The organism is Providencia sp. Me31A (assembly GCF_050487165.1).
Classification (GTDB): Bacteria; Pseudomonadota; Gammaproteobacteria; order Enterobacterales; family Enterobacteriaceae; genus Providencia.
Genome location: NZ_JBKQGZ010000007.1, coordinates 115,344 through 173,014, shown reverse-complemented (window position 1 = coordinate 173,014; position 57,671 = coordinate 115,344). Strand labels below are relative to the sequence as shown.

Below are 57,671 nucleotides of genomic sequence, written 5' to 3'. Positions count from 1 at the left end.
ATCAAGAAATTAAAACAGACTCGCAGGGTTACCTGCTCGATAGCCAGCAATGGAGTGAAAAATTAGTCCCTTTACTCGCGCAGCAAGAGGATATTGAACTCACTAATGAGCACTTAGAAATCATCCGATTTGTGAGAAATTTTTACTTAGAATTCAATACATCTCCAGCTATCCGTATGCTGGTTAAAGCCGTCTCTCAGCAATTCGGGGAGGAAAAAGGTAATAGTCGCTATTTATATCGCCTTTTTCCTAAAGGCCCAGCCAAACAAGCCACTAAACTTGCAGGCCTGCCAAAACCTGTGAAATGTATTTAATTTCTTACTGATAGCGGACAGAAAAGTCTGCTATCGGCTCTGTCTTCCATGTTTCGCTGAAAAAATGGTCAATTTTAGCACCGGGTGGCCCGCCTGCTTTTAGCCACTCATCAACAAATTCAATATCTTGCTCTGAGCCATAAATAGCAAGCTTAACACTACCATCATCACGATTACACACAAAACCTTTTATACCGTTCTGATTTGCCCAATGATAAGTTTGGTAACGAAAGCCAACGCCTTGAACCCGACCATAAATATAGAAGTAGCGACCTAATACAGCCATATAAGCCTCCATTGTCACAGCATAATTATTGATAACTTCTTTTAGCAGTTGTTTTTTATTCATTGAACAGATAATCTGCTATTGAGGCACTGCTTTTAATAGTTGCGTATAAAGACAGTGTATTGCGTTATTGATAATTGTCCATATCTTAGCTTGAAAACGCACAGCACTGCCCATATATATTTTGAAGTATAAGCAAGGCTTTTAGGAGGTCGCTATGATGATCACCAGCAAATATGGGATCGGGCAACAAGTCAGACACAAACTTCTCGGCTACCTAGGCGTTGTTGTTGATGTGGATGCCGAATATTCGCTCGAACAACCACATGATGATGATATTGCCGCAAACAGCACACTACGCGATCTACCTTGGTATCATGTTGTAATGGAAGATGACAACGGTGATGCTGTTCACACTTATCTAGCTGAAGCCCAAATTACCTATGAAACCGCAGAAGATCATCCCGAACAACCTTCTATGGATGAACTAGCGGAGTCAATCAGGTCTCAGTTGCTGGCACCACGCCTACGCAACTAACAATATAATTACGCATGAGCGCAACCGTAAAGCAGCATATCGCTGCTTTACTTTTTTACATTAAAAAATAATTTATTTTTCAAGGCCTAAAGTTGAAATTTCCTGTTTGGGGCATTTATCCATAACAAACTGTAAACCCGCCTGCAAAGCGATCTGTTGCGCTTCTTCGCTAATCACCCCTATTTGTAACCATAAAACTTTTGCTTTGACTTCCACGGCTTCTTTTGCAATACCTACCGCCGCCTCGGAATTACGAAATACATCAACCATATCAATAGATTGAGGAATATCACTTAATTTTTCATAAACCAATTGTCCCAGCAACTTCTGACCTGCCAATTTAGGGCTAACGGGTATAACGGTATAACCTTGATGTAAAAGATATTCCATAACTTCATAACTCGGCCTATTTGCCTTATCACTCGCGCCGACTAAAGCGATAGTCTGGACACTCGTTAAAATTTCAGCAATTTCTTGATCTCTCATCAAAATATCTCCTAAAACCAGTAAACTATTTATTAGCATTATGATATATGTTGTACATCATTGCTCACTCAGTTTTTAAAGATGCTACAGCACATCTTATTTAAGGGAACATCATGGAATCCACTACCCGTAAAATTACAGCCTCAAAAAATATAGCTTTGGTTGCCCATGACCACTGTAAGTCTTCACTACTTTCTTGGGCACAAAAAAATAATGAGCGACTTCAAACACATAAACTCTATGCAACGGGAACGACAGGTAATTTAGTCAACCAACATACAGGCTTACCCGTCACCAGCATGCTGAGTGGCCCAATGGGGGGAGATCAACAAATTGGTGCAATGATTGCAGAACAAAAAATTGACCTATTAATCTTTTTCTGGGACCCACTCAATGCAGTCCCTCATGACCCAGATGTAAAAGCATTACTACGCTTAGCGACAGTGTGGAACATTCCAGTTGCAACCAACCCAGCAACCGCTGATTTTTTAATTACTTCACCTTATTTTGATAGCACTATCGACATTGTGATCCCTGATTACCAAAGCTATCTAACCAAGCGTACTAACTAATTATTCCGCATTGTGTGCCGGAACATTCGGTACACAATGTCCCTCCCTACGGTTTTTTCTGCTTTGCTACACCTAACTGCTTGAGTTCATCAACAAATATTGATGGTGTGTCAGGGTTATATAATAGCCAAACTTGCTGCTTAGCCCGTGTTAACGCAACATACAGCAACCGTCGTTCTTCCGCATGTTCAAAATCTTCGGGTTCAGGCAACAGCGCTTGTTCAATAATCGATTCTCTTGCAGGTGCAGGAAAACCATCCTTACCATTATTTAAGCCACAAATAATCACATGCTCTGCTTGCTGCCCTTTCGATGCATGTATGGTCATAAATTGAATATTTAACTTTGGCCAACGAGTTTGTGACTTATGCAAAATTTCAGGTTTTAAATAATGATAGCGAGCCAATACTAATATTGTTTCATCATCAAGCACATAACCACTCATTTTATCCAACAGACGTTCTAATGCATCTTCATAAAGAAGAACGACTGATTTTTTGTTACCTTTGGTTAAGCTATTTAATGGTTTATCGAGTTGAATTGGATTTTGTAAAATAAAGCGATTGGCAATATCCCCTATTCGTTCATTGAAACGGTATGTTGTATCCAGAGCACAAAGTTCCCCTTCACCAAAGTTGTTTTCAAATGAAGTGGTTAAATCCAATTTTGCACCACTAAAACGGTAGATTGCTTGCCAATCATCACCGACTGCAAACAATGTTGTTTGTTTATTTTGCTGACGTAAGGCATGTAATAACTTAGCTCTCTGTGGGGAAATATCCTGAAATTCATCAACTAAAATGTGCTTCCATGGGCTGATAAAGCGTCCTTTTTCTAAAATATTGACGGCTTGATGAATTAACCCCGAAAAATCAACTGCACCTTCCTCTTTTAATGCACTTTTCCATGCTTTTAACAATGGAGCCATTAAACGCATACGCTTTTGGAAAATATACCTAATTTCTTCATTCGTATTATCAACCATCTCTTTTTGGCTACCACCATGCATGCGCATTAAACTAAGCCAGCGCTCTAGTCGTGTAGCCACTTTCTTGCTAATTTTTTCGTTATGCCAAAATTCGCCATCTGGAATATCCCATTGTAATTCTTCACAAAGCCATTCTCGCCAACCTTTTGCTTGCGCTTTCTTCGAGGAACACTGTTCCCGCCACACTGTCAGCAACAGAGATTGTCGTTTTTGGCTATCTGTTTCTAATTCACTAACAATCGGCGATTTTTTACTTCCTTCTCGAATAATATGCAGCGCAAGTGCATGAAATGTTTTCGCTTCAATATCTTGTTGTAAACGCTGCGAAATACGTTCATTCATTTCATCTGCGGCTTTACGACCAAAAGCCAGCAATAAAATTTGCTCTGGACTAGCTAATCTACGTAACACGAGCCAGCCTGCTCTCGCAACTAAAACAGACGTTTTACCGCTACCCGCACCAGCAAGCACTAACACATTATCTTCACCATTGATCACAGATAAAGATTGTGAATAGTTAAGTGGAGTCGATTCAACCTGTTGAAAAAAATCATGATAGCGAACAAGAACAGACTCACTCCATTGCTCATTAGCCTGTTTACGGCATTGCTGGCCATTATTCAACCAATCAATGCATTGATGGTATTGCTTTGAACAATTTTCAAACTGCGGTATACGGGCCAAAGGCAAAGGAAGTGATGAAAATTTTTGAGATATTTTATCTTTAATCTGGGTGAGCTGCCGTAACGTTAGCCAATGGTCTTGCTGACTTAGCAACGCTATTTCTCTTACCAATTCGTTTAATACTTTCGCACTCACCAAACTCATTTCCGTGCTCCACTGTTGCCATTTTTCATACAAATAATGGTAAAAGCGCTGAGTTTGTTTCCATTCAGTACCGTGTAGGCGAACGACTTGCTCGTCCATAATTTCAAATTCTAATTCACCCCAAACAATGCCCCGCTTACAACGAAGGCCAATAAGTTCATTGAATGGAATAAGATATTGGTGATCCTCACCACTTACCTCGATACCCGCGTTGAGTAAGCGAACCCGATTGTAGGGATGCTGAGCCAGACGCTGTCCAATCTGTGTTGATTTCAGTTCCATACGTCCTGCACCTAAAAAATCAATGATAAAAACATGGTTTGCTTGATTCCAAACGGTTTTTTATTCTTTGTAAACACGCTATTCTATATAGACTCGGGATTGTCTTACCTTTGAGGTACTTTGTGTTAACGCTGCTTACCAGTTATCGTCGTGTGCTATATAACAGCCATGTTTTATATTATATCCGAATCTTTATAGCCCTGACAGGCACAACCTTAGTGCCATGGATTTTAGGCCAAGAGCCTAAAATTACGATCCCATTAACCTTGGGTGTCGTTGCCGCTGCTTTAACTGACTTAGATGATAGGCTAACAGGTAGAATAAAAAATCTTATTATTACTCTTTTTTGCTTTTTTATTGCCTCAGTCTCAATTGAACTATTATTCCCCTACCCACTATTTTTCTTTTTTGGATTAGCTTTTTCAACTTGTGGCTTTATCCTACTTGGCGCTTTAGGACAACGTTACGCAACAATTGCATTTGGCGCTCTATTAATTGCTATCTATACCATGTTAGGCGTTCCAATTTTTGATACTTGGTATCAACAACCTACCTTATTGCTCATCGGAGCTATTTGGTATAACGTTTTAACATTAATTGGCCATATTTTATTTCCTGTCCGGCCATTACAAGACGCTATCACGCAATGCTACCAACAACTTTCAGCTTACCTAGATGCAAAAGCTAACTTATTTGACCCCGATCTTGAAGATGATTATCAGCGCTCAGTTTATGATCTCGCGTTAGTAAATAGTCATTTAGTCAGTACCATGAACCACGCCAAGATAGCTTTGTTGAGCCGACTTAAAGGCGATAGAGGCCAAAAAGGCACTCGAAATACACTACATTACTATTTTGTTGCTCAAGACATTCATGAGCGAGCAAGTTCTTCTCATATTCAATATCAACAGCTTAGCCGAACCTTACGCCATTACGATATTCTATTTCGCTTTCAACGTTTATTAACCATGCAAGCAAGAGCCTGCCAACAAGTGGCGCAGTCCATTCTTTTACGCAAGCAATATCAACATAACCCACGCTTTGAGAGAACCTTTACCTATCTTGAAAATTCCTTATTATTGCTTAAACAACAATCCCCTGAGTTGCATGAAATTAAGGCATTACATAACTTACTTAAAAATTTGAAAGGTATTGATGTACAACTTAAAGGCTTAGGTATTGAGCAAAGTTTATGGCAACAAAACAACAAACAAATAGAACAATTATCTGATGAATCATTGTCTGGCTTTGGTGATATCATTACTCGGGTGAAGCATCATTTAACCCCCAAGTCATCGTTATTTCGCCATGCCGTTCGGATGTCGATACTCTTATGTACCGGTTATGCCATCATTCAGCTATTTGATATGGAAAGAGGATATTGGATATTACTCACCAGTTTATTTGTTTGCCAACCTAACTATAATGCGACAAAACGTCGCTTAGCACTAAGAATTATTGGTACCATTGTTGGTATTTTAATTGGATTACCACTATTAAATCTAATTCCATCCATTGAAGGCCAACTCGTGCTTATCGTCATATCTGGCCTGCTATTTTTTATGTTTCGCAGCAGCCAATATGCACAAGCGACCCTTTTTATCACCCTATTAGTCCTGTTTTGTTTTAATTTACTTGGTGAAGGGTTTGATGTCGCTTTACCCCGTATCATTGACACCTTAATTGGTTGCTTTATTGCGTTACTCGCTGTGAGTTTTATCTGGCCTGATTGGAAATTCCGCCAACTTCCACAAGTGATTCAAAAAACAATGGACAGTAACTGCCGATACCTTGATGCCATTTTGCTACAATACTATCAAGGTAAAGATAACCGTCTCGAATATCGAGTTGCACGCCGCGACGCCCATAATAATGATGCTGAATTCGCGTCTATTGTCTCTAACATGGCCTCAGACCCTAAGTCCTATAGGGTCACCCAAGAACAAGCGTTCCGCCTATTGTGTTTAAACCATACATTACTGAGTTACATTTCCGCATTAGGCGCTCACCGTGAAAAAATGCAAAATGAAGACAACTTAGCATTGCTCAACGACGCAATTTGCTATGTTGAATCATCCTTGCAAATCACTGCACTAGACCCACATGTCATCGATGAAAAATCAGATAAACTTCGCCAGAGCTTACTCAGTCGAATTGATAACATCTCGACGAGTGATGATGAAAAAACCTTGCTTATCATGGAACAGACAAGACTATTGCTTGAACTTATTCCTGAGATAAAACAAATCATCATAAAAATCAGTGCGTCATAAATACACCGGTAAGCGGGTATAAAATACATTAATATAATTTATACCCGCATCTCCTTCATCTTGATGCTACAGAGCATCATAAACATCCAACAAACTAATTCTAAACAAAATTATACAAGATTAAGCTCGAAGCTGTTATACCAAGCGATCAATTCTTGCTTAATTGTTTTGGGTAACACCGCACTATGGCACCCTTCTATCGCCGCAGCTAAACCAATTAATAACTGAATACTTGGGTCATGCTTACCATACTGCTTTAACTTCATAAAACAGGCTTTTGCCCCCATAGTGCGCAAATCATCCACCTGAGAAATACCAATTTTCCCTAATGCACGTTCAACCGACATGTTCATGTTTGGTAAGTCTTTTATCCGCATCGTAATCGCTTTTTTTTGTTTTAGCTCTTCAATAGCTGAATGGTATGCCAGCTCGATGTATTGCAAAATCAAAGCTTCATTACACCAAATCTGCTCTGAAATCTGATAGTATCGCATCTCTAAAGGAACCCCCTTCTTACTATAAACTAAGCGGTTAAGCCCTGATGCTTCAAAATGACTGCGTGCCATTAAGCAACCTCTAAGATAAAAATCCCCATCCAAAACTAATCCTACAATGGCATCATTTACCAATAAGCAAAATCCCCCAAAATGATTCTTACGTTTAAGTTCACCAAATTGACCTAACAAGCGCGATAAATAAAAAAACTTTTCGTCCATTAATAACATACTCCTTAGCTCCTTTTTCACTATGTGCAATTTTCATCCTTGAGAAAATAAGTTTTATAATGTCTTGCTTTACAACCAATTACGTACAGACAATTTTGAGAGCTGCAATAAAAAATGCCAAGAAGAAAGCAGAAAAAAACGACAAAGTTGCGAAGCGCTTTGAAAAAATAACCTTGATAGTGGATAAATATACAGTTACTGTATGTTCATACAGCATTGTAACGAGGTGAATTATGAGCATCTACTCTTGGAACGAAACAACAGAACATTCTCTTAATAATTATGCGCAAGCTATACCATCTATTGAGCTGGCAAATAGCACGATACAACAAGGTATGGTGAGCGAACTTGTCTACGATGAAAAGCACCCAATTATGGATTATATTTTGCTACCTATGCTGCGCCAATTCGGTGTTCAATCACGTTGGTTGCTTTGGTTAAGCCCAAATAAAAAGTTAAGTAAACACTGGTTAGAGCAATCTGGAATCCCGACTCATAAAGTTATGCAGTTAAATCATATGGATACCATTACAACTATTGATGCAATGGAAAAGGCATTAAGAAGTGGTAACTATAGTGTGGTTCTAGGATGGTTGCCAGAAATGAGTGAACAAGACTTTGAGCGTCTGCAATATGCTGCACAAGAAGGCCATTCTATTGGATTTATCATGCGCCCACAGAAAACCTATAATATGGCTTGTACGCAATCTAGACAACCAAATCACTTAAAAATTCACTCAAATCACTATCACTAGCTAAGATTAAGAATTTTCTTACTAAATTTCACCTTTAGTAATATTTATCCCTAAAGTGAAATGAAAAGTATTGAAGATCAATCAGATAGATAATAAATAAACATAAAGATAAATAAGCTTATCTCTCTGATTTATACACTAAAAAAATACTTTTTTTAACGTTTATTGCTCACTCTACTTGTATCTTTTTAAGTTCGTTGTAGACTTTAGCTTGTTAAGCTTATGGCATTATTTTTTACTTTTTATATTTTTTTGTAGATAATGTCCGCGAAACCTAGCAAGTAAATTGAACCAATGGCATATAATAAGGCTCAGTGAAGCCAAGCCAATATATTGGATGATAACGAGGCGTAAAATGAAAAAAACAGCTATCGCAGTAGCAGTGGCAGTAGCCGCTTTTGCAACAGTTGCACAAGCAGCTCCAAAAGATAACACTTGGTATACCGGTGCTAAATTAGGTTGGTCTCATTATGAAAATACTAACCTAAACCCAGCAAAAACTGGTACAGACTATGAAGGTTGGGGCTCAGTTGGTTCTTCAACTGACCGCGATACCTTCGGTGCTGGTGCATATGCTGGTTACCAATATAACCAGTATTTAGGCTTTGAACTGGGCTATGACTGGTTCGGTAAAATGAAATACAAAGGTACTGACAACAGCGGTGACCTGAAATCTATGGGTGTTTCATTAACTACCAAATTAAGCTATCCAATCATGGATGACTTAGACGTTTATACCCGTTTAGGTGGTATGGTTTACCGTACAGAAGCAAAAGCTCACCAAGATGGCGAGCGTTTCAAAGAAACTGATACTGGCGTTGCACCTGTATACGCATTGGGTCTTGAGTATGCAATCACTCCAGAGTGGGCAACTCGTTTAGACTACCAATGGGTTAGCAACATGGGTGATAAAGACAATATCGGTACTCGTCCAGACAACGGCATGCTGAGCGTTGGTGTTGCATACCGCTTTGGTCAAGAAGATGTTCCAGTAGTTGCTCCAGCTCCAGTTGTTGAGCCAGCGGCTCCAGTTGTTGAAAACAAACGTTTCACACTGCGTTCAGACGTTCTGTTTAACTTCAACAAAGCAACTCTGAAACCAGAAGGTCAGCAAGCTCTGAACGAACTGTACAACGAACTGAGCAGCATCGACCCAACTCAAGGTCGCGTACTGGTAGTTGGTTTCACAGACCGTATCGGTTCACAAAACTACAACCTGCCACTGTCACAAAAACGTGCTCAGTCTGTAGTTGACTACTTAGTATCTAAAGGCGTTCCAGCAAGCGCAATCGCTGCTGAAGGTCGTGGTAAAGAAGATCCAGTAACTGGTAACAAATGTGACGCTGTTAAAGGCCGTGCTGCTCTGATCGAGTGTTTAGCGCCAGACCGTCGCGTTGAAATCGAAATTCAAGGTACAACTGAAGTTGTATCTCAACCAGGTGCTTAATTCTTAGCCTAGTTTGAGTTTTGAACTGAATAAAAACCCCAATGTAAATTGGGGTTTTTTTTGCATTATGAAATCAGTATTAAGCATAAACGACCTATTGCCTATCAAGATCTTCAATCTAGCACCATCAAAAGAGAATGATCTTATTGGATCCCTAAGGTATCTCTGTGTCTGAACCTTTAGAGGCGCCTAAGATCGCCTGCAAATCCTGTTTTAACGAGCTCATTTGGTTTTCATACTTATCTTTATGTTCAGCGTCCTCAATTAACTGGATAATCGTTTCAGACAATGTTTTATTACGTTTCACTGCTAAATTGGATAAACGCTGCCAAACAGCAAAATTCAGATCTATCGATTTTTTTCTCGTGTGTGGGTGCTCTGCATTAAAATGACGCTTGCGCCTTGCACGAATGCTTTGCTTCATGCGGTTATCAAGCCCAGGAGCCATATGTAATGCAATCCAATTAAGCACCTCTGTTGGGCTGTTTTCCATTTTTAACAGCAAGTCTATCGCTTCTTTTTCCGCGCTTCTTTCAATGTAACGCGTGATCGCTTCACCAGCTCTCGCTTTATTGACGAGGTAATCCCATTTCCAGCCACATTCAAGATTTTCAAGCTGCTGATATTTCATAATATTTCCTGAATAAAACCGAATCTATCCTTATATTAGCAATATTATAAACAAATTGCTCAAGCAGAAATTCGATTTAGTTAAATAATCATTTTTCAATGAAAGAAGATAACCCGTTCTTATAAAAATAGTGTACAATCCGCATCCATCTGTTAACAAATTAATAAAACTGCATGTCCACTTTTGAAAACATACTCGTCATCTATGGGATTGGCGGGTTATGCGCAATGTTATTCACCCTGCTCGTCACAAAAGACCCAAATTGCTTTATGCGTATGCTTAGCGCCATACTTATTGGCTTCACTTGGCCAATGACATTACCCGTTGTGTTCATGTTTTCGTTATTCTAATCGATAATTCAACAATTATTGCTGCAAGATTGCCTATCAAAGGCTAATATAACAAACTTGCCCACTGGGTAATTAATTGACCTGAAAATTGTTTATAAAACAAACAATATGATTTAGCAACTTTATTCAATAAACCTAATTCAGGCATATGCGCCCAGCTAATTAGCAGGCATTTTATTTATAACCCTATTAATAGCAGATAATTATAGTGATCAGTCAAGAACTAACATGGCAAGGCCTAATTCCTAACTTATCGTCATTTCAGGCAAAATTTGTTTCCTCAGAAACACTAATCCCAACAACATTTGCTGACATCCAGCCTAGGCTGTTCAATGGGATACAACATTTTGTTGATGAATGTGCCCAAACACGCTTTATGTTTATCAAATCTGATGAAAACGAGGAATACCTTAGCATTTACGCTGACACAACTAACTCATTGTTACTCGATGTAAAAGGTATTGATGGTGACTATCAATTATCTGAAGATAAGTACTCTATTCAATGGAAAGAAGGCATTAAAAGCCGCTTTTCCTCTCGTCAAACCATTGCATATCGCAATTGGATAGAGCCAGAACAATTATTTGGCTACGTCACTCCGTCTTTAAATCTTGTACCAGGGTTATTACATCACATTAATGGCGGTGTGCTCATCATCGCTGCCAATGCATTAATTAGCCAGCCACTTATGTGGAATAGACTAAAAAGTATGGTTAGTCGCCGCCAGCTAGAATGGTTGCCCTACTCTGATAACCAATCGTTGCCAATTGAAGTTGAGCCCCAGCCACTCGAACTGAAAGTTATTGTGGTTGGCGACCGACTCGCTTTAGAAGAGTTGGAGTACATATCACCAGAACTATTTGAAATGGCCATCTACGGCGAATATGAACCTATTATGTTCTTTGAAGATGAAGAACAATTAACTCTATGGATGCGTTATATTAAATCCATTATTGATACCCATAAATTGCCAGATATTTCACCGGATGGCTGGCCTTCCCTGATCCAACAAGCTATTCGTTATTGTGAGGATAAGTTTAATCTTCCCCTTGATATGCTATGGCTAACAAGATGCCTTAAAGATGCGGCACATTATCAAGTCAATAATTTATTAACTCAGAATTCATTTATCCAAGGAATTGAGAATCGCCAATGGCGTCATAGCTTTCTGGCTGAACGCACTCAAGACGATATTTTACAAGAACAAATTTTTGTAAAAACTGAAGGCGAAGTGATTGGCCAAGTCAATGGATTATCCGTATTACAATACCCAGGGCACCCTGAAGCCATTGGAGAACCATCACGTATTACCTGTGTGGCACATTTAGGTGATGGTGAATTTACGGATGTAGAACGCAAAGCCGAGTTAGGTGGCAATATTCATGCCAAAGGCATGATGATCATGCAAGCGTATTTAAACTATGAGCTCAAATTAGAGCAACCTCAGCCATTCTCTGCCTCTATTGTTTTTGAGCAGTCCTATGGTGAAGTCGATGGTGATAGTGCCTCTCTAGCCGAGCTATGTGCCTTAATTAGTGCACTCGCATTACAGCCCATCGACCAACAAATTGCGGTAACTGGTGCCGTTGACCAATTTGGTTATGTTCAACCGATTGGTGGTGTGAATGAAAAAATTGAAGGCTTCTTCGATATTTGTGCTAAACGCGGCTTAACGGGTAACCAAGGCGTGATTATTCCAATGTCTAACGTACGACATTTGTGTACCAAAGATACGGTGATTGAAGCGGTACAAGCAGAGCAATTTCATATTTGGCCCGTTGAACATGTCGCTCAAGCAATCACACTTTTAACAAAACAACCTTATTTTGAACAACAAACTGAAGAAGAAAATGTACACCTGTTAGCTTTAATTCATGAACGCATTAATCACGCTAATTCACCAGATAAAGCTAGACTTCCTTGGTTCTTAAAGTGGATGAGTTAAGTAAAGATTGCGTAAAAAATAGCAGATCGGAGTTGTTCAGCGTACAACTGTAAGCTATCCTGTAACCCTATACATAATAAAGGCTATCTGAAGAATATGGTTGAGAAACGCGGGTCCTACACAAAAGATGATTTAATTGCTTCTGGTAAGTGCGAGTTATTTGGTGAAAATGGCCCGCCACTGCCATCAGGCAACATGTTGATGATGGACCGCATCGTCAGCATGACTGAAGACGGTGGTACATATGGCAAAGGCTATGTGGAAGCTGAGCTGGATATTAACCCAGATCTTTGGTTCTTTGGCTGTCACTTTACGAATGACCCTGTCATGCCTGGCTGCTTAGGACTTGATGCTATGTGGCAATTAGTTGGTTTCTATCTAGGCTGGCTTGGTGGCGAGGGTAAAGGACGAGCATTAGGCGTTGGCGAAGTAAAATTCACAGGACAAGTCCTACCAACAGCTAAAAAAGTTACCTATCGCATCAGTTTTAAACGCGTGATTAACCGCAAACTGATTATGGGATTAGCCGACGGTGAAGTCTTAGTTGATGGGAAATTAATCTATACCGCAACTGACCTAAAAGTAGGCTTATTCAAAGATACTAGCGCATTCTAAGCTTATAAATACAAACCTCCGCAATCGCGGAGGTTCTTAAATCGATTGATGTCTTTAAATTAAAAAACCGCAAATTGTTCCAAAGGACGGGCAGGTTATTTTAACCTAAAGGCTCAGAAAATAGTGGCATTAAATAACGGCTACAGCTCGATCCTCCATCGCTTTTCGCCACCCACCTAGCCAGTGCGAACGAGCATCTACTGCCTGATATGGGCACAGCTCTTTTGAGCGACCTGCTAAACCTGCTTGATAACCTCTTGATAAAGCTCTTTCTAAACGGTCACGCTTCTGTCTTTTCATGCCTTACTTCCCTCATTATTAAGAATGGAAAAGAAAACAGTACCTATCATTCGCGAATAGGTACTCTATAGAAATAACGCCCGTTAATAAGAAAATCAAGTAAAGATTTTCATATATTTGTCATAAATGGCATAAATGTGATTTGAATACAGTTATTGATATAACAGATTGATTTTATTGAATATAGAATATTGTTTTATTTATCATAGTATTAGATGATTACGAAAAAACCACTACTCGCACTCTATATACATTGAAAATATTAATGTTTAGGATAAAAAATGCACCCAGATAGACATATTAACTATGTCAATCTAAGGTGCATTTTGTATAAGCTAATTAGCTTGTTAAATCAGTACTTACTTATTTCTTTTACAATATTATCAGCCACCTGCTGCCAACCCGCAGACAGGATACGCACAAGCTCAGGGTAACCATCTTCATATTGTTCTAACTGCACATCAAAATTACGACGAATGATGGTTTTACCATGTGTAAATGTCCAGAACCCCTGCACCAATACTTTGCCATCATAACGGCCATTAAATGCTGTCAACGTGATATCCAATGTATCAGGTGAGTTCTGCAATGGTTGCAAAGACACCAGTTTATCGGGTAATCCCGCTGATAACTCGTTCACCATTGCTTGACCTAGTTGCTGCTCTAATGGGCTAGCCCACAAGTGAGTGCTCGCATTGGTATAGCTGACATCTGTCGTCTGATAAGTAATACCGTTTGATGTCAGTACATCAGATAACATAATGCGTTGTAGCCATACTTGGCCTTTATCCATAACCGCCGCAGACTGTGTCTGAGGAGCTTTCATTGGCAATTGGTAATACTTTTTCTCTGGGGTACTACTGCATGCTGCCAACAGTAAAACAAATATTGATAATAAATATCTCATTATTTTTTCACTCCCTTCGGCTCTACATCCTTCGTCGGTTCGGCTTCAAACACTAATGCATTACTCTTATTATTTAACGTACGTAAAAGTGGCTGAACTTCTCGCAATACCTGGTCTAAGCGCTGCATATTATCCACCATTTTATTATAAGCTGGTGAACCCGGTTGGAAACCTTTCATTGCGCGGTTCATCTCTTGCAATGTTTTTTGTAGGTCATGCGGTAAGTTTTGGAACTCTTTGCTCCCCATCACTTTGTTTAATTCAGCCAACATCGCGTTTGCCTCTTTAACCATTTTTTGCCCTTCCGCCAGCGTTTGTGTGGTTTGGCTAAGCATTGGTTCAATCGGCATATTGTTAATTTTGTCTAATACCGCAATCACTTTTTGTTGGATCTGAGCTAAACCACCACTCGTTGTTGGGATAATTTTATACCCAGCCACGACCGTTGGGCCTTTGTAAGGCTCTAAATTTGGCACAAAATCTAAATCCACAAAAAGCGCCCCCGTCAGTAAATTACCTGACTTTAACGATGCCCTTAATCCATCCTTCATTGCCAGTTTTAATTCATTTTTTAAATTAAAATTCGCGCCAACATCTTTAGAGAAACGCTCTGGCTCAATGTGGATCAAAACAGGTATCCTAAAATCATTATCCAGAGATTGATCGAGTCCTTCCGTATAAAAAGGGACTTGAGCAACCGTACCTAAGCGTATCCCACGAAATTCTACAGGTGCTCCTGGCTGCAACCCACGTACTGAATCGGAGAAAAATAAAATAAACTCTTGATATTGGGTATACAATGAATTTTGAATACTACTTTGATTATCAAAGAGTTCAAACTGAGCATTTTCCTTAACACTCGCCCCTGGCACCCAACCATCCGGTACGTCAAAGCTTACCCCACCGGTCAGTAATGTAGCAATCGACCCCATTTCAACGTGAACGCCTTGAGAGGACATATCAAACGCGATACCACTATCTTTCCAGAAGCGGACATTAGAGCTGATTAGTTTGTCGTAGGGTGCGTTAATGAATAATTGATAACGCATATCACGCTGCTCCATATCGAAATTACTGGTTTCAACAGAACCAACGCGATAACCGCGGAATAAAACAGGATCTCCCGGATTTAATTGACCTGCTTTATCACTCGTCAAAACGATACGTATTCCTTTAGCGTCTGGTGATGCTAAAGGTGGTGTGTCTAGTAATTTAAACTCAAAATGCTCTTTTGCCGCTAAGCCTGGTTGTAGCTCAATATAAGCTCCTGAAAGTAAAGTCCCAAGCCCTGTTACACCATCACGACCAATCGTGGGTTTCACAATCCAAAATGCGGAGTCGGTACGAAGCAGTTCCTTCATATCATTATTTAAGCGAGCCTTAATCAACACTCGGCTAAAATTGTCATCCAATGTCACGCTTTCTACAACACCAATATCGACGCTGCGACTTTTAATTTTAGTTTTACCCGCTTCAATACCTTCAGCATTGTAAGTAATCAATGTCACTTCAGGGCCTTGATTACTGAAATGGTAAAATAAGATCCAAGCACCAAGTAAAACAGTTATGATTGGTATCACCCACACGGGTGACCAACTCCTTAGCTTGCTGACCTTGGCATCAGCCTGTGGCATTTCTTTTGAGATCAACCTATGGCTCCTTCTTGTTCAGCAGTTTTCACTGCATTTTTCCTTTCACAACGATCCCAAGTTAATCTCGGGTCAAATGTCATCGCTGCAAACATTGTGAGAATAACAACTATGCCAAAGAAAATAATTCCTAAAGCAGGGACGATACTCATCAATTGCCCCATTTGAACTAACGAGGCCAAAATCGTGATCACAAACACATCAATCATTGACCAACGACCGACATACTCCACCAACTCATAAATAAAATGCATACGATGTGGGTCACGATTACCGTACCCTTTTGAGTCGAGACATAACCATGCAATACCAATCATCTTTAAAGTAGGAACCATAATACTGGCGATGAAAATGACCATGGCAACTGGGTAAGAACCATCCCCCCATAATAAAATCACCCCATCTATAATGGTTGAATTTAATGCGCTCCCCAGTGTATAGGTTGTCATCATTGGCAGCACATTAGCAGGGATATACAACATAATTGAAGTAATTAGCAGTGCAATCGTCCATTGTAAGCTTTGATGTTTACGTACGCTGCCACGGGAAGAACATCGAGGACATTTTTCTTGTTCCGCAGGCAAAATAGCCGTACAAACAAGGCACAAACGGATATCTTGCTTAATCCCCGTTTGGCCAACTTTTAGCGGTTTATCCAGTTTGGGAGCAGCTTCAATGCGATTCCATAACCAATGGCGGTCTAAACATTGAAACGCCCTAACTTGCAACATACAATATATGCAGTATGGTACAAAACTCAAACCTATCCCAATATCGCCATAAGCTATCAGTTTTACAAAACTGACTAACACCCCCGCCAGAAAAATTTCTGCCATGCACCACGCTTTCATTTGGAACAAGATACGCGTGATCACCACCTTAATATCTTTCGAGATACGCACTTGTAGCCCTAAAAGAATAATGGTGATCATGCAAAATGCAGGGATAATTAAAGAAAAAAACAGGAAAAATAGCGCTAACCCGCTATAACGGGTTGTCGCTATGATTTCGATAATTTGAAATAACGATATTTCATTTTCAATCCCTGCCGCTCCCATTTTGACAAAAGGGAACAGACAAGCAACAAACAACATAATTAGCGCACTAAACGCATATGCCGCTGGCTGCTTGTATGGATATCGCCACTTTGAGACTAATGTCGTCTCACAGCGTGGACAAGTGGCTTTGCTCCCCTGCTCCAATTCAGGAACAGCAACCAACATATCACACTGAGGACAAAGTACATGTTCATGAGACTCATGGGTACACAAAGTGTATTCACTCCTTAAATTAAATCTAATTTAGCCATTTTTTAGCATCTCAAGTTCTTGCCAACGGTCAAATGCCTGCTCTAGCTCTGATTCTTTAGCCGCTAAGCTCGTCAACGTTTTTTCTGTTACATCATGAGGTTGATTAAAGAAATCTGCATCACCAATTTGGGCTTGTAATGCTTCAATCTCTGTTTCCAATTGTTCAAGCTTAGCAGGCAATTGTTCCAACTCACGTAACAAATTATAACTTAGCTTATTTGAGCGCTTTACTGCTTCTTTTGACTTCACCGCTTTATCTTTGGCAGTCACTTTACTCGTTTGTTCCGTCTTTAAACTCACGGTTTGTGCTCTTTGTTGCTGAGCATCAAAATAACCACCCGCATAACGGTTAATAACGCCATTGCCTTCAAAGATCCAACATTCCGTTACGCTGTTATCAACAAACTCTCGATCATGGCTCACAAGTAACACTGTTCCTTGATACCCATCAACCAATTCCTCAAGTAACTCTAAGGTTTCAACATCCAAGTCGTTGGTTGGCTCATCAAGAATCAACAAGTTACTCGGTTTTAGGAATAATCTAGCTAATAATAAACGATTACGCTCACCACCAGATAACGCTCTAACCGGAGTCATTGCTCGCTTAGGTGGGAACATAAAGTCTTGCAAATACCCCAAAACGTGGCGAGGCTTGCCATTTACCATCACTTCTTGCTTACCTTCAGCCAAATTATCCATCACTGTTTTATCAGGGTCGAGTGCTGCACGGTGCTGGTCAAAATAGGCAACCTCTAACTTAGTTCCACAATGCACTCGTCCACTGTCCGCTTGTAAATCACCCAACATTAGACGTAACAATGTTGTTTTACCACAACCATTAGGCCCAACGAGAGCGATTTTATCGCCACGTAACACTTGCGCAGAAAAATCCTTAACTAGAACTTTATCATCAATCTGATAATTAACGTTTTCCATCTCGAAAACAATTTTTCCAGAACGGGACGCTTCACCCACTTGCATTTTAGCTGTACCCATAACTTCACGACGTTCTGAACGCTCAACGCGTAAGGCTTTTAATGCGCGCACGCGGCCTTCATTACGTGTACGTCTCGCTTTAATGCCTTGACGTATCCAAGCTTCTTCTTGCGCTAATTTTTTATCAAATTCCGCATTTTGCATTTCTTCAACGCGTAAGGCTTCTTCTTTACTGATTAAATAATCATCGTAAGTGCCTGGCCAAGAAGCTAACTGCCCACGGTCTAAGTCAATGATCCGTGTCGCCATATTGCGAATAAATGAACGGTCATGGGAAATAAAAACAATGCTACCTTGGAAGTCTTTTAAGAAGTTCTCTAACCAGAGAATAGTTTCAATATCCAAGTGGTTAGTTGGCTCATCTAAAAATAACACTCGTGGATTACTCACCAAGGCACGGCCTAAAGCTGCTTTGCGTAACCAGCCTCCCGACAGTGAAGACAGTTCAGCATCAGCTGGTAAGCCTAATTTTTTTAATACATCACTGATACGGGAATCCAATAACCATAAGTTGCGACTATCTAGCACCTCTTGCAATTCGGCAAGCTTATTTAAATTTTTCTCACTTGGGTCGCTTTCCACCAGTTTAGATACATGGTGATAATCTTTTAAATACTGCGCCTGTTCGGCAACACCTTCAGCGACAAAGTCAAAAATAGTGCCTTCCACGTTACGTGGTGGATCTTGTTGCAAACGAGCAACAATCAAATCTTGCTCATAAATAAGCTGACCATCATCTAACGGCTGCTCTTTTGTCAACACGCGCATCAGCGTTGATTTACCTGCGCCATTACGACCAACTAAACAAACGCGCTCGTTATCTTCAATATGAATTTCAGTATTATCAAGTAAAGGGGCATCACTAAAAGAGAGGTATGCGCCCGATAAATTAATTAAAGCCATTGATTCTATCCTTTACTCTGCGTGGCGAATTAGCCAGCAGTTATGAATTTGACGATTACGAGCAAAATCTTCCGAAAGCGTTTTAGCGGTTATCTCTTGTGCTTGTAATCCTAATGCCGTCACCGCTTCAAGATCCATTTTGAAACCACGCTTGTTATTAGAGAACATCACGGTTCCACCACGGCGTAACAGTTGTTTTAAATGTGTGATCAGCTGAATATGGTCACGTTGCACATCAAATGTGCCATCCATACGCTTGGAGTTTGAGAATGTTGGCGGATCGATAAAGATCACATCAAATTGTTCACGACTATTCGCCAGCCAACTTAAGCAATCTGCTTGAATTAAACGATGCTGACGACCTGTTAACCCATTGGCTTGTAAATTTTTCTCTGCCCACTCAAGGTAAGTACGTGACATATCAACTGAAGTGGTGCTTTTCGCCCCACCTAACCCCGCATGTACTGTCGCAGAACCGGTATAACAAAATAGGTTTAAAAAATCAGCGTCTTTGCACATTTGCCCTAACATTTTACGTGCAATACGGTGATCAAGGAATAACCCCGTATCGAGGTAATCAGTTAGGTTGACTAACATTTTGGCATTGTATTCTTGCACTAAGAAGAAATCGTCTTTTTGTGCTAATTTTTCATACTGTTGTTTGCCTTTTTGACGCTGACGTGTTTTCAACACCAGTTGATTAGAGGTGAGCTCTAATACATTCATGGTGGCGGTGATCACGTCAAATAGCCGCTGACGCGCTTTACGCTCATCAACCGTCTTCGGTGGTGCATATTCTTGGATCACGACCTTATCACCATAAATATCAATAGCAACATTATATTCAGGTAAATCCGCATCATAAATACGATAACAATCAATACCTTGCTGCTTTGCCCACTTGCTTAATTTTTTCAAGTTTTTGCGCAAACGGTTAGCAAAATCAGGGGAAATTTCAGCCACTGTTTCTGACGGTGTTGCTGCCAGTTGATAATTCTTTTGTACACAATCTAACGGGCCATTTTTTGCTTTAAACTCACGTTCTGAGCGCAACTGTAAACAACTGAGTAATTCAGGTGATGCACTAAAAATCGACAAACGCCAGCCTGGGAAACGCGCTTTAACCACACGACCTAATTGACTGTGCAACGCTATCAAGGCGGGTTCACTTTCTAAACGCTCACCATAAGGGGGGTTGCTCAAAATGGTTCCTGTCATTTCATTTTTGACAGGGTTTTCAAGTGCAGCCGCATCACCATGACTAAAAGAAATAATATCTTGCAAGCCCGCACGACGTGCGTTCGCACGCGCCATTTCTAATACACGTTTATCAATATCAAAACCATAGAAACGCGATGTGGTCTCTTTTAAACCTTGACGAAAACGGACCTGTGCTTCGGTGGTCAATTCACGCCATAACTGCGCATTAAATTTCGACCATGCATAAAAACCCCAGTGGTTACGATGTAAGCCCGGAGCTTTATCCGCAGCCATCATAGCAGCTTCAATTAACAGTGTTCCAGAACCACACATAGGGTCAACCAACGGTGTTCCTTGCTGCCATCCTGAACGATTAATAATTGCAGCCGCGAGGGTTTCTTTTAATGGCGCCTGCCCAGCAAGATCACGGTAGCCGCGAATATGTAGAGAATCCCCGCTTAAATCCAGTGCCACACTGGCTCTTTCTTTATTAAGGTAGACATTAATGCGGATGTCAGCTTGTTGGCGAGCTACATCAGGGCGCTGATCTAACTTACGAACGAAGCTATCAACAATCGCATCTTTCACTTTCAGTGCGCCATATTGACTATTACGGATCTCTTCATTGGTTCCTGTAAAATGCACCACAAAAGTATCATTTACAGAGAAAATTTCAGTCCAATCGATAGCTTGAACTCCGAGATACAAATCTAAGTCGCTGTATACATCGAAATCATTCAATGGCAATAAAATACGCGATGCCAGTCGACTCCATAGCAAACTTTGGTACATGACCCGTTCATCGGCCTGGAAGTAGACACCCCCTTGTGCAACTTTGCACTGGCTAGCGCCGAGCGCTTCCAATTCCGTTTTCAATAGTTCTTCTAGGCCACGAGCTGTGCTGGCAAACAGAGAATTCATAGTATTTATTACCGATTTCGATGAAAAATTGTTGCGCATTATAGCTAATCTCATGCAGTTATCATAAAGTTGCTACGCAACAATTATAAGGATTAAAAAATGATTACGCTTTCGCGCCTTTATACACACCCAGTTAAATCTATGCGGGGGATTCGTTTATCTCACGCCTTCGCTGATACTAGCGGTTTGACTTTTGATCGTAATTTTATGGTAACCACTCTGGAAGGCAAATTTATTACGGCGAGAAAATACCCGCAAATGTTACTGTTTACCCCCGTTATGCTCAATAATGGACTCCATTTACGAGCACCTAACGGTGAAAGTGCGACGATATTGTATCAGGACTTTGACGAGAAGCAGAGTCCTACGGAGGTTTGGGGGAATCATTTTCATGCACTTATTGCTCCTGAGTCGATAAATAATTGGTTAAGCACCTTTTTTGATGAGCCAGTGCAATTACGTTGGCTCAGTCCTCAATTATCACGACGAGTAAAAGAATACCAAGATATTCCAATGTCATTCGCTGACGGCTACCCTTTTTTACTAATTAATGAAGCTTCAGTCCAAGAACTTCAAAAGCGCTGTCCTGCTAGTATTAAATTAGAGCAATTTCGAGGTAATCTGATTATTACTGGTGCTAAGCCTTTCGAAGAAGATACTTGGAAAACCATCCAAATTGGCGATGTTATCTTTACCCTCGATAGGCCTTGTAGCCGCTGTATCTTAACTACTGTAAGTCCAGAAAAAGGAATTAAGCATCCCCACAGCGAACCATTGGCAACATTACAAACTTTCCGTTGTGACGAGCAAGGCGATGTCGATTTTGGGCAAAATGTAATTATCAAAAATACAGGCGTTATTCGTGTAGGTGATACAGTAAACGTATTAGAAACCAAAACGGCTAAGTCTTATATCATCCAAGAAAGAGAAAAGACTGCGGATAATAGCAACTCGAATGCACAAACCCAAAATGTCAGCTTAGTTTTTGAAGAAATGGAATATACCGGTGATAACCAAAATGTGATCCTTGAACAACTTGAGTCTCATGGCTTATCTATCCCATATTCGTGTCGAGCAGGAATTTGTGGGCGATGCAAAATTAAACTGGTGTCTGGTGAGGTCAAGCCATTAAAACAAAGTGCCATTAAAGAGGACGGCTATATATTGGCCTGTAGCTGTATTCCAAAAACGTCAGTCAAATTAGCATTCAAATAGATACTCATCTCAAAGTATTTAACACCATCATACAGAGTCAATTATGATGGTGTTAAATTCCGAGTTCAATATATAACCACGTCACGACGATCTTTTAAATTGCTTTTTATTAAGATCAGACGTGATCATTTAAATGACATTTCCATATAGCTGCCGCTTTACTTTTGAAGAATACTCAAGCATACGATCATTCATGATCTTAATTGGATCGCAAAATCTTAACGTACGATCAGGTAATTCTAATATTGGGTCAGCTAATAAACACAAACTTGCAGAAGGGCCAGCTTCCGCAATAATAAAAGTAAAATAACAGTTCGTATTTTCTAAACACACTTGAATTATTTGCCCTTGCTTAGGTGCATTAATAAAATTAAATGAAGAAAAATACCAACTTTTTGGCATCTGAGGTTTTAAAAACCGAAAAGCAACGAGGCTATTTAAGACTAATTCCGCTCTTTCTTCTTGCGTAATATTTAGTCTCTTTGCTTGTTCATCAAATAAATAATATTCCCCTGCATCTTCGATGCTAAATGGCATTTCACTACGCGCAAATACCGTCAGCATCTTAGCAGGAAAACATGAACGAAATATCATGCCGTTGGCGAGATCTAACATCACCCTGTCATGGTCATGATCAAAATACCAACGCCAATGATCATCAGGTTTAATATTCATAAACGATCCTTTAGCGACTTATCGGTAAATATATAATAAGAACGATCATCACTATGAACATTCCTAAATTTACTCAATGATTACATTTATAGTATCAAATTTTATACATTAGATTTTATGCACTAAATTCTATCTACTAAATAAAAACACATTATTGGTCATCAAATAATGTCATTATCTAAAAATTTGCTGCACATGATATCAATTTGATATAAAAATAACCACTATTAGCAATATAGTTTAAAAGGGGGAATAAAGATACCCCCTCGATAAGTAAATTTACAAATTACTAGATATGATTGACAATATCTTTAATTAATTTTGGGCCATGATAAATAAAACCAGAATAAATTTGAATTAATGAAGCCCCTGCTTCCATTTTTTCACGTGCCGCTGTGAGCGAGTCTATCCCGCCCACACCAATAATAGGTAGTTTGCCATTTAATTCACGGGAAATAATTTTAACGACCTCGGTGCTTTTTAATTGAACAGGACGTCCACTTAATCCTCCCGTTTCATTGCAATGGTTTAACCCTTGAACCAGACTGCGGTCTAATGTGGTATTTGTCGCAATAACGCCATCTATATGATGTCTGACTAAGCTATCAGTTACCTGAATTATTTCTTCTTCAGATAGATCTGGTGCAACTTTTACTGCAACAGGGACATATTTTTGATGTAAAGATTGCAATTCAAGTTGTTTAGCCTTAATACCACTTAATAAATCATCAAGCGCTTCGCCATATTGTAATGTTCGTAATCCCGGCGTATTTGGTGAAGAAATATTAATTGTAATGTAACTTGCATGCGCATATACCTTGTCCATACAAATTAAATAATCATCTTTACCTTGTTCTACTGGCGTACCTTTATTTTTACCAATATTGATACCAATAATTCCGCCATAGGTAGATTTTTTGACATTCTCAACGAGGTTATCAACGCCTTTATTATTAAATCCCATACGGTTGATTAAACCTTCAGCTTCCACTAAACGGAATAACCGTGGTTTATCATTACCAGACTGAGGTCGAGGTGTCACCGTACCAATTTCAATAAAACCAAAGCCCATAGCCCCGAATGCATCAATACATTCACCATTTTTATCTAAACCTGCCGCTAGGCCAAGTGGATTTTTAAAAGAGAGTCCCATGCATTGAACAGGTTTGGTAGCAACAGACTGACGAATAAGACATTGAAAAGGGGAATGATTCAAACGTTGAAGCTGGCGAAAAGTCAATTCATGAGCTTTTTCAGGATCGAGCAGGAACAGTGCCTTGCGGGCAAGATGATATAACATATCCAATAACCTATTTTTACTAGTGCATTTCAATAAAATAGACATCGTATCGCTCGCCAAAACCCTCGCCAAAGACTGATTGTCGAATTTTAACTGTGCGAACTATTTTCGTCGGATAAAACGCGCTATAGACTACCCTATTCAGATGTAACTTTACTATGAAAAAATCAATGAAATGTATTTTAAGTGCATTTATAGCCACTAAGGTAAACTGAACTATGAAAACTCTCCCTTAATAATAGGATTTATTCGCCCCTAAAAAAATAAACCCCTAAAATTAGATTAGAGGTTTATCTTATACATTTATGTGTTCAACTAGCTTTCTAACGCTTTAGTGATTTTCTCAAACAAATCACCAGAAAGATTGTCTAGCCCTTTTAGTTGTTCAAGCACTTTACGCATTTGAGCTTGACGTTTTTCATCATAGCGTTTTAAACGGATCAACGGTTCAATTAGCCTTGAAGCCACTTGTGGGTTACGTGTATTCAGATCCACCAATATTTCATACAAGAATTGATAACCACTACTATCCTCTGCATGGAAGTTCACTGGGTTACCCGCTGTAAATGCGCCAACGAGAGACCTTACTCGGTTCGGATTACTCATGCTAAATGAACGATGGTTCAATAATTCACGTACATGCGATAACACTTCTGGAGATGGATTTGAGCCTTGTAACGTAAACCATTTATCCATAACTAGCCCATCATGATGCCAACGCTCATCAAAGTCAGCCATAAGTGCGGCTAAGCATGGTAATTGTGAATCATTCGCCGCAGTTAATGCCGCTAATGAATCCGTCATGTTATCCGCTAATTGGTATTGTTCCTGTACTAACTTATTCGCCAGCTCAATATCATCACCAGCTGCTAAATATTGTAGGCAAATATTGCGCAGTGAACGTTTGGCAATATCCTGATGATCAACACGGTAACCCGCTATATTGATTGAACGGTAGACCGTCAAGAATTCATCATGCATATCAACAGCGAGTTTATGGTGAATAAAATTGACCACCTCGTGGATCGCAACAGGATCTATTACTGTAAATAACTCAGCTATTTCACTTTCTGATGGCAAAGTCAGGATCAGCGCAGCTAATGCAGGGTCAATCGAATCGCTTAATAATACCGCACGGAAAGCATCTACGACAGATTCAGGTAAAACTAACGTTTCACCTTTATGGTACTTAGCAACATTGATTTTGGCATAATTATTAATCAATTGTTGTGCTGCATCCCAGCGGGAAAATTCATTGCTTGCATGCTGCATTAAAAATGCAAGTTGTTCATCCGTATAGTGATAATTTAGCTTAACGGGCGCTGAAAACTCACGTAACAATGAGGGGGTTGGGCGGCTAGTAACTTCATCAAATACAAAACTTTGTGACTCTTGTGTAATATTTAAAACAGAATTTACCGCATTACCATCACGTTTTAATGCAATCACAGCCCCATCTTCACCATACAGTTCAATATCAAGTGGAATATGTAACGCTAATTTTTCAGCTTGATCGGCAGTTGCTGGTGTCATTTGGCTAACATGCAACGTATACTGCTGTTTTTCTGGGGAATATTCATCACGTACAGTTAGCACTGGTGTACCTGACTGGCTGTACCAACGACGGAACAGTGATAAATCTACATTCGATGCATCTTCCATCGCTTGTACAAAATCATCACAGGTTGCGGCACTTCCATCATGGCGATGAATATAAAGTTGCATTCCTGCTTGGAACATTTCTTCGCCCAGCAGTGTGTGGATCATTCGAATCACTTCCGCCCCTTTCTCATACACCGTCAGTGTATAGAAATTATTCATTTCAATGACTTTATCTGGGCGGATTGGGTGTGCCATTGGGCTTGCATCTTCGGCAAACTGAGCTGAACGCATCACTTTGACATTATTAATACGGTTAACCGAACGAGAGCCTAAATCAGAGCTAAATTCCTGATCGCGGAAAACCGTTAACCCTTCTTTTAAACTTAATTGGAACCAATCACGGCAAGTGATACGGTTACCTGTCCAGTTATGGAAGTACTCGTGACCAATCACTGACTCAATATTCAGATAATCTTTGTCTGTAGCCGTTTCGCTTTTTGCTAATACATACTTAGAGTTAAATACATTAAGACCTTTATTTTCCATTGCCCCCATGTTGAAGAAATCAACGGCAACAATCATATAGATATCAAGGTCATATTCTAAACCAAAGCGCTCTTCATCCCACTTCATGGCATTTTTCAGGGATTGCATCGCCCAAGGGGCTCTATCTAAATTACCCTTATCAACAAACAATTCTAAAGCCACCTTACGGCCGCTACGGGTAATAAAGACATCTTTTAAAACATCAAAATCCCCCGCCACCAGAGCGAATAAATAACTTGGTTTTGGGAATGGGTCTTCCCATTTAACCCAATGGCGGCCGTTTTCCAGTTCACCTTGTGCAATACGGTTACCATTCGATAATAAATAAGGGTAACGTGACTTATCAGCCGTAATCGTTGTGCTATAGCGCGCTAACACATCTGGACGATCCTGATAATAGGTGATGTGGCGAAAGCCTTCAGCTTCACATTGAGTACATAAAGCATCGCCTGAAACATACAAGCCCTCTAAAGCGGTATTTTTCTCAGGGTTGATTTCGTTCACAATCCGCAACGTGAAAGATTCAGGGAGTGATTCAATAACCAACTTTCCTTCACTTTCCTTATAGTCTGTCCACTCTTGTCCATCAACTTCAATACTGATGAGTGCTAAGTCTTCACCATTAAGTTCTAATGTTGATGACTGTGAATTAAGACGTTTTACCTTACTAACCGCAGTAACTACTGTTTTCGCAGGATCAAGATTAAAATCGAGGTCAATCTCTGTAATAGTATAATCAGGTGCTTGATAATCCTGACGATATTTCGCTTGCCTTAACTGAGTCATAAGTAACCTTTTAATTCGTTATATTCGATATCGTACTGCTTAATTACTATATACAATACTATAAGACACAATAATGTGAACGGATTTGAGAAACATTTTCATTAAAAGATGTTATCCATTTTTATTATAATGTTACCTTTGTATATCCCACCCTATCCAATTTTGTTACAAAATCGTTTGTTTGTTGGTGCTATAGCACTATTAAATATTTTACGTCATGTTAGTATCTTGGCGTAATTAACACTTTTGTATGTCAAAGCTAAGGTCTAGGCGATCAAACCTATTTACCTGATTTCTCGGCTTTACATGCAAACCTTATCGATAAATAAATGCGTGAATTAAGGTTGTTATACTCTCTTGTAACAGACTGGTAGATTATCGCTTCTATCTTTTGGTAAAGTGGGTATACTTTTGCAACTTTAACGATTTAGCAAATTAGCTAATATCCCCCAAATAATTCGAGTTGTAGGTAGGTGACAAGGGATGATAGACGGGATGCATAGATAAACTATGTGACTCGGCGAGCGTAGTCAACACCGCTGCAACTTAAAGAATTTCGGGTATATAAGTAGTTAAGCTCCGCGAGGATGTCTGCGCGCCATGAATTTAGACGCTACACCGATTATTACATCACTGCTTGATACCGATGCTTATAAGCTTCATATGCAGCAGGCCGTTTTCCACCGTTACCATCAAGTACCGGTCGTCGCTGAGTTTCGCTGTCGTAGCAGTGAGCTTTTAGGCAGCTACGCCAATGAAATCAGGCAACAAGTTCAGTTAATGGCAAATTTGTCGCTTTCTGATGATGAACTGAATTTTCTTCGTCGCTTACCTTTTTTCCAAGAAGACTATCTTACATGGCTAAAAACATTTCGCTTTAACCCTGAGCAAGTGGTTATCAGTAGCACTGACGAAGATCAGCTTGCCATCCGTATCAGCGGGCCTTGGCGTGAAGTGATTATGTGGGAAGTGCCTCTTCTCGCTCTTGTAAGTGAAATAGTACAAAAAGATAGGCACCCAGAGGTCACTCCAGATGATGCCGTCCAACAGCTTAAAAAGCTGCTAAATGTTTTCTACCAACAAGCAGATGAACATCAACTGGATCTATCCGGTTTTAAACTCATGGACTTTGGGACACGGCGTCGTTTCTCATATGATGTGCAGTCAGCCATTGTTTCTATGCTTAAACATGAGTTCCCTTACCTTGTAGGCACCAGTAATTACAAACTCGCTCATGAATTAAACCTAATTCCCGTTGGCACTCAAGCCCACGAATGGTTTCAAGCTCACCAGCAAATTAGCCCTGAGTTAGCAAATAGCCAGCGTGAAGCGCTACAAACTTGGTTAGATGAATACCCAAATCACCTTGGTATTGCATTAACAGACTGTATCACTATGGATGCCTTCTTGCGTGATTTTGATGCTAATTTTGCGAAGCGCTACCAAGGATTACGTCATGATTCAGGGGACCCCATTGAATGGGGAGAAAAAGCTATTGCTCACTACCAAAATTTAGGTATTGACCCCATGAGCAAAACACTGGTGTTCTCTGATAGCTTGGACCTACAAAAATCCCTTGAGTTATATCGTTATTTTCATAAACGGATTAATCTTGTATTTGGCATTGGCACACGGCTAACCTGTAATATTCCCCATGTGACACCACTCAATATCGTGATTAAGCTGATTGAATGTAATGGCAAACCTGTGGCGAAGTTATCGGACAGCCCAGGTAAAACGATTTGTGAGGATGATGAGTTTGTCAATCAACTCAGAAAAGCCTTTGACTTGCCTAAAATGGAAAAGGCCTGTTAATTAGCCTCTCTCTTCAAAGCTCTGAGGCACTTTTATTGCTCAGAGCTTTAAAACCCTCTTTTTCTTTTATTCACTTACTATTACTATAGCTTTTAAGCTCAACAATCGCGGTTCGTTCCAACAGAAATGTTTTATCGCGATTTTTTACTTGTTTCCTAACAAATGGCAAGTAACATAGAGCTTTGGCCCCTGAAATATGGGATTTCGTAAGTATACCCCTACTTTACTATTTTATTTGTCATACACTGGTTGTTTTGCGCTTTAACTCACGACACCGCAATGCAATTAAAAAAATGAATTTAATACAATTTGAATGGCATCCTAAATAATTCGAGTTGTAGGAAGGCGGCAAACAAATTGAGCCCTAGGAGCATACATAAGTATGTGACTAGGGTCAGTTTGTGAAGCCAACGCATCTACAGCTCGAAGTATGACGGATTGAGATAGTCAAAGTAGATATTGTTAATATGAAGAGAGTGAATTATATGATAGTAGCGCCTGTAGTCGACGTACTGCAAGGCCGTGTGGCGGTTGGCTCAGAAGTCACCGTTCAAGGCTGGGTACGTACAAGGAGAGATTCAAATGCTGGTTTTTCTTTCCTCGCCGTTTATGACGGTTCCTGCTTTAACCCGTTACAGGCTATCATTAATAATAATTTACCTAATTATAATGACGAAGTCCTGCATCTCACCACTGGTTGCTCAGTTGAAGTCACGGGTACCGTAAAAGAATCCCCTGGCCAAGGTCAATCATTTGAACTTGAAGCTACAGCAGTCAACGTGGTTGGTTGGGTTGAAGACCCTGACACTTATCCAATGGCCGCTAAACGCCACAGCGTTGAGTTCTTACGTGAAGCCGCGCACTTACGCCCTCGTACTAACTTAATTGGTGCGGTTGCTCGTGTACGCCACACATTAGCGCAAGCGCTACATCGTTTTTTTGATGAACAAGGCTACTTCTGGGTTTCAACCCCAGTGATCACAGCATCAGACACGGAAGGTGCCGGTGAAATGTTCCGCGTTTCCACGCTGGATTACAACAACCTGCCACGCAACGACAAAGGCGAAGTTGACTTTAGCGAAGATTTCTTTGGTCGCGAAGCCTTCTTAACTGTATCGGGCCAGCTAAACGGGGAAGCCTATGCTACTGCCATTAGCAAAGTCTATACGTTTGGGCCAACTTTCCGTGCAGAAAATTCAAATACCAGCCGCCATCTTGCCGAATTCTGGATGTTAGAGCCTGAAGTGGCTTTTGCCACTTTAGATGATGTCGCAGGCCTCGCAGAAAAAATGCTGAAATTCGCTTTTAAAGCCGCCCTTGAAGAGCGCCGTGATGACTTAGAGTTTTTTGCTCAACGTGTTGATAAAGACGTTATCAACCGCTTGGAAAGCTTTGTAAACTCAGATTTTGCGCAAGTTGACTACACGGATGCTATTAAAATCCTTGAAACCTGTGGCCAAAAATTCGAAAACCCAGTTTATTGGGGGGTCGACATGTCATCTGAACATGAGCGCTACTTAGCGGAACAGCACTTTAAAGCGCCTGTGGTTGTGAAAAACTACCCGAAAGACATCAAAGCTTTCTATATGCGCCTCAATGAAGACGGTAAAACCGTTGCAGCAATGGATGTGTTAGCTCCAGGTATTGGTGAAATCATCGGTGGTTCACAGCGTGAAGAACGTCTCGACATGTTAGATGCCCGCCTTGAAGAAATGGGCATGAATAAAGAAGATTACTGGTGGTACCGTGATCTGCGCCGTTACGGCACAGTGCCTCACTCTGGTTTCGGTCTTGGTTTTGAGCGCTTAGTGGCTTACGTCACGGGGGTGGGCAACGTTCGTGAAGTTATCCCATTCCCTCGCACGCCACGAAATGCAGCATTCTAAGCGCATTCCTTATGTTCTACATAATTCGAGTTACATGTAGGCTACGAGCGAAAATAGCCGATGAGCATAAATAAGTATGTGATTCGGCAAACTGAGCGCCCACATGCGGCTTGAAGTATGATGAGTATCGGGTCAATCGTGTATTGGCCCGATTTTTTTAGTATGACTTTAACCAACTCATTATCCCTGAGTATTACATTTGTTGCAGTACTTTGATAACCGAATCACAATCTTTACGTTATCACCTTATAATTGACCCCAAAATGGCGCTAAGCTGCGAGCACTAAGAATAATCTGCTTTTTTACATTATCTTTTCCTTTTTTCTGATCAAAAGTCTTCACTTTAGATTCGCTAAGTTGCTCAAAAAAAACTCAAATCATCTTTTAAAAAAGTTCCCTAAATTTTATATTTTTTTTCACACTGGTACGACGAGTGGTTATTATTTGGTCTATTTTTTACATTTTGAAACACCTTGTTACCATTAGTTTCAGAATCTTTGATTTTGTAGCAATTTGAGGGTAGATAATTTTATTTAGCAATGGAACACTGGTCGCCGACATAGACGACACTAATCTCTCACAAATAGTTCAAAATATTTTTGCGAATTATTTTTGGCAGTGGCAGGTGTCCGAATAACACCAATGAGGGTAATAATAATGATGAAACGCAATATTCTTGCAATGGTTATTCCAGCTCTGTTAGCTGCGGGTGCAGCAAACGCAGCTGAAGTATACAATAAAGACGGCAACAAGTTAGATGTTTATGGTAAAGTTGACGTTCGTCACTACTTTGCTAACGGTGGTAGCAACGGTGCTCCAAGCCAAGACGGTGATGATTCACGCGTTCGTTTAGGTGTTAAAGGTGATACTCAAATCACTGACCAACTGACTGGTTTTGGTCGTTTCGAATGGGAAACTAAAACCAATAAATCTGAAAATAACAACGACAACAAAAACCGTTTAGCTTACGCTGGTTTACGTTTTGCTGATTTCGGTTCAATCGACTACGGCCGTAACTACGGTGTTGTTTATGACACGAACGCATGGACCGACGTATTCCCATTATGGGGTGCGGACACTATGTCACAAACTGACAACTTCATGACTGGTCGTAACCGTAACCTGTTAACTTACCGTAACAACGATGCTTTCGGTTATGTTGATGGCCTGAGCTTCGCTCTGCAATATCAAGGTAAAAACGGCGACGACAACCTGTCTTCAGCTGGTATGAAAAAAGACAACGGTGACGGCTACGGTTTCTCAACCGCTTATGACTTAGGCTGGGGCGTAACACTGGGTGGTGGTTACTCAAACTCTTCCCGTACTCCAAACCAAAAAGCATATTCTGGTGCTGGTGGTAAAAAAGCTCAAGCATGGAACGTGGGTGGTAAATTCGACGCTAACAACGTTTACTTAGCTGCAATGTATGGTCAAACTCATAACATGACTCGTTACGGTTCAGGTGATAACTACGAAGAAGGCATCGCGAACAAAACTGAAAACGTTGAGTTAGTTGCACAGTACCTATTCGACTTCGGTCTGAAACCATCTTTAGGTTATAACCAATCTAAAGGTAAAGACTTAGGTGCATACGGTAATAAAGACCTAGTTAAATATATCTCTGTAGGTTCTTACTACTACTTCAACAAAAACATGTCTGCAGTTGTTGATTACAAAATCAACCTGTTAGATAAAAATGAATTCACCAAAACTTACGGTATCAGCACTGATAACGTAGTTGGTTTAGGTTTAGTTTACCAATTCTAATTATCAGTTAGCTGATAATTTAGAAAACGGTAACATGTTTTTGTAAGCAGCACTTCGGTGCTGCTTTTTTATTTTACATACTTTTACCCTGACTTTTCCCTGTGCTTTGTTTAACCTTCTATAAATCAAGCTAATTAATCATCAAGCCAGATAAATTCGCCACCTTTATGGATATTTATGGTCAGATTACATGCAATTCCTACCTAGCTCACAAGATCTCGCCAATTTTTAGCAAAACGGTTGGCAAAACCCCTTTCACACGTTAACCTGAGAACTCGACTCGTTCGACTAAACCCGTTTTCAGCTATATCCATCAATTTCAGTCGTATGGACTGTACAAGCAAGAATAGCCAAAGGTATTCTCACTTAGGTCATCATACGTTGTTAATTGTATTGGGTACCACTACAGAGCTTTGGAATCGACAACATGTTTGAAAAAATTACTTCTGCCCCCGCTGACCCAATTTTAGGTCTTGCCGATAGTTTCCGTGCTGATCCCCGCGATAATAAAATTAACTTAGGTATTGGCGTCTACAAAGACGAATCAGGTAAAACCCCTGTGCTTGATACCGTTAAAAAAGCAGAGAAATTCTTGCTTGATAACGAAAACACCAAAAACTATCTCGCGATTAGCGGAATGCCAGAATTTGGCCGTGTAACACAAGAACTGTTATTCGGTGCACAACATGAAATTGTCACCTCAAAACGTGCACGTACCGCGCAAGCACCGGGTGGTACTGGTGCGCTACGTATTGCTGCGGATTTTATTGCTAAACAAACCAATGCAAAACGTGTTTGGATAAGCAACCCAACTTGGCCAAACCACAAAAATATTTTTGAAGCTGCAGGCTTAGAAGTCCTGACCTACAACTATTATGATGCCGCTAATCACGGTATGGATTTTGATGGTATGCTTAATAGCCTGTCATCCGCTGTTGCTGGGGATGTGATTGTACTGCATGGTTGCTGCCATAACCCAACAGGGATTGACCCAACTCCTGAGCAATGGGCTAAGCTGTCGGACCTGTGCGCAGAAAAAGGCCTATTACCGATTTTTGACTTTGCTTACCAAGGTTTTGCTAAAGGCTTAGATGAAGATGCAGAAGGCCTGCGTCTTTTCACTAAAAACAACCCTGAAATGATTGTGGCGAGCTCATTCTCAAAAAACTTTGGTTTATACAATGAGCGTGTCGGCGCTTGTACCATCATCGCAAAAGACAGCGATAATGCAGAACGTGCATTTAGCCAAGCAAAAGCTGTTATTCGTGCTAACTACTCTAACCCACCAGCACATGGTGCCGCCGTTGTAACAACCATCCTTTCAGATGAAGCATTGAAAGCAGAATGGGTGCAAGAATTAACGGCGATGCGTGAGCGCATTAAACGCATGCGGCAGCTGTTGGTAAAAACATTAGAGGAAAAAGGCGCTAAACAGGACTTCAGCTTCATCATCAATCAAAATGGGATGTTCTCATTCAGTGGACTGACAAAAGAGCAGGTAGAGCGTCTACGTAGCGAATTTGGTATCTATGCGGTCAGTTCTGGTCGTATTAACGTTGCAGGCCTAACATTGGAAAACATGGTTCCATTGTGTGACGCTATTGTTAAAGTACTTTAATCACTACAAATAAAGTGGCGATTGAATCGCCCTTTAAACAAGGCGGTATTTTTTAGTAAAGAAACCGTTTCTAGAAAAATGGCTAAGCTCAGAATTTATCTAGCTTAGCCATTTTAATTTCTATAGCGATACGTTACTTTCTCTGTCATAAACCTATTAACACCGACTAAAATATTTAGCTTTAGTCTAGGCTACAGCCTACTATTCATCAATATGTTCATTTTCATATCGATATTCCAAATTAGTAAGATTAATTCACAAGCACTTCCTATCTGGGTATTTCACAATCATCAAATTAATATGATTTTAGGAATACTTGAATGCCCTCTTCTTCATTACCACTTAGACCAAAACTAACACATGCTTTCGTCTTTTTTACCACTATATGGTCCACTATCGTTTTTCCTGTTCATGCCAATTTACTAAATAGCCATCAACTACCCACGTTAGGTATCAATGAAAATTTATTTGAACAACCTAATAATAATGAACAATTGATCGCGGAACATAGCAAAACAGCTGCCGATTTTATTACTCAGAAAAACAATGGCAAAGATTTGGCAGCTCTAACACAAGATTATGCACTCAATAGATTGGTCAATACGACCTCCAAAGAGGTCGAAAATTGGCTATCTCAAGCGGGTAATGCACGCGTTCGTATTGATATGAATAAAAAATTATCAATTAAAGGTTCAGAATTTGATTGGTTAATTCCTTGGTACAATAGTACCGACCTCTTATTTTTCACCCAGCATAGTATTCATCAAACAGATAATCGCTTACAAACTAATAATGGTGTTGGGATACGTCATTTTGGCAAATCAAGCATGATAGGATTCAATACATTTTTTGATCATGACATATCAAATTACCACTCACGTTTAGGCATTGGTGCAGAGTACTGGAAAGATAATATAAAATTAAGTGCGAATAACTACTTTGGTATTAGCTCATGGCGTAGCTCGCCAGAATTTAATCATGATTATAATGCTCGCCCAGCCAAAGGTTGGGATGTTAAAGCAGAAGGGTGGCTAGGCTCATACCCTGCGCTTGGTGGTAACATTCAGTTTGAACAATATTTTGGTCACAGTGTCGCTTTATTTGCAAAAAATAAACAACAAACAAACCCTATTGCAGCCACTATCGGTGTTAATTGGACACCTATCCCACTATTATCTTTTAATGTGGATCACAAACTTGGCAATAACGACCTACAAGAGACTAACGTTAAAGCGCAAATTAACCTAACGTTCAATAAAAGTTTAGCTGAACACTTAGATGCCACAAAAGTTGCCAGTATGCGCAATTTAACGGGTAGATATTACGACTTTGTCGAGAGGAATAATAACATTATTCTTGAGTATCAAAAGAAAACGCTTATTTCTTTATCTTTACCCAAAAAGATCTTAGGGAAAGCAGGGCAAGAAATTTCACTCGTTAACTCCGTAACCAGCCAATATCCATTAAAAGAGATTGTTTGGTATGCTCCCGAATTACTTGTCGCTGGTGGTATTATTCGTTCACAAAAACAAAATGCTACCGTTATATTGCCATCATATAAAACAGCATCAAGTCAACAAGAGCAAGCAAATACTAACCGTTATTATCTCACGGCTATCGCCTATGATAATAAAGGAAATCCATCCTCTAAAGAACAAACTATTATTGAAGTAACGCGCTCAGACACTGTAATTATTAAGCCAAATGACATTCAGCAACACGGGCAAGGATTTGCTAATGGTACCGATGTCAATATGGTAAAAATTATTGCCAGAGATGCTAATAATAATATCGTCCCTAATGCGAAAGTCACTTTTTTTCTACCTGTGGGGTTCAACCTAGTCAAAAATAAAAGTTCTGCTATTTCACCTTCATTCTCTAAAGAGAAGCAGCCAATTAAGAAGAAAATGCAAGCGATGAAATTAACTCAGCCGTATGAATATCATACAACCACGAATACTCAAGGAGAAGCGCAAGTATTATTTACAGCTGATGTTACGGGAACTCATGACATTATCGCTGTTGTTGACCACGGCGAGCCAATAAAAATACCTGTATCACTAAGTGCTAGTATTATAGATAGACAAATCAACTCGCTAATGTTAATCAAAAATAATGCTATTGCTGATGGTAAGTCAGCTAACCGAGTGAAAGTTCAAGTTACCGATAACTATCGTAATCCTATTGCAGGAGCAATAGTCAACTTTTCAGCAACAAACGCAAATATTATTGCTACTGGTATCACTAATGATAAAGGCTTTATAGAAGTTCCTTTAACAAGTACCACAGTAGGGATTAGTCAAGTTAGCGCAGAGATAAATAATAGCACACAAACAATTGAAGTTAATTTTGTCAGTGGTGATTTAGCTAATGTCCTTATTACTTCTCTATCACCTGTTATGGAAGGAGAAAGTGCTGTTATTCACCTCAAATTAACCGATGAAAAAAATAATCCAATAACGGGTATTAGTGGAATGAAAAAAGCCATTATTGGGGGCATAGCAACGGATATTTCTATTACGGAAGTAACCACGGGTAATGGTGAGTACACAGCGAGTCTGCCAGCACAAAAAATAGGCGAACATACGATACAGGTTATTATTAACGGTATAAGTTCTGCAGTAAGTACGCTAAAAGTAACAGCCGCTAACCCTGTTATTGCAGCACAACCTGATGGTAGTGGAACACAAGGTTCAACAGGTGTTATTGAAACCATATCTATTAAGACTAGCGCGACTCGTAATATAAAACCAGGAGACCTGTTTACGGTAACGATGATAGCCAAAGATGCAAGTCATCGAGGAATAACTCAACTCGATATTAATAAAATCAAGCTAGGGCAGCATCAATATTTAAATTGGATAGATAATAATGATGGCACTTATACAATCACCCTACCAATAATAAAAACTGGAAAGCATGATTTAACAGTCTCTATCGGTCAACATTTTAGTCCCCCATTATTCGTAACAGTTGACCATCTTTCTGGAGCTAACAATGTGGCAACTATCAACATAACTAATCCAGCCCACTCTATTGATGCGGGAACACAAAGCCCTATTTTTATTTCATTGGAAGATAAATTTGGAAACTTGGTCACTGATGTTAATTCTAGTGAACTCAAAACGATAATAGATAATCAAGAAACAGTAAAAATAAAATTAACAGAAAACCCACAAATTAAAGGTGAATATATATTAACATTACCACCATTAAACGCTGGCAGGTCAACAATCGTCATCACCACAGCCAATGTATCATCCACTCCATTAACGATAAAAATAGCGCCTCAGGTACTTAATGTCTCACAAACGAATGGAGAAGGAATATCTGGGGGATTAGGGGCTGTTGCTGATATTGAACTCATTGACTTAACTCGGCCCCCTGTTGTTTCTGGTAGTTTGATGACATTTCTTGTGACATTCAAAGACTCTTTCGGCAATTCTCTTATTGGGATAAACATTGATAATATACTGACCCATAATCAAAAAGAAATAAAATATATTAGCAACAAAGACGGTAGTTATACTTTAGTCGTTAATGTCGGTGAACCAGGAGTTCGTCCATTCATATTTAATGCGAATGGGATAAAAAAATTTCTCGATATTAATGTAATAAAGTCTAACAATACACTCCAATTTTCTAATATAGAAATTCTTACTGTTGGAAATAACCAGCCAATTGCCGCAGGTACCCAAAGTAGCATCTCCGTTAAATTAACGAATGCCAATAAAGCCCCCATTTTAGGGGTTAAAAAAATCACTGCAATTCTTGATGGCCAAAAATATAATCTCGTTATAACTGAGTTGCCAAATAAACCGGGAGAATACACAAGTTCGCTCCCAGCACTAAAAAGTGGATACTATGACCTTATCGTTTCGGCGGGTAATGCACGCTCACAAGTACGACAAATTAATATCGCTCCAACCATTATTAGTGTCAGCCAAGGAGATAATGTTGGTATAACCCCACAAATCGGTAATATGACAATCAAGCCAAGTACCAAAAACGACCTATATTCAGGTGATACTTTACAAATAATTATTAACGTTGAAGATATATTTGGTAACCACTTAGCAGGCTTAACAGAAAACCAAATCCACTTAGACACAATGAAAATTGTCAAATTACAAGATAATCATGACGGTACTTATACAGCTAATTTACTTTTAACAACTGTCGGTTATCAGAAAATTATTGGTTCCATAAGTGGGATTTCTAGTAATCCTATCTCAATTACAGTTAAAAAACTTTCTGGGCCTAAACATGTCGCTAAAATCGACTTTCCACCATCGAGTGTTCCCGCCTATTCTGGTCTACCCGTTTCATTCATTATTAGTTTGAAAGATAAATCCGGAAATCCTGTAATCTATGTTAGAGATAGTGATATTAAAATTAAAGTCGATGGTATAAAGGAATCTATTATCAGAATTTCGGAAAACCCTCAACTAAACGGAAAGTATCTGATTACTATTCCGGTACAAAAAGCAGGTGAACGAATTATCGAAGCTTCTATTAATAATTCCACAGCCGCAATACTAGAACAAACACAAAAATTCTTTATACCATCTTCAAATCCATAGAATTATTTAATATATCTATTTAATTTAGATACCCCCTCTCTATTAAGTTAGGGGGTATCTATAGCTAAGCCCCCATTATGGGGGACTTTCTATTTTTGAAGGTTATTTAAAAAATGCTCTGTCGTTTGTACAGCTCCCCATTTATTACGCTGGGCTTCATTATGACTAGCAGAACTAAAGTTCATTTCATGTTCAATGCGTTGCTGTGCGAGTATTTGAATTAAATGTTCAACTGTTGAATCTATATTTTGTTTTGATAACGATTCATAATCCTTTAAATGCCTTACTTGTGTCACATTACTCGTTGATGCAGTATGATTATTATGCCGTATAGTTACACTGCGCCCTGTTTGTGACTGATAGGTTGTTTCTGCTAATTTTGAGGAAATTTCTTTATAGCTAACCTCGTCAGTATTAAAATCAATTAGCACGACATTGTTACGTCCTGATAAGTCAGATATCGTAACATCGCCTTTTCCATGACCACTAACAAGATACAGGTCATCCCCCCTATCCCCTGCAAGTTCATCCTTACCATCTAAAGATATCAGCACATCCTGCCCCATATTTTGCGCCAATAAAATATCATCTCCTCGACCACCATAAAGCACATTTTCACCATGAGAAGTAATTAATTTATCATTACCCAGCCCACCTTTGATGATCCTTCCATGTGCGGATAGGTCAACAATGTAATCGTCCCCAGCCAAACCATCAATTAACCAGTGTTTCCTCGGACTTTCCTTGAAAAGAGTAATAGCATCATCACCTATCGTTTGTGTTAACGACTTGTTTACCCCATTGAGTAAATCGTATATCGCATCAACTGGTCTCCATATCTCCATAATACCGTTGGCCTTTGACAAGGACAGTTGATGAGCTAAGTAGCTAACTAACGGCTCCATTCCGTTATGCATCATACTTTGATATTTATCGTTAAGCTTATCATAATAATGAACTTGATAATCTTCTAAGCCAGTTCGTGACTGTTTAACTCGTACAATTTTACCAATAGGGGATAAATAAGTAAGATAGTCTATGTCGTTGATATTTTCTTCAATAGCCTGGGATTTAAAACCAATTAGGTGTAGATGATTTTTTCCTATCACATCATCTATATAAACTACTCCGGCCTGATGACCATCAATGACATAATGGTCATCCCCTTTACCACCAACTAGCGTATCGTTACCTTGACTTGATAATAATAAGTCATCACCATCACCAGCAAACAAATAATTCGTCCCAACACCACCATATAGTACATTATGGCCACTTTCTGATTTCAGAGTATCATTTCCCTCTCCACCACTAAGCACATAACCATGCAGACTTTTATTAATGATAACGTCATCCCCACCAAGCCCCATAATGATATCAGCATCAGAAATATAGCCAGTAGGCAGCAATAACACATCATCATTTTCTGTAGAGGCAGCTAGAGGGTTAATAGGAATAATTTGATTTTCTATTGCACTAAGATCAACAGTAAACAAGTTACTGTATTTATCTTGCAATAAAATATTATTTTTTATATTGTCAGTGACGTGCTCAAATCGAATCGCTAATTGAGTCTCCCCAAAATTGTTTTTAAGCACTAAGCGCTTTCCTTCCATTTTCAGAGCGTACCCATTCACTGTTGGAAGTGATAAAAATACTTTATCTTTCTCACAAAGTCCTTTCATCATTTGAGAGAAATCAAATACAATATCTCCTTGTTGGTGACCTATTTGTGTTACTTGATAAGTATCGATACCCGGAGTCACTAAAATATGGTTACCTGATTTAACATGACTCAATACATTATTTGAATCACTGCCTTTATATATTAGGTTTTCAGCTAACCCAATAGGAATAAATTCCCCCCATTGTGGTCTTTTATATTGACGAGCATTATCAATCAATATTGTCTGCTTCTGTTCATCAAATGCAACTTTTTTATTTTCATTTGATACCAATTCATCAAATGCTTGATGATAACTAATGTTAAAAATTTTATCTCGTACAAGATCTGGCACATGAGAGTCTTGAGGAGTAAGTATCAGGTCTAAGATGAAACCATCTTTAGTTTTAATTTGATAATTATGATGGGGAACTCGTCCTTGTGATGTAAAGTTATAAACATTATTAAGTTGTAGTTTTATTTGGCTTTTGATATTTAAAAAAGCTTTCCCCCCAACCGTTTCCGATGGCAACGTAAAGTGTATATATAAATGTTCTCCATCCACATACACCTCATTTATTTCATTAAATGTATACTCCAAATTCACTATACTTGCAGTTTTTGTATATTCCTCAATCACGATATCTGCAATGTAGGTTTTCTGCCCCTGACTATAGGCGGGGTTTAGTTGCTGTTTGTTCTTAAACTCTCTACTTTTGTTATCATAGTATCGCTTTGTTTCATATAAATCACTCACCTGCTGATGCCACGTAAAACGCCGAATATGATATCTATCATTTCCTTCACCACCACTGGCAAGCCCTTGTGTTAAAATGAGTTTGTCGTCCCCACTGAACCCCATAAGTATATCTTTACCAATACCGCCATCGAGTATATTGTCATTATAATCACCACGAATAATGTCATTACTATTTCCTCGCACGACTGTATTTTCTATTCCCTGTAAATGTGCGACGGCAATCGATGAATGAGTACCTACTTTTTGATATTCAACGCGATTCTGCATTAAATCAATATAAGCTCTATACGAAACCGGAAGGTTATCAATGATTAATGTATCCAGACCATCTTGCCCATCTAAATATTTTGTCGGCGATTTAGCGCCATTACTTAGTAGTGATGATAATTCTCCATCCTTTAAATAAAATAGATCGTTTTTATCTCCTCCCGCAAAATATTTTTCACCTGATAAAATTTGAAATGCGTTACGTTGATTTTTTTTCCCAATAATGATGTCATTTCCGTTTGAACTATTAAAACTTGTTCCTTGGCTATCTTTATTATCCAAATATAATGATATACGTGATTTATCATCAACAATACATTCACTATGTTGTCTAACATCACCTTTGAATACTAACTGTCCCACAGGGCCAAACTCCGTTTTTCTAGTATAGAAATTCAATTGCTCAGCCCCAGATTCTGCTAATTGCTGCTGTGTAGATGATGAAGGTATTTTTGTATTACGAAAATGCTTTTGTTTAAATTTATCTAATAACGAGTGCTGATATTCGGGATTAAATTGGTAAAACTCGTGAGTAGTTACGCTTCCTGTTCGTTCAAGATCAGTTGTTTCTTTTAGCTTTCTTTTAAAGGTTTGTTCGACAGCTTTATCGGTAAGTCGCCTCGCGACTCCATAGGGGTTGATATAATAATTGGATAATAGTCTTTCACTATCTTCATAGCTAAGGGATATCGCCCCTGCTTGTATGTATTTATTATGATACATTCCCATAGCACTACGAGTCCGGACAAAATTACCACCAAAATAATTCCCAGCTTGATCCACCAAATAATATTTAGGAACGTGCCGATAAATTGGTTTTTCTATTATGCTTAGGTGGTTATCAAACCCCGCTTGTAAAATAAATTGCTCAAAATACGCTAAATCATTTTCCCAATCCGCTTGTTTAAATGCGTCTATATAACGCTTAATTAGTATTTCTTGCTGTGTTCTTAGGGTCGGTTCTAACCCTAAAGCGCCGCGAATGCCTTCTTCAAGCTCTCGGCCTGCTGAAATATCAATTTCTTCTTTAATATTCTCGACAGCTCTAATACCATTATAAACCCAGCCCCCAATAATTAAGACTCCACCAATAACTAACCCAGCTACGGGTATTGTTGAAGAGCTCGCTAGTATTCCTACAACAGTCATCCCATTTACGGCAAAACTGGTAAGTGAAAAAGCCGCATTAACAATCAAATCTTGCCGTTGTTTCACGTCTGTCACACTTTCTAATTTGACTAAACTTTCATAAGCTTGATATGCATCGATCCCCATGCCCGCTAAATTAAAAACAATAACCGTCCCAGCGGCAAGGCGTGCCCGTGCTATTGATGTTGCTCCACGAGCATTAATGATATTGGTTAAGATCGGCTGAACGACCATATCACCGTAATTAAAAAATGCTGATGCACAGCTTAGGTATAACTGTTTTTCTAACTCTTGACGGTCACTCTTTGTAATATCTGGGTTATCTAAACGATTAAGAATAGTATAAACACCAATAACAGACTGAATACCACCTGTTGCCCCCATTACTTGCCCAAAGCGATTGGCTAAACGTTGGTAACGAGGAATAGTCGTACCAATTTGGCGCAGTTTTTGGATAGTTGGTGGTGCTAATTTATTATTTTCAATACCTTTAGCAAGGCATTGAAGTTGTTTTTTTAATACTGCACTTTGCTGAAAATCACTCTTACCATCAATCAAATACGATACTTCCGTTTGTTGCCTTTGACGCTCAACAAGTAGGTTAGCTAAAGCCATATCAGCGTCACTCCCTTCCATTAAGGTAAGGTGAGTCATTAATTTGTCGGGATCAAAACGAACATGACGTTGCCATCCTTCTACAGCTATATCTTTTGAGGAGATTTGATGCCCTTTTATTGTGCATCCTAAATTCTTTAGCATCATCAAGGAAAGTCGGTTATCCCCAAAATATGCCCACTGATTTTTTGTAATAGTAAAATCAGTATGTTCTAACAATCGCTGACGCTGTTGCAAACGTAGAGACTGTAATTCGACAACGTTAGGATTATCCAGAGTCACTTGATAAATATTAAAACGTATATCTCCTGTTGGTTCCTTTTTGAACCCAGCATATTGCCATCTTGTTGTTTTTTGCCCTTCCGCTAATTGAATTGGCTCGTTAAAATAGTCATGAATGACTTTACTAAATTGCGTTTTTGCACGAGATAAATTTTTATGTTTTACGGAAAGTAAGATCCCATTTGGATCAAATAAATTAAACTCATATTGACCATTACGTTGAGTAAAATTCACAGTATATGTTGCATTTGAGCCATTCAATTGGATGATTTTTCTATCTTGACTATCAATTCCTTTTAAGAAACCCGCAAGTGATTGGTCTAATAGAACAATTCCATCTGATAAGACTAAAGAAGGGATATTCCTAGTATATTCTTGTAATTGTTTTTGAAGAATAAATTCGCCCTCTGTTTTAGTACTCTGCTTATATTCAAGCTGAGCTTGACGTTCAAATAAGCGAGTCGCTTCCTCTTGTCCTGATAAATGGAACTCTAAACCATAAGCAAGTCCCAATTGCTTGTCACTTTGTTGAGAAAATCCATTTTTCCTGATTATGCCATGATCTATCAAGCCAAGTTGGCCTTCAGACAAGTGATTTATTGATTGATTAATCCGTTGATTATATTGTTGTGCTCGTTCTATTTGATAATGTTGAAAATCACGAAATGCTTTACTAAATGACATGGATTTAAATGGAGCATTGTCAGCTGTGAAATTATGTTCTGCTAATTCACTAAACGCCTTTAGTTGATTGCAGAGTAATATATATTGATTATTATCTGTAAGTGTCGCGAGAATTTCGCGGCGGTCAAAACCATTGATTGACGGAAATAACAATTGAAGTCGCTGGATAGAATTCTCACTAAGATAATTGATAATTGCTGGGTTTTGCTTAATCGCTGAAATAAGTACTAATATATCTACCGCATCTTTATGCAGATTATTCTGCTGCTCAATACTGGCAACTAAATGCGGTGAGAGCTGTGTTTCCCCTCGATTAAGAGCCTGATTATACGCTATGCTTACCAACGGGTCATTGAGAGCTATTTTGAATTTTTGTAAGTCAAATTTACCTTCTACATCCATAAAATCAGCGGCTAAATAGGGGTGTTCTGCTAATTTTAACTTGGTAATATCGGCCTGATTTAAAGCAGCATTCTCAAGCAGAGCCTGAATCTTTTGTGCTCTAGTGATAGACAAGTACCCCTTAGCGGCTTCCCCTTGTTTTGTTGCTAGAAGCGTAGATGTTGCTTCCCGAGTCAATTTAGATGAAACTGTCGTTTCAATACCTTGTTGCCTTAGTGAATTTTCGAGTTCACCAATAAAACGTTGATGTTCCGCAACTTCAGTAGCCGCTTCTGGACTCAATGAGTGATATAAGATATTTTCTGGAGCTAAAAATGAATATTCGTTTTTTATTTCAACTAATCCTGCGATTAAATTCGCATTGGAAGCGTGCTGCGTACCTGAATCCCCCAATAAAACCCAATTAACCGGTCTTCGGTCTTCAATCATAGAAAGAATAGAAGGCTCCCCATACTCAATCATCCATTTTTTAGAGTTTATATCCATTTGAATAATGATAGTGTCATCAGGTTGCGTTCCCGCAAATTTTTCTGCTAACTTACTTCCTGTAATGTCATCAAATAAACGAATAATAACTTTCACCGATGCGTGATCAGTTTTTGGAACTAAGCTGCTATATTTTCGTATCTGCTCACTATCGACCATTTTCCATAATGGCGTTTCATTGATACCTTTTTCGAGTATTTGTATCGATAGGTCATAATAGAAGCTATCAGGAAATTGCCCGACATATTTTTTAGATTCAGCAACAAATAATTTATATGCTTCTGCGTTATAAGATACTTTTCGTAATAAATCTAAATCTAATTGATTAGTATTCGGATCTCTAAATATCCCCATAACGTCAGATTTATTATTATGTGTTAGTTGGTCAAATGACAGCTCACCACGACGTAATTCGTTAATAAAAAATAGAGGAAGAGGCTGATTATTGACCTGTATTTGCTTTGTTTTAGGGTCATACTGATAAGTATATTTAAAACCTTTGGTCGGAAATGCATCACTATCTTCAATTTCAGTGGCGAAAGGCATAATGAGTTTATTACCTGTTTCCGAGACTTTGATTGGGCGATTATAGGCAACAACTGGCATTGTCATATTATTTTCGCCTAATGCTGCTACCATTGTTATAGCAAAATTCTCATTAACGCCTCCACGGCTTAAGTCACACCCCACCATGACTAATTTATTGGGGTTATGACCTTTAAATAATTTCTGTTTTAAATACAACATCCCCTCAGCAAACTGTTTTCCCGTTTTATTTCCATATAGTGTAGATTGGTTTTTTCCTTCATAATCTCCATGACCAATAGTGATCCAACGTGTTTTACCAACTAATGCATTAGCAAGCTCACCATTTAAAACCATATATTGCTGGCTTGCTAAGTCGTATTGAATGACCATTGAATTATCAGGGTGTTTAGAGAAAGCATTCGCGGCAGAGTCAGTAGTTGCCACATCACCAGCCAATTGAATAATGACATTGTAATCATACTCGGGAGGTAGGTTCGTTTTTTCTTTTTGCGTATGCAGCAAGTAAGTTGCCTTATATTGATTTATCGCGTTATACCATAACTGAAGTGAATCTGTTTTACTCGAATGCTCCCCTGCAAGTGTCGAAGAATAATTTTTTTTACCTTTTTTCAAATAAATATTATTGAAGCCACTATTTTTTTGATTTGTTAATTCTTTATTTACCTGTTTTGATTTTTTATTTCCATCTAATCTTAGCTCCGCCATAAAATCATCTGATATTTTGACTAAACTTTTTTTTTGTGCAACGGAGCCTAATCCTTCAATAAAGCTTTCCGATAATTTTCTTTTAGGATCAAAAAATTGACTACCATCCCCAATACTCCATTTTTTATTTAATGGTGCTCGATAGCCTTGGTTAATTAATAGTTGTTGGAAGTTAGATAACTCCTCAACATCATTAATAATAATAGAACCTTGTGCATTCATTGGAAAATAGCTATCAATCGATTGTTCTGTGCCCCTGAGTTTATTTTTACCTTTCAAATTTTCTGGCAAGAAAAATGTAATGGGGAAACTTTCACTTAATATACTGGTTGGATTAGCATCTTCAGCACCATGGTGCACTAATTCAAAACCTTGTTCTCGTCCTAATTGATGATTAATTTTATCTTTTATCTGCTTTAATTTTTTATTGATTAGTTTATTATCAGGCCCTTCATAACGGTTATATTCCACTTCATTATCATAAAATATTTTTTCCTTCGGTGTTAATTCATCATAATTAACACTCCACTTCCACTCTTCCCATGTTGGCATTTCACTGACTTTTACATAATGTTCCAGTTCTGAAAACGGGTAAATAATGCTGAATAAATCATAATCCGCAGTCAAGGGTTTACCTGTTTTCGGGTCACCTAATACCTGAAAGGGAACCTTTTTATCACCATCTTGAAAGTACAATTTCCACAAGCTGCTTGGTGTGTTGTCATTTTTCTTCAACCAGAATACTTGCTTTTGTCCATCTATGGTGACAATTGTTGGATAAAAACCGTTACTATCAACAGGTCCTAATGAAGAAATAGCGCCAAACTTTAGTAATTCTTCGATCCGTTGCATACTAATTTCGAGCTGAATAGAAACAGCATACCCCTTAAAAAGGGAATCTTGTACATAATGATTATATTTATCAAATTGCTTTCTCCCCGATGTTTTTGCGAATTGTTGTAAAACAGGAATAAAACCACTATGCGGCCCCCAGTCAGAGCTTTTACCTTTAACATTGGCATTTTTACTACTATATTGCCCTGACTCAATTAAACTCATTGATTTGGTATCTACAGGGCGAATACCAATAATGATATTTTCTTCATTAGCAATATTTGCCAATGCTTTCTGATGAATAACTGGAATACCTATAGCAACGGGTTGTTCTGTGCCTGTCAATGGCTTCAAATGCAAATTAACACTTATATAATCCGATGGATTAACCATAATTTCTTTACTACTTTCTAAAGTTGAACTAGCAACATCCTTATTTTCGTTCATATATTAACCTTAAAATAAAAATATAATTTAATTATGTAATTTTAAAAAATATGGGCGTAACAATTAGTTGATACATAATAAAAATAACAATAAATACAAATCAATAAAACTTAATAATATATATTTAGTACAGAGTTTCATTCATTACATTTGATGATTAAATCACTGTTAGCATAAAAAATATAACTAAAAGGATTAAACAAAAAAAACCTTTCAGACTAAAATAAAATTATGACCGCAATAAAAAAACCTCCCAATATATATCAATAGGATATTAAAAATAAAATATTTACTGATAGCGTAAAGTAAGTTAATGAGGCAATAAAATTAATTTTAGAATCAATACATTTATATAATAAAAAATGCTCACAATTATCATTAAACTATAAAACGCCCGATTAAGTTCATCGCGCGTTTTATAACTGAAGAGCTGTTAATCTATATTAGAATTAATTTAAAGAATAACAAAATGGTATTCCTCTCTATCTCATAAGAAAGGATTAGTTTTACGTTCGAAGCCCAAATCCGACATAGGCCCATGACCAGGTATAAATTGGTAATTATCACCTAAGGGAAGCACTTTGTTTTTAATTGATGCAATTAAATCTTGATGGTTACCTCGAGGAAAATCACTACGTCCAACGCCCCCTTTAAATAGCACATCGCCCATTGATATCAATTTATCATTATGATTCACAAAAATGATATGACCTGGTGTATGACCGGGACAATGTAGGACATCGAATGTAATGCTACCACACATGATCTTATCCCCTTCTTCTAGCCAGCGATCTGGCGTAAAGTCAGGGCATTCACCAATATAAAACATCGCATTTTGTTCAGAGAGATTTTCAATCCAAAAAGCATCTTCTTTTTGCGGACCATAAATAGGTACGGAGAAATGTTTAGAAAGAATGGCGGATGCACCAATATGATCTGAATGACCATGAGTAAGCAAAATTTTAGTTAATTTCAAACCACGACTTTCGATGGCAGAAATTAATTTCTCTGCCTCTCCACCGGGATCAACCACAACGGCTTCTAATGTGTTTTCATCCCAAATAACCTGACAGTTTTGCATAAATGGTGTTACTGGGATAATAGTATATTTCATCGAACAATCACTCCATAATCTGTGTCACCTATGCACAGATTACCACGTTCTTGCCGGTCCTGTATCGATATGTATAAAATTGCTTCTAGGATAATAACCTACCCCCCCCGCTTTCATTTTCAATGCTGCTTTACGGATATTACTCAGTTGCGAGCCTTCAATATGAAAATCCATCGCCTGCCCCCGCGTGTGGTAGCTTTTTTTCGCCACGCCAGAGCTTTTACTGCGCAATTTATTATTAGTTTCTAAAGAACGATAACCAGAAATCAGTTGGACAGTTTTGTTTGTGTCCATCATCATTTGCAATAAATAGATTTGATCGAACAGTTTTGGGTCGATAGTTTTTACTTTGTCACAGCGATAATCACGGAAAAAATGATTTAAGCGTGCAAGTTCAGATTTATTATAACGACGGCCATCGAAGAACTCAGTTTTTAAAAACTCACCCGTATTAATGTTTTGAAAACGTAAAATACGAGGGCGTGGTGTCGTCATTGCTGCGAATACATGGCTTGGTAAAAAACTAAGGCCAACTGTCGCAGCACCAATTCCCAACCACTTTCTGCGGGATTGATCAATAATATCCATAGGTGATAGCTCAGACTCTAATAATTTCAAAATTAACTAGCAAGATTTTGGTAACCTATTGAGTTTAGCAAAATACGTTTCGCTTTAATGTATAATTATGTAAAGATACGCATACTTTAAGGAAATTTAATTGCAATTTTCGTCAAAAAGAGGGCTTTATCACTCGAATAGCTCGAAATATGTAAATTTTTCTAGTAGATCGACTTCCTTAATACATAGCTGGTGATTAAATGAATGGCTATCTACGATTAACAATGAGCAAACAACAAAATAGATTAGGAAAAAAACCTATCGAAAAAATAAGAGAGAAAATTCCCTCTTATTTTTAAATGATAAAATCAATTAATGTAAAATCGTTTTCAACATTGGCAAATATTTATCTGCATTATTAATCACATTATCATATTGATAGATATCAGCGCGGTATTGAGGTTTCTGGTCTTTATCAACCCAAGCTGTTTGATAATAAAGAAAAACAGGGATACGGTCAGGTATGTTCACATAACGAGTCGAACCTTCCTTAAGCGCCCCATCAATACGTTTTTGTTCCCAGCCTGCATCACCTAATAAAATCGTCGCGAGTTCACTTGCTTTATTCACGCGGACACAGCCTGAGCTTATTGCACGTGCATTGCGATTAAACAAACTATGGTTTGGCGTGTCATGTAAATAAATCGCATCGGAACTTGGCATATTAAACTTATAACGCCCTAATGAATTCGTTGGGCCCGGTGCCTGACGAATACGGTATGGGAAATTTGCAGGAGTAATATTTTCCCAATCAATAGAATATGGGTCAATTTCATATGAATCTGCCCCCCAACCTGAATAAACCGTATACCCTTTGCGGCTAAAATAGCTTGGATCTTGTTTACCTTTTGGCGCAATATCCTTACGTGCCATGCTAGTTGGCACGCTCCAAGGTGGGTTAATCACCACATTATTAAGCGCACTGCTCATGATTGGCGTTTTACGATCAGCACGCCCCACAATCACTTTAGAATCTAATATCACTTCATCATTTAAATAGAAGTCTAGTGTATAAGCAGGAATATTGACTAAAATCCCTGTACCGCCACTGGCTGGGATAATACGTAAGCGTTGAATATTCAGTGCCATTAACCCCGCCTTTTGTTTGGGTTGCATATTTAACCAAACACGAGTGCCTTTACCAATAACACCGTCTGCATCTAAACCATATTGCAGTTGGAACTTTTTCACTGCATCAACCAGTTCTTGGTTATACACTTTTGACGCTGTATTTTCTGAGCTCTCTATAGTTTTTGCGGGTTCTATGACAGATTCGCCCGATTGTTCAACCGCCTGCTCAGCAACTTGGGCCATAGTTTCAGGGGCTTCAACCTCTTCTGTCACTGTTTCACCGCCCAATAGCCCTTCGCGTTGCAGGATTTGGCGCAACACAATTACATCGTCACTCGATTGCCCCGGCTTTAGTGTTTTAGTCCCCACGATTTCTAAGTTATCTTCGGGCATTGCCAGTAACTTCAACATTTCTTTGCGCATTGGCAAATACATCGGATGATTAGGTACCTGCGATTTCACCCAATTGCTTGAGTTATTATCGGCAACTGCCTCTAACCAAGGTTTCATTTGAGCTGCGGTTGGCGCAATAATTTTGTATGGGCGATTCGTATATAACCAATATTGCCCACTTGATTCAACAGAAGAAAGATACTGTAAATAACCTAACATCGCATCAGACAAAATAACGTCACGAGCTAGCTCATTTAATTGGTTACTTTCAAGGATTTCTAACCACTGTGCAAATTGAGGTTGAACCCCTGCTAATGCTAATTCAGCCAATTGCTGTTGAAATTGGCTGATTGCAGTTTCATCTTGCCACAATAACTGCATTTGTCGCTCCGCATATAGCTTGGCTAATTGCGAAGCAAAAATAGGTTTCACATCTGCTGGGAGTGAACCGGTTATTTTCGCTAAACTCTCTGTTGGCGACATTGTCGTGATAGCTTGTACTTGCGCGACACGTTGCTGCGTATTTTCATCATTGGAAAATGCAGGGATGTGTAATACCATCAACCCACACATTACTGAGACTTGCAGAGCTCTCACTCTTCTCTTTGCCATACATCCACCTTAAGTTACTACATGGATAACAATAGTTTTTATTATATTTGCAGTTTTATTGTATTTAGTTTCAGCCACAATGTTATAGGAATAGACTAATTTTATCTTTTTTGCTTGTTATCTCATTGAAAGATAAATAGGACAACACACATGAGAAATAGAATTATTTTCATCATTAACATTTAAATGCTTATTAACGTGTTAAACATAGATGACTTTTAATTTAATGAAAAGTCTCTATCTCATTTTATTTAACCACACAATAACCCTAAAAAAATAATGGATTTAACATCAAAATAATGTATTTTTAAAAGCTAAATCCCATTCAAATTAATTAACTAATAATATTTTGATTCTTTATTGGTTTATTAATCAAATATAAAAAGCCGATAGTTATTTCTAACTATCGGCTTTGGATATATTCACGCTATTTATTACTGCAATGTGGGTTCTTGAACACTTGAGTTATCTTGACCAAAACCTTTTAGGCCAACCACATGAACATGCTCATGGCTGCCAATAACTTTACGAACGAGTTTATAGGTTGTCCCCTTCTCAGGACTGATATTCTCAGGTGCCGCAATAATTAGCTGCATTTCCAGCCTATCGCACAGTTCAAACAAGGTTGCAATTGACTTAGCATCTAATCGAGCAGCCTCATCTAAGAACAGTAAGCGGCAAGGTATGATGTCTTTTGCACGCAATCGGCGAGACTCTTCTTCCCAGCTTTGTACAACCATCACTAAGATTGACATCCCAGTACCAATCGCTTCACCTGTTGATAGTGCACCACTTTCCGCTTTCAACCAACCATCAGAACCGCGGTTAACCTCAACTTCTAACTCTAAATAGTTACGGTAATCAAGTAACTCTTCACCAATCGTTTGTGGCAAACGCTGCCCAACATCCACTTGAGGATTGAGGCGTTGGTACAATTTTGCCATCGCTTCTGAGAACGTCAGACGTTGACTAGTGAACAAGTCCTGATGCATTTCACTTTCTTCAGACAATACGCTAAGTAACAATGCATGGCTTTCTCGAATATTCACATTGAGGCGAACCCCTTTCACTTGACCAAACGCAACAGCTTGCAGCCCTTGATTTAACATACGAATGCGATTTTGCTCACGTTGGATCGTTTTGCGAATAATATTGGCCACACTTTTCGAACTGATAGCCAGTTTTTGCTCACGTGCCGTTAACTCTTCCGTTAACCGTGCAAGCTCGATTTCCATTTGCTCAATCGCATCGATTGGGTCATCAGTACGAATAATATCCTGACGAATACGCTCACGCAGATGCTGATATACCGCAATAAAGAATTGAATTTTACGTTCCGGATGTTTTGGATCTTCCGACAATCGGAGCACATCACGTAAATGTTCATTATCTGCGACAGCTAAACGTAATGCACCCAATGCCTTATCCGACATAGAGCGTAGGCTATCCCCATCGGTATAAGCCAGTTCACGACGATGTAAACGTCGTTCAACACCGTTATCTTTAACCAAACGCATCACGGCACACCAGCCCGCCTTCGCAGAAACAACTTGCTCACGCAGAATATAATAGTCTTTCTCTAATTTACGTAGACGCTTTTGTAAATTATCCATTTCAGCTTCGCACAACGTAAGCTGTTTTTCTAACTGATTAATGCGGCTACGATTTTCCATTACGCGCTGATGAAGTTCATCACGGCGAATACGCGCACGTTCTTGAGCATCAGGATCTGCTTTAACACCAATTTCCTGCATTTCAACTTCTAGCTCTTTCAACATTTCTTGTTTAGTTTCGAAAGAGCTGCGTAATGATGCTAAAACCTGATGGTACTGCGCACTTTGTGATTGGTGCTGACGTAATTGATCGCGAGCACGGGTACGTTCTGTTTCAGCTTGTTCCAAACGCTGACGTAGTTTTTCATTCAGATCAGCATTTTCATTCACCATCCCCGTTGAATCACTGTAACTAAAGTGGGCACGGCGTTGAACCACTTCAACAAGAGCAAAGGCTTGTTGTTTGGCATTTTGTTGAGTATGTTTTGCCAACTCATAATCTTTACGCAACTGGTCGTGTTGCTCAGGATCACTCAGTAGCACAGTCACAATTGGCTCTAATTTCGCTAATGCACTGCCATGTTTATTCAAGAAATAAGCGGCTTCTTCAGCTTCTGTTAGCTCTTCACTGATTTCTTCAACTCGATCAGCCAACGTTTCATCGAGTAATAATCCCATCTGTGGCAATAAACGATTCAGAGCTGCTAAACTTTCTTTACCTTGAGAAAACTGCTGACGCTGCTGCGATGTCTGATCCTCAAACTGCGCTAGATTCCGTTCGATTTCCGTACGTTTTTGGTTCAATGTACGGATTTCGGCTTCAGGATCATCCTCAAAGGCAACGGAAATATGTTGCCCAATAAATCGGCTGAATGCTTGATGGGAACGCTGAATTTTTTGCACATCGAATGATAATGTCGCATAACGTTCTGCTAGAACATCACGCTCAGCAGATAACGATTCCAAATGACTTTCACGTGCGGCGCGGCCAAATAATGGTAGCTCAGGGTAGCGCGAATAACGCCATTGGCGCTCAGAAGAGCGAATTAATACCGCATTTTCAAATTCTTGTGCATCAAAGACGCTATCATCAAAGGAAGAAGGGTCCCCTTCGATAAAATAAACATCATCAGGGCAATCTTGTAAACTTTCCAGTTGGCTACGAACTGCGGATAAGTCTTGCACCACTATCCCGTGACGTGCAGGGCCATATAATGCAGAGAAATAAGCAGCATCTTCAATCGTAATATCATCATAGATTTCAGAGAGTAATACACCATTGAAACGTTCTGCCAATGCGAGCATGCGACTATCTTCCGCCCCACTTGGTTGACTCAAACGTTCAATTTGCTTTTCAAGATCACGACGCTGTGTTGCGACTTCATCGCGCTCAACGGTAATTTCCCTTTCTTGTTCAAGTAATTGCTGCATAAATTCAGTAACAGCGGTACTTGAATCAAATGATTCACCAGATTGCTCATTCAGTTGGGTCAGGGCTTCTTGCGCTACTATCCATGCAGGCGCTTTAGAAGATAACTGCCCTATGCGTTGGCGAATTTGCTCTAATTCTTGGCGCATTTGCATGCGACGTTCACCGCTTTCGCTTACCCCAACGCTCAACTCTTCTTGTTGCGCTTCTAATTCAGCCATTAACGCATCGAGTTCATCCGGCTCATAGCTCTGACCGTGACGTTTACAAAACTCTGCCAACATACGCTCTGCATTCTGTTGACTATTGAGTCGTTGTTGTAATTCAGAAAGTTGCATACGCAATGGCTGCACTCGTTCAGCTAAATGCTGTTGCGAAGACCAATCGCGTAATAGTCCCCGAGCTTGTTGATAAGCATCACTGCGACTGACTTCACCTATCATATTTTTCACTAATTGATAGGCTTGTTCAAATTGGCTATGTGCCGCATCGGCAACACTCATTTTTTGCTCAAGAGCCAGTAATGCTTCTGTTGCTTTCTGCTCACGTGCTTCAAAAATATCTAACCATTCATCTGCATTATCAATTGATAATTCAGGTAATTGACACAAATCACGCGCACGCGTTAATGCATGCAACGCTTGCTGATACTGAATCGCACGGGTTTGTTGTACATCAAGTGCTTGCTGATAATCCGCTAGTTGGTTTTTTAGCTCATCAACTTCAACTTCAGCCGCTTCTGCGCGAGCTTCGTATTCTTCTTGTGTTTCCGTCGCCTCAGCTACAACTTCGCTTTGTTCTTCTAAGCGGTATGTCAATTCTTCAATATCAGCTTGATAGCGGTCGATTTTTTCTTGTTGACGCAACGCGGCTTGCACTAAATTTAAATGGTCGCTAGCCGCTTGGTAATCCGCTTCTAATTCTGTAGATGCGCCATTTTGTTCATTCAACTCACGCGCCATTTCTACGCTACGCACTTGTTCAACACGCAGTTGTTTACGGCTAGCTTGTAATTCATTACGTGCAGCTAATGCCGCGTCTAAATGAATACGTCTTTCATTCGAATGACGCATGTAATCCGCAGAAACATAATCTGTTGCTTGACTAATCAAATGTTTGAATAGATCCCGGTCTGACTGCGTCACGCGGATAGCTTCAAGGGTTAAACGGTTTTCACGAAGAGCCGCTTCCATATCTTGGAATGCTTTTCTGACACCGCTATTTTCTGGCAGTAAGTAATCACGTAATGAACGGGTAATCGCACTCGAAATACCACCATAAAGTGATGCTTCAATCAGCCGATAATATTTACTTCTGTCACTTGCAGAACGTAAACGTTTCGGCAACACTCCTAATTCAAATAACGTAGAGTGGTAATCCGTGATTGAATTAAATTGCTTAAATAAAATGCCTTCTTGTTGTTCAAGACGCTCTTTCAGCTCATTCAGCGGGATAACTTTTGCCTGCCGGCCATCAATAATTTCCGTTAATATTTCTGTGGGCACCATCGCCAACGGAAGGCCTTGCACCATAAATGGCTTAATATCGACTTTTTTATCACGACCTGCGACTTGCTGTAAGCGAACCCCAACCATGACACGCTGATGTTTAGAGTTTAAAACATCTAAAATGGCATAACAGACGCCTGGACGTAATTTACCATGCAAGCCTTTATCCCGAGAACCCGACGTTGCTCCAGCTTCTGTCGTGTTACGAAAATGAAGCAATGTCAAGTCAGGGATCATTGCGGTAATAAACGCCGCCATTGTCGTTGATTTACCCGCACCATTACCACCAGATAAAGTGGTTACTAATTCATCAAGGTCAAAAGTTCGGGCAAAAAAACCGTTCCAATTCACCAGCGTCAATGAGCGAAATTTTCCGCGTTCAATCATTATTCTTCATCCTCATCACTTCCTGCCGGCTCTTGGTTCTCTTCGACATCTTCATCATCACTGTCTTTTAGTGATAATTCCCCTTCTAGGGATATCGCTTCTCCATCGCGGATCATGCGTAATTGGGCATCCTGAGGATTATCACCACTGCGCACATCAGCACCAAAACGAAATACAGATTCGTTGATAATAAATTTACTCGGATCGTTTTGCAGAAAATGCACCATACCTAAACGGCGTAAACGGTTTAATGATGTTCTGAGTTTTTCTTGTAATTTTTGTTTATCAAGATCCGAGCCTGTAGAACGCTGATTAACAAATTTCAGCAACTTACTTTCATCTGCTAATGATAATAATTCTTCAAATAGCTCTTGAGAGGTAAAAATACCTTGATTACTTAAGCGTTCAGGGCTGAGGTAGAGATAGCACAGTATTTTTCCAACCATCATGTCCAACTCAGAAAGTACTGAGCGTGGGATCAACGTGGTCGAACGAGGGCGTAAATAGAAAAAACCTTCTGGCGCACGGATTAACTCCACATTATAACGCGCGTAAAATTGCTCTAATACTTCCTGAAAATCCATCAAAAATGCGTGGTTATCAAGGTCATCAATACTAATATGGCGACCCGAACGCAATTGGCTGTCTAGCTCTGGAAAAATAGGGTTAGCTAATGCTTGAGCCAGCTTAACTGGCATAAATTGTTCAATATTTGTCGATGACATGTGCCTGTACCTTGGCTCCGTGATCATTAATAGCTTGCCATTCTGCCGGTAATCCCGCCAAATCAGCCTCTGCAATGCCTAATTTTACAGCCTGATCGATAATAATACGCGCAACATCAAAATGGCGTTTTTGTGGATATTGCTGTAAATAACTCTGCAATACACGGCCAACATCTAATGGGCGCTGCTCCACTTTATAAACAGCCAGCTCAACTTCCATCAGTTCCGCAAGTTTGTCATTTAATTCGCTAAATTCTTCAAATTCCAGCTCTGGAGGTAATTCACCCGTAACCTCCTCATCATGTAGAGTCAGCTCTTCGTCTCGCATATCAAATAACCTATCTGCATTGGTATAGGTCAGCGCCCAAGGGCTGTCGAGATAATGTTGCACAGATTGGCGTAAC

At 39.3% G+C, this 57,671-nt stretch carries 36 protein-coding genes (2 of these 36 cut by a window edge); 15 read left to right on the top strand and 21 right to left on the bottom strand.

Translation table 11 applies throughout. From position 1 onward, the window contains the following. A protein-coding gene (gene tusE / locus ACLPIE_RS07630; RefSeq protein WP_430260922.1) for a sulfurtransferase TusE crosses the window boundary here: on the top strand, positions 1–314 show its 3' portion. The gene continues 16 nt to the left of window position 1, outside the view; 314 of the gene's 330 nt are visible here — the last part of the coding sequence; its start codon lies off the left edge, out of view; its stop codon occupies positions 312–314. A gap of 4 nt (positions 315–318) precedes the next feature. Here tusE and ACLPIE_RS07625 read toward each other — a convergent pair whose 3' ends face one another. Next, a complete protein-coding gene (locus tag ACLPIE_RS07625; RefSeq protein ID WP_430260954.1) occupies positions 319–600 on the bottom strand; it encodes an acylphosphatase in 282 nt (93 codons plus the stop codon). Between the two features lie 217 nt (positions 601–817). On the opposite strand from ACLPIE_RS07625, the gene hspQ reads away from it, so the two are divergent. Continuing rightward, positions 818–1,138: a heat shock protein HspQ gene (gene hspQ / locus ACLPIE_RS07620; RefSeq protein WP_430260921.1), complete on the top strand. Its 321-nt coding sequence runs from the start codon at positions 818–820 to the stop codon at positions 1,136–1,138. Positions 1,139–1,210: 72 nt separating this feature from the next. On the opposite strand, the gene ACLPIE_RS07615 is transcribed toward hspQ, so the two are convergent. Beyond that, positions 1,211–1,624, bottom strand: a complete 414-nt coding sequence (locus ACLPIE_RS07615) for a CoA-binding protein (protein WP_430260920.1) — start codon at positions 1,622–1,624, stop codon at positions 1,211–1,213. 113 nt (positions 1,625–1,737) lie between these two features. Between ACLPIE_RS07615 and ACLPIE_RS07610 the strand changes: the two genes are divergently transcribed. Continuing rightward, positions 1,738–2,196 carry a methylglyoxal synthase gene (locus ACLPIE_RS07610; RefSeq protein WP_430260919.1) on the top strand — a complete coding sequence of 153 codons (459 nt, stop codon included), beginning with the start codon at positions 1,738–1,740 and terminating at the stop codon, positions 2,194–2,196. A 46-nt stretch (positions 2,197–2,242) separates the two neighbouring features. On the opposite strand, the gene helD is transcribed toward ACLPIE_RS07610, so the two are convergent. Beyond that, entirely contained in the window at positions 2,243–4,294 is a 2,052-nt protein-coding gene (gene helD, locus ACLPIE_RS07605; protein WP_430260918.1) for a DNA helicase IV, read from the bottom strand. A gap of 122 nt (positions 4,295–4,416) precedes the next feature. Between helD and yccS the strand changes: the two genes are divergently transcribed. Next, the gene (yccS, locus tag ACLPIE_RS07600; RefSeq protein ID WP_430260917.1) at positions 4,417–6,567 is read left to right on the top strand and encodes a YccS family putative transporter; all 2,151 of its coding nucleotides are present in this window, start codon (positions 4,417–4,419) and stop codon (positions 6,565–6,567) included. 110 nt (positions 6,568–6,677) lie between these two features. Here the strand turns inward: yccS and ACLPIE_RS07595 are convergent, their stop codons facing one another. After that, on the bottom strand, positions 6,678–7,283 hold the full coding sequence (locus ACLPIE_RS07595; RefSeq protein ID WP_430260916.1) for a TfoX/Sxy family DNA transformation protein: 606 nt from the start codon (positions 7,281–7,283) through the stop codon (positions 6,678–6,680). A gap of 242 nt (positions 7,284–7,525) precedes the next feature. Here ACLPIE_RS07595 and sulA point away from each other — a divergent pair, with 242 nt between their 5' ends. Together sulA and ompA are read left to right on the top strand one after the other, a co-directional pair. Next, entirely contained in the window at positions 7,526–8,047 is a 522-nt protein-coding gene (sulA, locus tag ACLPIE_RS07590; RefSeq protein WP_430260915.1) for an SOS-induced cell division inhibitor SulA, read from the top strand. Positions 8,048–8,402: 355 nt separating this feature from the next. Continuing rightward, the gene (gene ompA, locus ACLPIE_RS07585; RefSeq protein ID WP_430260914.1) at positions 8,403–9,494 is read left to right on the top strand and encodes a porin OmpA; all 1,092 of its coding nucleotides are present in this window, start codon (positions 8,403–8,405) and stop codon (positions 9,492–9,494) included. Between the two features lie 154 nt (positions 9,495–9,648). On the opposite strand, the gene matP is transcribed toward ompA, so the two are convergent. Then, positions 9,649–10,125: a macrodomain Ter protein MatP gene (matP, locus tag ACLPIE_RS07580; RefSeq protein ID WP_430260913.1), complete on the bottom strand. Its 477-nt coding sequence runs from the start codon at positions 10,123–10,125 to the stop codon at positions 9,649–9,651. A 173-nt stretch (positions 10,126–10,298) separates the two neighbouring features. On the opposite strand from matP, the gene ACLPIE_RS07575 reads away from it, so the two are divergent. From ACLPIE_RS07575 to fabA, 3 genes are all read left to right on the top strand, one after another. Further along, positions 10,299–10,475, top strand: coding sequence for a GhoT/OrtT family toxin (locus ACLPIE_RS07575; protein WP_430260912.1), 177 nt, complete (start codon positions 10,299–10,301; stop codon positions 10,473–10,475). A gap of 208 nt (positions 10,476–10,683) precedes the next feature. Further along, positions 10,684–12,420: an AAA family ATPase gene (locus tag ACLPIE_RS07570; RefSeq protein WP_430260911.1), complete on the top strand. Its 1,737-nt coding sequence runs from the start codon at positions 10,684–10,686 to the stop codon at positions 12,418–12,420. Positions 12,421–12,516: 96 nt separating this feature from the next. Then, the gene (fabA, locus tag ACLPIE_RS07565; RefSeq protein WP_430260910.1) at positions 12,517–13,035 is read left to right on the top strand and encodes a bifunctional 3-hydroxydecanoyl-ACP dehydratase/trans-2-decenoyl-ACP isomerase; all 519 of its coding nucleotides are present in this window, start codon (positions 12,517–12,519) and stop codon (positions 13,033–13,035) included. A gap of 129 nt (positions 13,036–13,164) precedes the next feature. Here the strand turns inward: fabA and rmf are convergent, their stop codons facing one another. The 6 genes from rmf to rlmKL all read right to left on the bottom strand — a co-directional run bounded on the left by rmf (position 13,165) and on the right by rlmKL (position 21,221). Next, positions 13,165–13,335: a ribosome modulation factor gene (gene rmf / locus ACLPIE_RS07560; protein ID WP_430260909.1), complete on the bottom strand. Its 171-nt coding sequence runs from the start codon at positions 13,333–13,335 to the stop codon at positions 13,165–13,167. A 352-nt stretch (positions 13,336–13,687) separates the two neighbouring features. Beyond that, a complete protein-coding gene (gene pqiC, locus ACLPIE_RS07555; protein ID WP_430260908.1) occupies positions 13,688–14,242 on the bottom strand; it encodes a membrane integrity-associated transporter subunit PqiC in 555 nt (184 codons plus the stop codon). Beyond that, positions 14,242–15,876 (bottom strand): intermembrane transport protein PqiB, encoded by a 1,635-nt coding sequence (pqiB, locus tag ACLPIE_RS07550; RefSeq protein ID WP_430260953.1) that lies wholly within the window; start codon positions 15,874–15,876, stop codon positions 14,242–14,244. Before pqiB ends, pqiC begins: the two co-directional genes overlap by 1 nt. Positions 15,877–15,887: 11 nt before the next feature. Next, complete coding sequence (pqiA, locus tag ACLPIE_RS07545) at positions 15,888–17,162, bottom strand: membrane integrity-associated transporter subunit PqiA (RefSeq protein ID WP_430260907.1); 1,275 nt, start codon at positions 17,160–17,162, stop codon at positions 15,888–15,890. Positions 17,163–17,192: 30 nt separating this feature from the next. After that, entirely contained in the window at positions 17,193–19,100 is a 1,908-nt protein-coding gene (locus ACLPIE_RS07540; protein WP_430260906.1) for an ABC transporter ATP-binding protein, read from the bottom strand. Between the two features lie 12 nt (positions 19,101–19,112). After that, on the bottom strand, positions 19,113–21,221 hold the full coding sequence (gene rlmKL, locus ACLPIE_RS07535) for a bifunctional 23S rRNA (guanine(2069)-N(7))-methyltransferase RlmK/23S rRNA (guanine(2445)-N(2))-methyltransferase RlmL (RefSeq protein ID WP_430260905.1): 2,109 nt from the start codon (positions 21,219–21,221) through the stop codon (positions 19,113–19,115). A gap of 99 nt (positions 21,222–21,320) precedes the next feature. Between rlmKL and ACLPIE_RS07530 the strand changes: the two genes are divergently transcribed. Further along, positions 21,321–22,436 (top strand): YcbX family protein, encoded by a 1,116-nt coding sequence (locus ACLPIE_RS07530; RefSeq protein ID WP_430260904.1) that lies wholly within the window; start codon positions 21,321–21,323, stop codon positions 22,434–22,436. A gap of 129 nt (positions 22,437–22,565) precedes the next feature. On the opposite strand, the gene ACLPIE_RS07525 is transcribed toward ACLPIE_RS07530, so the two are convergent. From ACLPIE_RS07525 to pepN, 3 genes are all read right to left on the bottom strand, one after another. Next, entirely contained in the window at positions 22,566–23,111 is a 546-nt protein-coding gene (locus ACLPIE_RS07525) for a cell division protein ZapC (RefSeq protein ID WP_430260903.1), read from the bottom strand. 289 nt (positions 23,112–23,400) lie between these two features. After that, positions 23,401–24,411, bottom strand: coding sequence for a quinone-dependent dihydroorotate dehydrogenase (gene pyrD / locus ACLPIE_RS07520; protein ID WP_430260902.1), 1,011 nt, complete (start codon positions 24,409–24,411; stop codon positions 23,401–23,403). A gap of 315 nt (positions 24,412–24,726) precedes the next feature. Continuing rightward, positions 24,727–27,345 (bottom strand): aminopeptidase N, encoded by a 2,619-nt coding sequence (gene pepN / locus ACLPIE_RS07515; protein WP_430260901.1) that lies wholly within the window; start codon positions 27,343–27,345, stop codon positions 24,727–24,729. Between the two features lie 600 nt (positions 27,346–27,945). On the opposite strand from pepN, the gene pncB reads away from it, so the two are divergent. The 5 genes from pncB (at position 27,946) to ACLPIE_RS07490 (ending at position 39,014) form a co-directional block, all read left to right on the top strand. Continuing rightward, positions 27,946–29,160 (top strand): nicotinate phosphoribosyltransferase, encoded by a 1,215-nt coding sequence (pncB, locus tag ACLPIE_RS07510; protein ID WP_430260900.1) that lies wholly within the window; start codon positions 27,946–27,948, stop codon positions 29,158–29,160. Between the two features lie 485 nt (positions 29,161–29,645). Next, complete coding sequence (gene asnS / locus ACLPIE_RS07505) at positions 29,646–31,046, top strand: asparagine--tRNA ligase (protein ID WP_430260899.1); 1,401 nt, start codon at positions 29,646–29,648, stop codon at positions 31,044–31,046. Positions 31,047–31,706: 660 nt separating this feature from the next. Beyond that, positions 31,707–32,813, top strand: a complete 1,107-nt coding sequence (locus ACLPIE_RS07500; RefSeq protein WP_430260952.1) for a porin — start codon at positions 31,707–31,709, stop codon at positions 32,811–32,813. A gap of 427 nt (positions 32,814–33,240) precedes the next feature. Then, positions 33,241–34,431 carry an amino acid aminotransferase gene (locus ACLPIE_RS07495; protein WP_430260898.1) on the top strand — a complete coding sequence of 397 codons (1,191 nt, stop codon included), beginning with the start codon at positions 33,241–33,243 and terminating at the stop codon, positions 34,429–34,431. A 320-nt stretch (positions 34,432–34,751) separates the two neighbouring features. Then, entirely contained in the window at positions 34,752–39,014 is a 4,263-nt protein-coding gene (locus tag ACLPIE_RS07490) for an inverse autotransporter beta domain-containing protein (RefSeq protein WP_430260897.1), read from the top strand. A gap of 89 nt (positions 39,015–39,103) precedes the next feature. On the opposite strand, the gene ACLPIE_RS07485 is transcribed toward ACLPIE_RS07490, so the two are convergent. From ACLPIE_RS07485 to mukF, 7 genes are all read right to left on the bottom strand, one after another. Next, the gene (locus ACLPIE_RS07485) at positions 39,104–47,857 is read right to left on the bottom strand and encodes an anthrax toxin-like adenylyl cyclase domain-containing protein (protein ID WP_430260896.1); all 8,754 of its coding nucleotides are present in this window, start codon (positions 47,855–47,857) and stop codon (positions 39,104–39,106) included. Positions 47,858–48,344: 487 nt separating this feature from the next. Then, the gene (locus ACLPIE_RS07480; protein ID WP_430260895.1) at positions 48,345–48,971 is read right to left on the bottom strand and encodes an MBL fold metallo-hydrolase; all 627 of its coding nucleotides are present in this window, start codon (positions 48,969–48,971) and stop codon (positions 48,345–48,347) included. A gap of 39 nt (positions 48,972–49,010) precedes the next feature. Beyond that, positions 49,011–49,559 carry a DUF882 domain-containing protein gene (locus tag ACLPIE_RS07475; RefSeq protein WP_430260894.1) on the bottom strand — a complete coding sequence of 183 codons (549 nt, stop codon included), beginning with the start codon at positions 49,557–49,559 and terminating at the stop codon, positions 49,011–49,013. Positions 49,560–49,901: 342 nt separating this feature from the next. Beyond that, positions 49,902–51,665, bottom strand: coding sequence for a L,D-transpeptidase (gene ldtD, locus ACLPIE_RS07470; RefSeq protein ID WP_430260893.1), 1,764 nt, complete (start codon positions 51,663–51,665; stop codon positions 49,902–49,904). Between the two features lie 434 nt (positions 51,666–52,099). Next, complete coding sequence (mukB, locus tag ACLPIE_RS07465; protein ID WP_430260892.1) at positions 52,100–56,542, bottom strand: chromosome partition protein MukB; 4,443 nt, start codon at positions 56,540–56,542, stop codon at positions 52,100–52,102. Further along, positions 56,542–57,267, bottom strand: a complete 726-nt coding sequence (gene mukE / locus ACLPIE_RS07460; RefSeq protein WP_430260891.1) for a chromosome partition protein MukE — start codon at positions 57,265–57,267, stop codon at positions 56,542–56,544. The genes mukB and mukE overlap by 1 nt, the downstream gene beginning before the upstream one ends. Continuing rightward, positions 57,248–57,671, bottom strand: the end of a protein-coding gene (gene mukF, locus ACLPIE_RS07455; protein ID WP_430260890.1) for a chromosome partition protein MukF. Its footprint extends 902 nt past the window's final position; 424 of the gene's 1,326 nt are visible here — the last part of the coding sequence; its start codon lies off the right edge, out of view; its stop codon occupies positions 57,248–57,250. Before mukF ends, mukE begins: the two co-directional genes overlap by 20 nt.

Coding starts and splice junctions, on each gene's coding strand:
- ACLPIE_RS07625 (WP_430260954.1), bottom strand. CDS start 600: ATGGCTGTATTAGGTCGCTACTTCTATATTTATGGTCGGGTTCAAGGC.
- hspQ (WP_430260921.1), top strand. CDS start 818: ATGATGATCACCAGCAAATATGGGATCGGGCAACAAGTCAGACACAAA.
- ACLPIE_RS07615 (WP_430260920.1), bottom strand. CDS start 1,624: ATGAGAGATCAAGAAATTGCTGAAATTTTAACGAGTGTCCAGACTATC.
- ACLPIE_RS07610 (WP_430260919.1), top strand. CDS start 1,738: ATGGAATCCACTACCCGTAAAATTACAGCCTCAAAAAATATAGCTTTG.
- helD (WP_430260918.1), bottom strand. CDS start 4,294: ATGGAACTGAAATCAACACAGATTGGACAGCGTCTGGCTCAGCATCCC.
- ACLPIE_RS07595 (WP_430260916.1), bottom strand. CDS start 7,283: ATGGACGAAAAGTTTTTTTATTTATCGCGCTTGTTAGGTCAATTTGGT.
- sulA (WP_430260915.1), top strand. CDS start 7,526: ATGAGCATCTACTCTTGGAACGAAACAACAGAACATTCTCTTAATAAT.
- ompA (WP_430260914.1), top strand. CDS start 8,403: ATGAAAAAAACAGCTATCGCAGTAGCAGTGGCAGTAGCCGCTTTTGCA.
- matP (WP_430260913.1), bottom strand. CDS start 10,125: ATGAAATATCAGCAGCTTGAAAATCTTGAATGTGGCTGGAAATGGGAT.
- ACLPIE_RS07575 (WP_430260912.1), top strand. CDS start 10,299: ATGTCCACTTTTGAAAACATACTCGTCATCTATGGGATTGGCGGGTTA.
- fabA (WP_430260910.1), top strand. CDS start 12,517: ATGGTTGAGAAACGCGGGTCCTACACAAAAGATGATTTAATTGCTTCT.
- rmf (WP_430260909.1), bottom strand. CDS start 13,335: ATGAAAAGACAGAAGCGTGACCGTTTAGAAAGAGCTTTATCAAGAGGT.
- pqiC (WP_430260908.1), bottom strand. CDS start 14,242: ATGAGATATTTATTATCAATATTTGTTTTACTGTTGGCAGCATGCAGT.
- pqiB (WP_430260953.1), bottom strand. CDS start 15,876: ATGCCACAGGCTGATGCCAAGGTCAGCAAGCTAAGGAGTTGGTCACCC.
- ACLPIE_RS07540 (WP_430260906.1), bottom strand. CDS start 19,100: ATGGCTTTAATTAATTTATCGGGCGCATACCTCTCTTTTAGTGATGCC.
- rlmKL (WP_430260905.1), bottom strand. CDS start 21,221: ATGAATTCTCTGTTTGCCAGCACAGCTCGTGGCCTAGAAGAACTATTG.
- ACLPIE_RS07530 (WP_430260904.1), top strand. CDS start 21,321: ATGATTACGCTTTCGCGCCTTTATACACACCCAGTTAAATCTATGCGG.
- ACLPIE_RS07525 (WP_430260903.1), bottom strand. CDS start 23,111: ATGAATATTAAACCTGATGATCATTGGCGTTGGTATTTTGATCATGAC.
- pyrD (WP_430260902.1), bottom strand. CDS start 24,411: ATGTTATATCATCTTGCCCGCAAGGCACTGTTCCTGCTCGATCCTGAA.
- pepN (WP_430260901.1), bottom strand. CDS start 27,345: ATGACTCAGTTAAGGCAAGCGAAATATCGTCAGGATTATCAAGCACCT.
- pncB (WP_430260900.1), top strand. CDS start 27,946: ATGAATTTAGACGCTACACCGATTATTACATCACTGCTTGATACCGAT.
- asnS (WP_430260899.1), top strand. CDS start 29,646: ATGATAGTAGCGCCTGTAGTCGACGTACTGCAAGGCCGTGTGGCGGTT.
- ACLPIE_RS07500 (WP_430260952.1), top strand. CDS start 31,707: ATGAAACGCAATATTCTTGCAATGGTTATTCCAGCTCTGTTAGCTGCG.
- ACLPIE_RS07495 (WP_430260898.1), top strand. CDS start 33,241: ATGTTTGAAAAAATTACTTCTGCCCCCGCTGACCCAATTTTAGGTCTT.
- ACLPIE_RS07490 (WP_430260897.1), top strand. CDS start 34,752: ATGCCCTCTTCTTCATTACCACTTAGACCAAAACTAACACATGCTTTC.
- ACLPIE_RS07485 (WP_430260896.1), bottom strand. CDS start 47,857: ATGAACGAAAATAAGGATGTTGCTAGTTCAACTTTAGAAAGTAGTAAA.
- ACLPIE_RS07480 (WP_430260895.1), bottom strand. CDS start 48,971: ATGAAATATACTATTATCCCAGTAACACCATTTATGCAAAACTGTCAG.
- ACLPIE_RS07475 (WP_430260894.1), bottom strand. CDS start 49,559: ATGGATATTATTGATCAATCCCGCAGAAAGTGGTTGGGAATTGGTGCT.
- ldtD (WP_430260893.1), bottom strand. CDS start 51,665: ATGGCAAAGAGAAGAGTGAGAGCTCTGCAAGTCTCAGTAATGTGTGGG.
- mukB (WP_430260892.1), bottom strand. CDS start 56,542: ATGATTGAACGCGGAAAATTTCGCTCATTGACGCTGGTGAATTGGAAC.
- mukE (WP_430260891.1), bottom strand. CDS start 57,267: ATGTCATCGACAAATATTGAACAATTTATGCCAGTTAAGCTGGCTCAA.